This is a genomic window from Psychrobacter sp. AOP30-A2-5, from assembly GCF_052378115.1.
In the GTDB taxonomy this organism is placed as follows: domain Bacteria; phylum Pseudomonadota; class Gammaproteobacteria; order Pseudomonadales; family Moraxellaceae; genus Psychrobacter.
In genome coordinates this window covers 57,672-115,342 of the sequence record NZ_JBQSXK010000010.1, presented here as the reverse complement: position 1 = coordinate 115,342, position 57,671 = coordinate 57,672, and the positions used below count along the sequence as shown (strand labels likewise).

The following is a 57,671-nucleotide window of genomic DNA, read 5'->3' as shown; positions in this document are numbered from 1 at the left end:
TTGGTTCAGGAATAGGCGTGTCACCTAAACTGAGAACGTCAGATGGTTTGCCGAAGGTACTATAAGTTGCGCTACGCATAATTATTTCCTTTATTTATTTTTAGGTCGTGAGCAACGGTAACAAGTTTGTCTCCGTACCCTCAATGTTACTTTGGTTAAGGAATGTTATGCGTTGCACGTATTGTGCTTAATAATGAATAAGAAGTAACACAATAAACGTCTAATGAGAGGCTTTATCCTCTTGGCTTATGTCGCCGACGATGACTGTAAAATCACCGTCTGCCATCTCTGTGAGTAATGGCTCGCCTTTGTCATTGACGCGAAACAGACCATATTCAGCCGCTTCAAACGCCTCAGCATGACCTTCTTGAAAGAAGAACGCATTGGTCGCCAATTGCACACTGCCGTTACGAATGCGGTAATAAATGGGCAGCTCACTTTTAGTTAACTCTTCACGACTATTACTATCAGCTAAGCGGACAAAATGCCCCACATTATTGTCATCGATTTTCACAATGACATAACCGTCGCTTGGCTCATAAATACGAAAATCTGTATCAAACTCGTCTAATTCTACATCTAGTTCTGAGCCTAATTCGTCTTGTGTTGAATGAGGGTGCTTTGAGCGTATGGCATCAAAAATATCGCGCTCTAGCGCATAGCTTAACGTCATATAATCGCCTTGCATAAAACCACGGGGATCAACGGGTGCAAGTGCTAATAATACCGTTTTGCCAGTGGTGAGATGGTTTTCATATTTGATGATGTTCATCGTCATTACAATCAATATCAAGGCTAACCCCAGTAGGGCAATCGTAATCGTAACGGCTCGTTTTTTTAGCCAATGGCTGGATGGTGATGCTTCATCAACGAGGCGCTTAGTCAACATTTTCTGGTTCATGAGTGGCGCTCCTGATTGTCGTTAGCGCTCGGTTTTATATTTGCAAGATAGCCTTTAATAAGTGTCCAACGCATAAGTAGTAGCGCGATACTGATGACCAGCATAGAGATAGATTTAACCAATAACGAAGTATCGAGCTGGTAGTAATACCAAAATATATAGCTGACCAAGGCGGTGACGCCCAAACCTAACAGCACCCGTTGGCTATTAGCGATCGCAATGACGATGATAAGGCTGGTCGCGAGCAGTCCTGATACGTAAATCGATATTATCCCAAGCAATACAAGCGCACCACCAATGAAGAGTCCCGCTGCCGATAGTAATTTAACGTCGTAACGTTTTAGAATCAGATAAGTGGCATAAAGGCTGGCAAGTGTAAGCAATCCTTGCGCCAAATAGTAATTGTAGCGAAAAGTGTCGCCATAATAAGTAGCAAGGCTATGACTATGTTCAGCGGCGATAAAGTACACAGAAACGCACAACAGCATCAGCGCGCTGGCGTAACCAAGGGCTTTAATAATATCAAAAGCATCCGCGCGCCATTTACTAGGTATACGCTGCAATAGAGAATAGCGTGATAAGTTACTGCCAGTCGTAATCAGTGTTAATAGCCCCAAGCTAACCTCAGGTAGATGATAATAGTTAAGCAGATAAACCGTCAAACCTAGCGTCATTATGCTGCCCAATAGGCGATAGATACGGTTGGGCATAACGAGTGTCATAACGGCTTGCACGATTAAAAAAAGCCAAACATCTATAGGATGTGACAAATGAGTATCAAATAAAGCAAAGGCGATGTAGGCTTGCCCAGCCGAGCTAATAGCCAAGGCTAGGCTACTGGTAAAGGTATTATCACGGCTTTGCTTGTTTCTAAATAGGGCAAAACCCGCCGTGCTGAGTACTAGACCTGTAATTAACAAGGCAATCACGCTGTCAAAGCCATCGATGCCGAACAATAACAAAGACAAAAAGGCGATTAGAAACAGACTCGCTACAATACCGCTAAGACCAAAAAGTATTTGTATAAACCAAGGAGTATCGTTTTGAGAGTGATGATTCGCTATCGTTGCCTTAGCGCTGGTCTCACCAGTACGGGCATCAATCACATTGCCATCAATCAATCCAAGCTGTTGCAGCTGTAAAAGGACATTATCCGAGTGTTGATTATTCATATCATTACTCATAATTACCTCCTTTGACGACAGCACTGGGTATATTGTTTTCGCTGTTTAAACGTGCCGCATGACGCAGCCAAACAACCGCCGCTGAACTCATGCCAATCAACAATAGGGCTAAGATGAGAAAACCACCCATATCAAAATTGTCTAAAAACAACTTACCCGCCCAAAACATCACCACGACAATGACAGAGCCACATAAATAGGTCAGCATTAATAGATTGATGCGATACCAATAAAATCGCCAAACCATAAATCCGCACCAGCTCATCCATAGCAATAGAGTGATTAGCATCATTACAATATTGGCGTCATCAAAGACATAAAAAATGGCAAGGTAGGTAATAAAATAGCTGCTGAGTAAACCGACGACATAAGCGCTCCAATCCAGCTCGGACTTAAATCGGCTGCGTGTGACTGATGGTGGTTGACGGTCGATAAACATGAGCCACAAGTTTAGCGCCACAAAATTAACAGCGGCAAGCACGCCTATTTGTAAGACACCTTCATAAAAATAACTGACAAAGGCAAAGTCCATAACGCCGAAATATAAGATAAGACCAGTATTGACGAGCCCTAACCATAGCAGCCATAGCGCAGGGAAGCGGGCGATAATTACCCACGGAATAATCAATACGGCCCAACCAAAAAATAGCTGCCACGTATCAGCACCCGTTTGATAGACCTGCCCAAATAGCGCCAATAAGCTACCCGTAATCACGCTGGCAATGAGCAATAATAACTGCCGAACCAGCTGAAATTTCTGTCTAAAAGACAGTGCAACGTAAAGGGCAACCGTGATAACCAAGGCCCCTTCGACCAAAGCGAACTTGCCCATTTTGCCCATATTTATCCAGTTATAGGCAATAAAAAACACCAGCGATAATACCAGCGCTATCGCCCCGATAATCAGCATGGCTTTATCAAAAAAGACCAGCCATGAGCGTTTGCTAGGATAGACTTGCAAATGAATCGCTGCATCGTTGGCATGCGTCAATGGCAGTATGCCTTGCTTGAGTAAATGCTCGATAGTACGCCGTGGTTGGCTCATAGCGTCCTCTAAATAAAAAGATGATGTTGCTTATCTTAGCTTTTTTGTGAGAGGTGGGTGTACTAAAGTTTATAGTTTTTTACTCAATAAAACTCAATACGACTGAGCAAATGCTCTTGGATGAGATAGGCGCAAATATAAGCGCTCGGCCACGCGACTACAAAATCAAAATTTCATCAAGAGATCAGCGTTATTAGTTTTATAAAAAGGAATTAATAGTGATATTGGTAGGTATTCATTCTAAATTTAGTGATTTTTATCATGATCTTACTCAGCTTTTACAAAAATAAGTAATTGCAAAAATCAAAAAATTGCACGATTTTAAGTAGCGAATAAATCTGATTTTGAGTGTCGAAAATATAACACTATTATTCATCAGCATCGGCTTAAAAAATCTATCAAATGATTAGTTATTAACAATAGTCTTATAAATAAAATTCATCATATCTACTAGGGTTTTATTGCTTGATAGCATTGATTTCATTAACTTGACAGTGATAATTAGTGATTTAGAAACGGAGGTTAGTAGTAATAAGACAGGTTTCGAATGAACGGTAGTATATTGCTGATGAAAGGTAATAAATAGCTATAAAAGTTACTCAATTAATAGTAGTTACATCTAAGTTTTGGTCGTCGAAACTGCTTTGACTGCAACCTTATTTTGCTTGTTAGTATCGGGGAGGAATTAAAACTTATTGACATTTGTATCGTTTTTAATTACTAATAGTTGTCTACAATATGACCAATAGTTAGTTAAAATATTGTTAATAAACATAGTCAATATACGGATATATTAACTCGAATCACTACTATTTAGTTGATCCGCCTAGCCACTGACCAGCAAGGATAGCTATTATATGATGCGCACTCCTAATCACTTTTTGTCCTCTATATTTTTGCCTACCTCTCTTGCGCTCGCCATGTCTATGACTGGCTGTAGTAGCGATAAGTCTGGCACTGACAGCCAAGCAGCTGCCGTTGATCCTAATGTACTGGCTGATACTCAAGCGCTCGTCGTCAATAATGGTACTGAACCTGAATCACTTGATCCACACAAAGTATCGGGTGTACCAGAATCTACCCTTGGCCGCCAGATGTTAGAAGGTTTAACCAATACGGATGCCGAAGGTAAGACCATTCCAGCAATGGCAACCAGTTGGGAAAGCGAAGACAATAAAGTATGGACCTTTAAGCTGCGCGATGCTAAATGGTCAAATGATGATCCAGTAACGGCAGAGGATTTTGTCTACAGTATGCGCCGCTTGGTCGATCCAAATACTGCGTCGCCGTATTCAAGCTATTTGGTCGATGCCAAAGTAGTCGGCGCTGATAAAATTGTTGATGGTAAGGCTGGCATTGAAACCCTTGGCGTAAAGGCTATCGATGATAAAACTTTGCAGATTACTTTATCAGAGCCCGTGCCTTATTTTCCAGATATGTTGATTCATAATTCAGTCAAGCCCGTTCATAAAAAGACCGTTGAAGCCTTTGGTGATAAGTGGACAGCTCCTGAGAACATCGTGGTTAACGGTCCTTACAAGCCTACCCAGTGGCAAATTAACGACAAAATCGTTTTAACGCGCAACGCTTCTTATTACGACGATGCTAATACGACTATCGATACCGTCACTTTCCTGCCGATTCCTTCTAGTACGACTGACGTCGCACGCTATCAGGCGGGTGAAATTGATGTGACCTACAATGAGATTCCAACCGAGCAGTTCGCTTCGCTTAAAGAGCAAGTGGGCGATCAGCTAACCGTATCTCCTTATCTTTGTACTTATTATTACGAGTTTAATACGGTCAAGCCACCGTTCAACGATCCCAACGTACGCCGTGCTTTAGCCTTAGCTTTGGACCGCGATACCATTGCGGATAAAGTTATCGGTCAAGGACAGACGGCCGCTTATCAGTTGACACCCCCTGCCACCAATGGCGATATTGCAAATAGTCCAGAATGGTCGACTTGGGATCAAGAAAAGCGGGTTACTGAGGCCAAAAAACTGCTCACTGAAGCAGGCTATAGCGATAGTAATCCGCTGACTTTTGAGCTGCTATACAACACCAATGACAATCATAAAAAGACTGCGGTCGCGGCTACTTCATTATGGAAGCAAGCGCTCGGCTTCGTCGATGTGACTTTGACCAATAAAGAATGGAAAACTTATTTGGATACTCGCCGTAATGGTAATTATCAAATTGCGCGTGCTGGCTGGTGCGGTGATTATAACGAAGCGTCAGCTTTCTTAAATATTGCCAAATCTGACAATAGTGGCAACTACGGTAAATACAATAACGCTAATTTTGACAGTTTAATGGCGCAAACGCTGAAAGCTGGCGTTAGCCCTGAGCAGCGTGCCAACCTATACAAGCAAGCTGAAGCTCAGCTCGATCAAGATATGGGTTTACTTAACATTTATCATTACGTCAGCCCGCGTCTAGTGAAACCTTATGTCATTGGGTTTCCAACTAAAGATATATTAGACAATTGGCAGGTAAAAAATCTCTCAATTGCTAAGCACTAATCGTTTGACTGATCGCTGAATAATTCTATCGATTGAATGTCTGAGAGCGGTAAAAGCAGCTGGTTTCATTTATCGCTCCTATCAAATAACGCTGATAGCGTCATTAGTTTCATTTTTCACAGCCACTCTCATTAGGCGTGTTAGATGAAACTTTTGTTATTTATAAACGACGATTATCAATATTTTATTTAAAACCAAGTCATTGAAGATTGCTAGTTGAACGATAACTGGGCGTTAGGTTTGTGCTAGTTATCTCATTTTAATTTAGCTGAAAAATAAGCATCATTATAAAAGAGGCATTATGCTAAAACTGATTTTTCGGCGTATCTTAGAGGCCATTCCGACCTTATTCGTATTGATCACGGTCTCCTTTTTTATGATGCGTTTGGCGCCAGGCAGTCCGTTTACGGGTGAGCGTAGCTTGCCACCTGCGGTACTGGCCAATATCGAGGCCAAATACAATCTTAACGATCCTATGTGGCTACAGTATGTTAATTATCTAAAGCAGCTAGCGGTAGGCGACTTTGGACCGTCTTTTAAGTATAAAGATTATACGGTTAACGAGTTGTTGTCGCAGTCGTTTCCGGTCTCTATGGAGTTGGGTCTGTACGCTTTTATATTGGCATTGGTCTTAGGACTTATCTTCGGTGTTATCGCAGCCCTTAAGCAAAACTCATGGATAGACTACGTACTGATGGCCTTTGCTATGACAGGCGTTGTGATTCCAAGCTTCGTTAAAGCGCCATTATTAGTGCTGATCTTTGCCATTATTTTGCAATGGCTACCAGCTGGTGGCTGGAATGACGGGGCACTTAAAAACCTTGTATTACCAGTCGCCGCTTTAGCGCTCGCTTATGTTGCGAGTATTGCTCGTATCATGCGCGGCTCGATGATTGAGGTGATGAATAGCCAGTATATCCGAACGGCTAAGGCGAAAGGTTTGCCGATGCGCCAAATAGTGATGAGGCATGCGCTGAGACCCGCACTACTACCCGTTATCTCTTATTTGGGCCCAGCCTTTGTCGGTATTATCACAGGCTCCATTGTGATTGAGACTATCTTTGGTTTACCTGGTATCGGACAGTTATTCATTAACGGTGCACTCAATCGTGATTATGGGGTAGTGCTTAGTTTGACCATTTTAGTCGGGGTATTGACCATTGCCTTTAATGCTATCGTCGATATTTTATACGCGGTAATTGATCCAAAGATTCAGTATTAAGACGACCGTTTAAGCGCATTATCATTCCAATACGGTTTGATGGGTATCATTCATTATTATTATGCTAAATAGATTATTAAAAGGACGACTATGAGCCTTACCGCAGACCAGACAACTGACCTAGCAGACATAGGGGCTCAGGAAATCAAAGGCCGCAGCCTTTTGCAAGATGCTAAGCGCCGTTTTTATCGCAACAAGGCCGCCGTAGCCAGTCTTTTTATCTTGCTACTCGTGGCTGCTTTCGTCATCTTTGTGCCGATGTTAGCACCTTTTGGTTATGCCGAAACCGACTGGAACTTTATGCAGTCCGCGCCAGCCATCGATAATAAGCACTACTTCGGTACTGATTCACTCGGTCGTGATTTGTTAGTGCGAACCGCAGTAGGTGGTCGTATCTCCTTAATGGTAGGCGTCGCCGGCGCTACGGTTGCAGTGATTTTCGGTACGATATACGGTGCAACGTCAGGCTATCTTGGTGGCAAAGTCGATACTGTTATGATGCGTGTATTAGAGATTTTAAGCGCCTTCCCCTTTATGTTTTTTGTGATTTTATTAGTCACTATCTTTGGTCGTAACCTTATCTTAATCTTTGTGGCGATTGGACTGGTATCATGGCTGGATGTTGCGCGTATCGTTCGCGGGCAAACGCTAAGCCTAAAGAGTAAAGAGTTTATCGAAGCTGCGCACGTAGGCGGCGTATCAGGCTTTAATATTATCTTACGCCACATCGTGCCCAATGTACTCGGGGTGGTGGTAGTTTACGCCTCTTTATTAGTGCCAACGATGATTTTGTTCGAGTCATTTCTAAGCTTTTTGGGACTTGGTGTTCAAGAGCCGATGACCAGTTGGGGGGCGCTGTTGCAAGAAGGCTCAAAAACCATGCAGGTAGCACCTTGGCAGATTTTGATTCCCTCAGCTTTTTTGGTCATTACTTTATTTTGCTTTAACTTTATTGGCGACGGTCTGCGTGATGCGTTTGACCCTAAAGACCGCTAAGAGGGTGACATCATGAAAAACCAAAGTATGAAGGATAAAAGCATGGAGGGTAAAAGTATGGAAGATAAAAACATAGCCACTCAAAAGATTCATAACGCCGCCAACGCGCCTAGTGCTTCTGAGAAAATAGAGTCTAATACTACTACCTTTAAGATGGGTACTGGTTCAGCGCTCGATAAGCCAGCTAATGCAGAAAATACCTTGTTAGCAGTCAAAGATTTATCGGTACAGTTCACGACCGAAGAGGGTCTAGTAACGGCGGTTAATGGCTTAAATTTTAACCTACATGAAGGCGAAACCTTAGGTATCGTTGGTGAATCTGGTTCAGGTAAGTCGCAGACAGCGTTTGCTATTATGGGGCTACTGGCAAATAACGGTTATGCCAAAGGTTCGGTACGCTTTGAGGGTAATGAGCTACTAGGATTGTCACAAAAAGCACTAAATAAAATTCGTGCCGAGCAGATCGCGATGATCTTCCAAGATCCGATGACCTCATTAAATCCTTATATGAAGATAGGCGACCAGCTCGCTGAAGTATTGATTTTACATAAAGGCATGAGTAAAAAAGACGCTTGGGCCGAATCCATACGAATGCTAGACGCGGTTAAGATTCCAGAAGCCAAGAACCGTATTGGCATGTATCCGCATGAGTTCTCAGGTGGTATGCGTCAGCGGGTCATGATTGCGATGGCATTATTATGTCGCCCTAAGTTGTTGATTGCTGATGAGCCAACCACCGCGCTCGACGTTACTGTTCAGGCGCAGATTATGGTTCTATTAAACGAGCTAAAACGCGACTTTGGCACCACCATTATTATGATTACCCATGATTTGGGGGTTGTGGCGGGTATCTGTGATCGAGTACTGGTGATGTATGCTGGGCGTACCATGGCGTATGGAGAGACTGAAGAGATTTTTTATGCCCCAAGTCATCCATATACCATTGGGCTACTAAAAGCCATTCCGCGTTTGGATAACGATATGGGCAAGCTTGAAACCATTCCAGGTAGTCCACCAAATTTATTAGATTTGCCAGCAGGCTGTCCTTTTTATGAGCGCTGTTCTCATGCTATGGAAATCTGCCGTGATACACCGCCACCGCTGGAATTTCTACCGAACGAGCGTCAACGCGCTTGTCACTGGCACCCTGAAACACCCGTTGATCACTCACTAGATAGCTCAGCAGATATCGATGCCAATAATCAATCAGGGATGGAGGGCTAGCTCATGATGATACAGAATTTAGATAGCGCCAAAAGCAATAACCCAGCACCGTTATTGCAAGTAAAGGACATTCATACCACCTTTAATATCAAACGAAAAGGTACTTACTTTTGGCAGAAGCCTGTCACTCTAAAAGCAGTTAATGGGGTATCATTTGAGCTATTTGCTGGTGAGACTTTAGGGGTGGTAGGCGAATCAGGCTGCGGTAAATCAACACTTGCTCGTACTATCATCGGATTGATACAAGCTGATTCTGGCAGTATCAAGTTTTGTGATGAAGAGATGGTGGGTGCGTCCAAAAAGACCATGAGATTAAAGCGAAAAGACATTCAAATGATCTTTCAAGATCCGCTGGCATCACTTAACCCGCGCATGACTGTAGGGGATATTATCGCCGAGCCTCTTCGTACTTATTATCCTGAAATGAAGAAGCCTGAGGTGCAAAACGAGGTACGCGCCATCATGAAAAAGGTGGGGCTACTGTCCAATCAAATTAACCGATATCCGCATGAGTTTTCAGGAGGTCAGTGCCAGCGAATAGGCATTGCTCGAGCACTGATATTAAAGCCCAAAATTATTATCTGTGATGAGCCAGTCTCCGCCCTTGATGTCTCGATTCAGGCGCAGGTCATTAATTTATTGCAAGATGTGCAAGAAGAGATGGGGTTAGCGCTTATCTTCATTGCCCATGATCTTTCTGTGATTAAGCACATTGCTGATCGGGTATTGGTAATGTATTTAGGCAACGCCGCCGAACTGGGTTTGAACAAAGCCGTATATGGTAATCCGACTCATCCCTATACCAAAGCACTGATGTCTGCTGTACCGCTACCTGATCCTATTGCTGAGCGTAACAAGGTCATTCAGTTATTAGAGGGTGATTTACCCAGCCCAATCAATCCCCCGTCAGGTTGCGTTTTTCGTACCCGTTGTCCACTAGCTGATGAAGAGTGCGCACACATTAAACCCGTGTTAGAAGGCACCATAAATCACCGAGTGGCTTGTTTAAAGAACAAGGTTGAGGTGGCTTAAAAGTGGTTTTTGGTTTATGAGTATTGACTGTATTAAAAGCAGGCGGACTTATTCAAATGCTCTTAATACAATCTAATGTTTTTGCTCATTGGTTTTAAACGTCAGCAGTTAGCATCAATCAATCAGTTTCACCGATATCAATAGCCATTTCATTAAGTAATGTTGTTAGCTGACCACGATGATGGGCTTGGGGGTTGATTTATTACGGGAGTAATTAGGAAGGTCATTAAAGCCTCTTATCCAGATCCAGTCACTTATCATAAGATGACTCAACGTCCCTAATATCCAATCAAAAAATACCCTTTTATCTTCGCATAAAATACCTTCAGCAAGGCTGTGTATACAGCCATAGATTTCTTAATTCATAGCGGCATGATGATTTACCATCAGCTCACAGCAATGCTTCATCATGGCATTCTCATACTTTAACTTCTAGCTGGTTCAATAAAACTCAATCCTACTGAGCAAATGCTCTTGGATGAGATAGGCGCAAATATAAGCGCTCGGCCACGCGACTATAAAGGCATATTTCCATGAGTGAAACAGCGTGATAAAGAACCCATCGACGAATCCTACATTGATCAGCAGCAATGCAGTTGAGATAATCGTGGACATCAGCAGTGCCATTAAAAAGGTAAAAATAAGCCGATAGTACTTGCGCCGTGTGCGTATTCTGATGGTAGGGAATTTTGCCATAGTGTGGAGGTGTCCTACGTGGTGATGGTGGCGTTTGATGAACGATGAACGATGTTGCGTAGCGTCATGAGTCGTCATTACCAACCATGATATCGTATGTTGTTGAATGGATAAAATCGTTATTATCAATGGTGACATTCGTTATATTTTAATGACTGTTGTCTCATGCATAAAAATCAAATTCCCAAAAAATAACAAACTAAAGATGATTAATTTTGCTACGATAAAATCGATTACGACTCACAAATAAGGCAATAAAATGACCGTGCACAAGCAGCGAACATTGGGCATCATCGGTGGTATGAGTTGGGAGAGTACCGAGAGCTATTATCGGCTGATAAATGAGGGTGTCAAGGATAAGCTGGGTGGATTACATTCAGCAGATTTATTCATACATAGCGTAGACTTTGCGTTGATTAATAAGCACCAAGAGCAAGATGAATGGGCAGCGCTGGGTGTAATCATGGCCAGCAGTGCTCAGCGTTTGCAAGCCGCTGGCGTACAAGGGCTCTTGATTGCCTCTAATACAATGCATAAATTACTCGATGATGTGCAAGCCGCGACGCATTTACCCGTTATTCATATCGCTGATGCCACTATTGCCGCCATCAAAAAACAGAATCTGTCTAAAATTGCTTTACTGGGCACTCAGTTTACGATGACGGAAGATTTTTATAGGCAGCGTTTGGTGGATGCAGGGCTTCAAGTGTTGATACCAGAGAGTGATGCACGAGCAGAGGTACATCGAATTATCAAAAAAGAGCTGTGCGTCGGTCAATTTAAAGACAGCTCGCGCCAGTATTATCAGCAGGTAATTAAAGATTTAGCAGATCAAGGCGCAGAGGGCGTCATCTTAGGCTGTACAGAAATTGGACTGCTTATTAAACAAGCAGACAGCCCAATTCCCGTATTTGATACCACTTTGATTCATGCAGCGGCAGCGGTGGATTTTTTATTAGAGTAGCACGGACTGATAAAAATATTTAAGCCTATAACGTTTTGACCAAGCGCTCTAACAGCTCAATCGTGCGCTCTTGTCTGACCAAAGCGACGCCTTGTCCTGCCCATAAAGACTGATACTCCGAGTGAAGATTATTGGTTGCATGACCACGCAAAAATTTGGTCATCGCATTCAATTGTGGATAGGGCGGTAGCTCATGCGCGCTTTCAAAGCGAGCAAAATCACGCAAATAATCATTTAATAAACCACGAGCTTGTTTACCTGAAAACAGTCTCGTTAAGCGTGTCTCAGTACTGCGCTTATCTTCACTAGCGTCGAGTAGCGCTTGCTTATAAATGTCATTAATGCCGCATTTATCTGTGGTCAAAAACGCCGTTCCGATTTGCGCCAGCTCAGCGCCAGCCGTTTGTACCGCTTTGATATCTTGCCCAGTCATGATGCCACCTGCTGCAATTAACGGAATATCGGTACACGCGCGCGTTTGACTAATTAGCGTCAATAATCCCAATGGATCGTTTTCACTTTGCGCGAGCCAGCCACCGCGATGTCCACCCGCTTCGACCCCTTGTACACATACCGCATCAGCACCAATATCGCTCCATGCTTTCGCTTCTAATGGATGATTGGCAGTACCGATGACGCGCGTGCCTAGACCTTGCAGATGTTGAACTTGCTCGGCACTAATAATACCAAAGGTAAAGCTAGCGACAGGAACAGGATTGTCATAGAGCACTTGTAGCTGATCCGCGAAGCTTAGCGCTGGGCGCTCAGGTAGCGCAAACTCTATATTGTTTTCTTGATAGTAATGACTTAGCCAAGCAGGGATTTCGGTATCAAAGGTGCTCGACTCATGCTCAGACAATACCATTAAATTAATCATAAAAGGGCGATCGGTGAGCGATTTAATGGTGTCAATATGGCTATGCAAAACCTCTGGCGGCGTCATGCCCGATCCCAATGAACCCAGTCCACCAAAGTTACTCACCGTCGCTGCCAGCTCAGGGGTGGTTGCGCCTGCCATAGGTGCTTGAACGATAGCGTGGGTCAAATTAAGGGTATTCAGTAAGGTCATAACGGGCTTCCTTTGTCTGTTATTAGAATTTTTATCTCACTTACTTTAACAGAACAGGACAAAGAGTATGTTGGATAGTGTTTATTTAGTTGCTGAATAGGAAGGGTGAGTTTTGACTACGGCTTTGTAGTTAAGTGAATCAACTACATTTTTTGTCATACATATCTGAAAACGAATTTGAAAAATATCTAACTTTTACATCTAAAAGCTCTGAATCATCGTTTTCCCACTTAGGTAGCTTATTTCCAAGACTAATATATTCTTTGTATAGTCCATTTGTACTTGGTTGTATATTTGAAGGAGGTACCACAGCTCCTACCGAACCTTTATTTATACTAATATAACCATTTTTAGTCTTATAAGAAACAACATCGTAGCTGACCCAACCAGTATAAGAGTTATCTTTATCACTTCTAACCACTTCATTAGTAGTCATGTTTAGTGTGCGTAATGGATGTGATTTAGTTTGATTATAGTTTTGGTCGAGATATTTTTTGGCTTTATCATATACTTGTTTTTGTTCGTCCTTAGTATCGACAGTTTCCACAAGAAGTAGCCTTTGTAAGCGTTCTCTATCGTCGAAGGTTAAATATATATGTGAGATATCGATACTTGCAATCGACTCCATAGGCTCGCCATCATATATTGACCAATTAGGTAAAGTAGTAAAAGCATCACTCCCACAAAATAGTTTGAATGTATCAGTAGTCAGTTGACTATATTTTATTACATTAAGGCTATCTGCTTTACTACTATCAAACTCCAAATAGAAAGGCTTGTTATTTTCATTAGTAATATATCCATTGGTATTTGTAGAAAGCTCTGAACACCCTGTTAAAAGCATAGCGGGTAAAAGAAAACTAAGGAAAACGTTAGCTGATTTAATCTTCATTATAGATATGGCCAAAACCTAAGAAAATGGAATCTAAATATACTATAGCTCATATCACTTTACTACTTTCTACCCATCCATAAGCATAGGTTCTAGCTAAGGTCGGCAACTTGTATATACCTAATTAGTGAAGCTTATGAATTAGTGAATCTTATGAAATATTATTAAATTTTCAAAAAAAAGAGTCAGTCCCTAAAGCCGTGAAAAAGACAGCTAAGAGAACTAACTCAGTGTTAGAACTCTGAAAAAAACTTAATTCAACTGCAATGACCCTTTCGCATTCATCAACAGCTCAACCACATCGTCACCACTGATGACCGTGAAGCGCTTGTCGATGGCTGACTCTCCGATACCGTTATGTTTCATGCAAGCACTACAGACCAATACTTGGCCACCTTTTTCGATAAAGGCTTCTAGTAACTCGCCAGCAGGTTCAAACGGTGCACCAATATCCACTTTTGCCAACGCGTTGGGCAATGCCAAATGCACCGCATCTACCATCAATATCACTGAGGCAGAGTGTCCTTTTTTGAGTGCCACACCTGCCATGGTAAAAGCCAAGGTGATTTTGCTTGGATTTGATTCGCTATTGTCGAATAGAGTACCGACGTAATCCGTATTATTAATCATATTATTTTCCTTATGAGACTATTTTTAATTAGATAGTATTTGGTTGAGCTGAGTATGATGCTCACTACTATCCTAACATTTAATATATGTATTTATATAATGTATTGTTAGGAAATAGTAGTTATAAGGTTAACTGATTGTGAATAGGTGTTTGTGACTTATGAATAAAGCTAAAAAATAAATGCTAACTTTGCGGTGGCCACGGACGGTCGGCATCACTGACGATCCATTCTGCCACATAGCCACTCGGTGACAACTGCCAATCTGCTTGCCCCAATGAGGCTAGTACACGTGCTGTTTCTATCACCTTACCTTTTTCAGTCACGCCCGTACGCAGTAGAGCAGAGGAGCAAGGTTTGCCTTTTACCCACATCGACTGTTCAATATATATCCAACGCTCATCAAAGCCGACGATATGCGTTTTCATGGTGACTTTATCAAAAGCGCGAATACGTTTGCGATATTGGATGGTACTACCAGCGACGACCAAACCCCAACGCTGCTTGAGCAGTTGGCTACCAAGTCCGCTACGCACCGCGAAGTCAGTACGACCCATATCAAAAAGGGTAAGTACGCGACCATTATTCATCTCTAAGAAATTATCAATATCTGTCAGACGACAGCGAAAGCTAATCTCACTCGTATCTTTAAACGTTAAGGTATCGCCTTTTTTGACTTGTAGCGCGGCGTGGGCGATGGTGCTGGCATAACGGATAAAGGGATACATAGTGCAATCTCAAAAGAGTAAAAGGTAAAGTGAGTATTCTTATTTTAGGGCTTATTAGATGCTACACCGATATGATTAAAATAAGTGCTGACAGTTTCAGGTATCCAGTTGATATCAAATCTTGATTTTTTATAAAGATGAGGTGACTTGTCTTTGTCAGAGCGATAACGAATAAAACCCACATGCCCGCCATGCTCAGTGTCTAAAATAGTGACACTGTCAGACACATCGTTTGGCGTGGCGGTAAAACCAAGGAAAGGATCGTCTTTGGCACTAATTAACAATAAAGGCTTCGTTACTTTTATCAAATAAGGCAGGGCTGATGAGGCTTGATAGTAGTGGTTATTAGAGCGGTAGCCATGACGCGGCGCGGTAAAGATATCGTCAAAGTCACTGATGCGATTGACCGCTTTGATCGAGTCAATCTCCTCTTTGCTGATGTCATTGGCTAAGGCTTTTTTGATAATGGGGTTGAGCAAATAAGGGGTGTAAATTCGATGGCTCAAAAAGCTGTGCATACTAAGCGCCGCCGATGACATATCGACGGGAGCGGAGATGACCACAGCGCCTTGGCAGATTGCTTTATCACCATATTCGCCCATATATTTTGCCAAAGCATTGCCACCCAGTGACACCCCAACTGCATAAATATTGGCGTACTGTTGACTTAGGTTTTGCAGCGCGTGATGCACCTCATCGGTATCACCCGCATTATAAAAAACTCGGCCATTAGCAGGAATGCCGCCACAACTGCGGAAGTGCGCCACCACAAAGTGCCAGCCCTGAGCGTGCATCTGATGCGCCAAAGCACGTGCATAATGGCTGTCGCTGCTGCCTTCCATACCGTGGAATAGCACGATTAATGGCGTTTGTTCACGCTCGCTATTTTCTAAGGTTTCGATAGAATGCGCATCATAAAAGTCATAAGCAATATCACTTTCATCCAACGAGTCTTTTTCGACCACACGGCGATAAGTGGGCGTTTTGGGCGCAAAAAACTTAGGCAAGATGCTTTGTAGATGTGGATTGGTCAGCCAAAATGGGGGTTTAAAAGGCTCTGGAGAGAAGGGTTGGCTCGGTTTTGAAGTTGGCGTATTTGAAGTTGGCGTATTTGAAGTTGGCGTATTTGAGGTTGGCATAAAGGTGTCTTATTTAATGGGCGTTAAAATCATCTTTAACAATCAGTGCCTTATCATACCCATGGCAGTTATCAAAACCAATAAGATTTAGTGAATGCTCAGTGAACGCATGATTACTCATTCAATTTTTCCGACGCATCTAATACCCGTCCATCCATCGCAAGGCGTTCTTTTAAGCTTTCGATATCTGCTTCAGCCAGCGTCACCGTCAATGTCACCTGCTTGCTATAAGCGACATCATCAATGCTGCCGTTTAGGCTATCGACGATGTAACGACATTGCGCTTCGGTGGCAAACTCTGCCAATATCTGTACTTGCACCATTGGCACATAGGGCAGCAATGTCATTTCATCAACTGCCGCTTGCGCTGCGCCTGCATAAGCACGGGTTAGACCGCCTGCGCCCAGTTTGATACCACCAAAATAACGCACCACGATGATAATGACGTTACCGATCGCTTTATGCTGCAACACATTTAATATCGGTCGACCTGCCGTACCATTTGGCTCGCCATCATCATCAAAACCAGCACTAGTGGTGTTATTGGGATCGCCAATGATATATGCCCAGCAGTGATGACGCGCATCGGCATATTGTTGACGTAGTTGTTCCACGTGAAACATTGCCTGCTCACGCGAGGTTACAGGATAAGCGTAAGCAATAAACTCGGATTTTTTAATTTCTAAGCGCGCAGTGACAGCGCGTTTTAGCGTTTGATAGCTCATATTTCATCAGGTCTAGGTTGGATATGGTAAACTTGTCTAACTTTCACTGTCGTCCATATTGGGTGCAGTGTTCATTTAATTTTTTATTATAGTACCACTTCTGACCCATGAAGATAGCGGACAAGCTCAGTGTGAGTGCTGGTGTCGTTAGCTGCTACGGTAAAGTAGGTATCATCAAACGAATGGTAGGCAATATATGCGTCTAGATAAATTTTTGAGTAAAGCCACTGAGCTATCGCGTAAAGAATCCAAAAAAATTCTGCACGCTGGTGAAGTAACGGTAAATGATCAGGTCATCAAAGACCCAGGCGTCCACGTCGATGTGGTCAATGACGATGTGGTTTGGGCAGGCGAGCCATTATCGGTCGCTGCGGGCAGTCGTTATATTCTATTACATAAGCCTGAAGGCTTTGAATGTACGCTGAAAGTAAAAGAGCATCCAATTGTCACTGAGCTGATAGCGGTGCCAGAGCTTGGTAGCTTGCGCATTGCAGGGCGTCTCGATGTTGATACGACCGGCGCATTATTGATGAGTGATGATGGTAAATGGTTACACCGTGTCACCAGTCCTAAACATGAACATGCCAAAATTTATGAGCTGACTTTAGCAGATGCGATGGATGAAGCGGCGCAAGCCAATGCCGTCAAAGAAGTCGCTGAGGGCATCCTTTTAGAAGGCGACCACGAAGAAACAAAACCTGCGGTTCTCGAATTCATTGACGAGACGCATGCACGTTTGACCCTTGAGCAAGGTAAATATCATCAAGTAAAACGGATGATGGGTTACTTTGGTAATAGAGTGGTTGAGCTGCATCGCGCTAGTGTCGGTCATATCACTTTGGAAGGATTAGAGAAGGGCGACAGTCGCTTTTTAACACCTGAAGAAGTGGCTAAGTTCTAAGTTTTTCATGTTGAAATGAACTCGCAAGCACATCCTTACAATCAGCAGCCACTTCACGTGTGCTGCTTTTTTTGACCGTAGTGTTTGACCATGGTTTTTAACTGTAGTTTTTAACTATCACTTTTACCCTGTTATGTCTCGTGTGCACACTGTGTTGCCTATCTCTTAAAGCTCAGTAGCAGTTTTGCAAAATTGAGCCGTTAAACCTTTGCAAAAGTATTCCTTGTGCTAAAGTCTGCCTATCTTTTTTTAATCTATTTTTTTACATAATATCGTTATCTTTATTAAAGGTGGCTATTGTTAAAAACCGATATTGTTAGAAACGAGCATTATTAGAAACAGCTATTCTTAAGATTGAGTGTTGTTAAAATTAAAGGTTATTAAAAATCGTTGTTACTGAAACGCGCTGTTATTAAAAGCTGTTTTTGTTAAAACCAGATAGGACTGTCTCTGTGAAATTATCTCTATTAAAATCTGCCAGTTTAATTGGCGCCATGTTATTGGCAACCACCGCTTGTGCCCAGTCTAGTGATACTGCCGCTACTAACCAAAAAGCGAGCCAGAGTACTCAAAATACAAAAGCTGCTGGCACTGTTAGCAAGTCTGTTGACAGTCGCTTGCGCCAATTGCTCACTCAGGCAGGGATCAAAACACAAATCAGCTCTATTGTGCCGTCCAACTTACCCAATATGTATCAAGTCAATTTGGCGGGGCAGTTGCCTTTGCATATCACTGAAGATGGCAAATATGTCATTCAAGGCGAGCTACAAAAGAATCCAAGCAAGCGTGTAGTCACCAAGACACCAGCGCGTAGCACCAGTGCGCAGTCAGGCAAACCTGTCAGTGCGAGTGTTAAAGCTGATATATTGGCAAATATGGATGCGCTGAAAAATATGAGTGCCAAAACGCCGTTCTTTTATACCGCAGTGCCAGGCGTGATTTGGGGTGCGACATTAGAAGGCGTGCCTTTTCTACTATCGGATGATGCACAATATATTACTGATGGCGAGATTTCTGTCATCGAAAATGGTCAATTCATCGGACTCGATGAGCAGTTTGAAAAGCGTAAAAATCAGTCTGTGTTTGCAACTTTAGATGAAAGCCAGCTGATTAATTATCCAGCGACCGGCCCTGAGAGAGCGGTTATTTATGTAGCCAATGATGTCAACTGTCCTTATTGCCGTCGCTTGCATCAGCAGCTACCGATGCTTAATGCCAAAGGTGTGACGGTCAAAACCATTGGTTATCCGATATACGAGCAGTCCCCTGAGCAAATGCGTGGGATTTGGTGCCAAGGTGACGAGGACAGCCGCCGTAAAGCTTTTGATAAAGCAATGTTGCAGGGTGAGATGACACCTGCACCAGCAAGTTGTACAGCCGATCATGTGACGCCCAATCGTGAAAAAGCAGCAGGGCTTGCGGTGATGGCAACGCCTGCGATCTACCGTGAAGATGGCGTGCTGTTTCAAGCGAGCTTTGAGAGTCCTGAGTTTTTAGAATTTTTGGGTGTGCAGTAGCTCACATAGATGTTTAATCTTGCATAGATGTTTAATAAAGTTATGAATAAAAAATGTGTTAAGAGATGATATTCCTTAATATTGATAAAAAAACCGCCACATAATTAATTTATGTGGCGGTTTTTTTATTACCTATAACCGTTAAGGATAGTAAGTCTATTGTGGCAACACGATATCAACGATTTTCCAATCAATTAAGCCGTTACGCTGCATCTTGATGGTGAGCGGATAACCTTTCACCTGACCGCTAATGGTGAAGCAATTAATACCGCAATAGCTTAATTTTGGCTTGTCACTGTCAGACCCTTGCGCTACCTGTTGCTCCAGTTCAGCGGCTTGTTTTTCCATGATTTGCTGCATTTGGCTTTTGACCACTGCATCCACATCACCGCGCTGGATGATAAGATTTTGAATCAAATTTTTGAGATCAACCTGATTACTGGCGATTGCCCATGCAGCGGCCAGCTCTTTGGTCGCGGTGTTGGCCTGACCTTGGGTATCGATGACTTTTTCGATATTTTGCGGGGTTATAGCACCATCTACCGCCTGCGTGATAAAACTATTGGCAGCTTGGGTCAATGGCGCGCCGCCCAACTCAGCGACCAATGGATAATTGGCCATAGTCGCCGTAAACTGACTGGTGAGTTGGTTTTGGATACTAGGTCGCACTTGCTCATAGTCGATCGCTGCGGCGATGGTCGCGCCGTCTTTGGCATCGTAGGCATTTTTAAGCTGATAAGCGCTGTAATAGGGCGAGCCTGCATAGGCAGCGACGGCAATGACGATTAATAAAATAATCAGCTTCTTCATAAAAATCAAACCCTTATCGCAAAACAAAAACGTAATGATGGGCAGATTTAATACTGGTGAGTATAAATCTAAAAACCCAAAAATATAGCGATAAATATTAGCATGGCTGAGCCTTTTTAAGGTATGAAAACCTTTGTTCATTCCTTAATAAAACCTTTTTGTATGGCCAAGCGCACTATAGTGGATACTTTCCCTGCCTAAGCGCTTGATAAATCACCATAGCATCTCCATAAATAGCGCAAACTTTTAATAATTGATTTGGCTAAGCAGCATCCCGCCGTATTCGCTTGTAAGATTCATAGCAGTATCACCTCTTTTCTCTCACTATTTATGATGTTTCATGTGAAACCTTTGAGTGCCATAGTGAGTCGTATTAAGGTGGTGGTTGACTAGAACTACTGAATCGACTGTCCGGTGGACTGTAAAGACGATAGGAGAGCCCATGAGTAAGCGCGATTTTTATGAAGTATTAGGTGTGAGCAAGACCGCTGAAAGCAAAGAAATTAAGCGAGCTTACCGCAAGCTGGCTATGAAATATCACCCTGACCGTAACTCTGATGATCCAGATGCTGAGGATAAATTCAAAGAAGCATCGATGGCTTACGAAGTACTAAGCAGCGAAGAGAAGCGCTCTGCTTACGATCGCATGGGTCATTCAGCCTTCGAAAATGGTATGGGCGGCGGCGGCTTTGGCGGTGCAGGTGGTGGCAACTTCCAAGATATTTTCGGTGATATTTTCGGCAACTTTGGCGATATCTTCGGTCAGCAGCGTGGTGGCGGCGGTGGACGTTCGCGCCGTGGTTCTGATTTGCGTTACGTCATTGAGCTGACGCTAGAAGAAGCGGTACGTGGCTGTAAAAAAGAAATCAGTTTCACTGCGCCTGCGCCTTGCGACACGTGCGATGGCAAAGGGGCAAAAAATGCCTCTGATATCGTGACTTGTCAGACCTGTCATGGACAAGGTCAAGTGCGTATGCAGCAAGGATTTTTTGCCGTGCAGCAGGCCTGCCCACATTGCGGCGGCACTGGTAAGCAAATCAAAAACCCGTGCTCTGACTGTCACGGTAATGGCGTTAAAGACAAATCACGTACGCTAGAAGTGTCTATCCCAGCGGGTGTTGATGATGGTGATCGCGTCCGTCTAGCAGGCGAAGGCGAAGCGGGCGGCGCGGGCGTCCAAAACGGCGACTTATACGTTGAAGTACGGGTAAAACCGCATAACGTCTTTACTCGTCAAGGCGCTGATCTATATATGGACGTACCCGTTAGCATCACTGATGCAGCACTGGGTAAAGAGGTCGAAATACCAACTCTAGATGGTAAAGTGAAAATCAAGGTTGCCGAAGGCACGCAAAGTGGTAAGTTGCTACGTGTGCGCGGCAAAGGTGTGACACCAGTACGCACCACCATGAAAGGTGATTTGATTTGCCGTGTGGTTATCGAAACCCCAGTGAACTTAACTCGCGAGCAAAAAGACCTGTTGCGCCAGTTCCAAGATACGCTTGACGGTGATAGCAAGCATCAGCAGTCGCCACATAAGAAGTCATTCTTTAAAAAGATTGGCGACTTATTTGATTAATTGAGTTGTTTCAATCACTCGTTTGGTTAAATAACTAGATACAAAACCCCCAGTGTTTCATGTGAAACACTGGGGGTTTTTATTGACGCTATAAAAAACCATTCAGGTGGTGATATTTGCTAAACTTAGCATCATAACATTTAAAACCTTTCTTATTAATATAGAGCTTTTAGGGTAAAAATATGAGCCAACAGATAACAGCGCAAGAAAATACAAATAAACGAGCCATCAAAGTCGGGGTGATTGGTGCTGGTGGTCGTATGGGGCGTATGCTAATAGAGGCAGTACAAGACAACTCGCAAACGATATTAAATGCCGCGATAGAACGTCAAGGTTCAAGCCTTGTTGGTGCAGATGCTGGCGAAGTCGCCGCTATCGGTCGCTTAGAGGTACAGATTGTCGATGATTTAAAAGCCGTCATTAATGACATCGATGTACTGATTGACTTTAGCTTGCCTGATGCCACTGAGCAAAATATGCAGATTTGCGCGGCAAACAATATCGCGATGGTTATTGGTACGACAGGATTCAATGAGCAGCAAGAGCAAGTGTTGGCAAAAGCCAGCGAGAAAATTGCGATTGTCTATGCTGGTAACTATTCAACAGGTGTTAATCTGTCATTGAAATTGCTCAACATGGCAGCGAAGGCATTTGGCGAGGATGCCGATGTAGAAGTCATCGAAGCCCATCATAAGCATAAAATCGATGCGCCATCAGGCACAGCATATATGATGGCAGAAGCCGTGGCAGAAGCTCGTGGACAGAATCTAAAAGACGTCGCTGTTTATGGCCGCGAAGGACAAACGGGCGAACGCAAAGCAGGTACTATTGGTATTCATGCCATTCGCGGCGGTGAAATCATTGGCGATCATACCGTGATGTTTATTGCCGATGGTGAGGTGGTTGAAATTACCCATCGTGCCCGCGCGCGTATGACTTTTGCCGCGGGTGCTGTGCGTGCCGCGACTTGGGTTATCAAACAAGAAGTCGGGCAATATAATATGCAGGATGTATTGGGTTTGAATGAGTAAGGCAAGATTTAGATAATCTACTTATAAGCGAGATGGCAATGACAGATAACGCTAGTATCACTATTAAAAACTTTAAGAGCTATAAAGAAGCCACCTTACCGCTGTCATCTTTGACTTTACTGATAGGGGCGAATGCGTCAGGTAAAAGCAATGCTATTGAAGCGTTTCGTTTTTTAAGTTGGGTGGCTGGTGGCGAGCGCTTATCTACGCTCAAAAATAGGGTTAACGATAGTGATAAAGTCGTTCGGGGTAGTGTTAAGGACTTGGCTTTTAACTCAATGGATCAATTTTCATTAATTTTTCAACTCGAAGAAGATTTTGAGTATGAAGGTGTTTTTGAAGTAAGTTCAAATAGTATCGAACTCAAAAGTGAGGTGATACGCTCAAGAGAAGATAAAGTATTTATACTAAAATCGCTAATATATCCTTACTTTTCTGAGTTTTCTAAGTTTTACTCTATAGATTTAGTAGACGCAGTAAATGAGATTGCAAAACGCAATAATGGATTAAATAACTTCCTCAGTTCTAATCTAAATGATCAAATTACTATTTATAAAAATAAAGATAGCGATATCTCTGAGTTTCTCATGGTTGATAAACATACCGCTATTTTAGACCATCTTGAAGAGGGAAAAAATAAAGCTTGGGATGATTTTGATAATATTAGAGAGTTTTTAAAACAGTCTTTTTTCTTTGATTTTGTACCAAATAACATGCGTATTGATAGTATTGCAGATAACATTTTAAGACCAGATGGCTCTAATATCGCTGGAGTTTTATATAATATCTGCGAAGAAGCAAAGAACAAATCTAAGTTATTGTTATTAGTTAAAAGCTTACCAGAACAAGATATTACGGATATTAAATTTTACAAAGATCATCGCGGTCGTATTGAGTTTGCTCTAGTTGAAAGCTTTGGGAGTACTTCTGTTGAACGTACAATGGATTTACTATCAGACGGTACGTTAAAAGTATTGGGCATTGCAGCTGCCCTCCTTTCTGTGCCAGAAGGTTCAACAGTAGTCATTGAAGAGATTGATAATAGTATTCATCCCACACGAGCGCATATTATTTTAAGCTTACTGCGTCAGTATGCCGAAGAACGTAAGCTTAATTTGTTACTATCGACGCATAATCCTGCGCTAATGGATGCCCTACCAGATGAAGCCCTCGCAGATGTTGTATTTTGCTATAGAGACCCGCAAGAAGGTGATAGCAAGTTGATGCGGTTAGGAGACTTAGATGATTATCTTGGCTTAGTCGCTCAAGGAACGCTTGGCGACTTAGTTACTCAAGGTATTGTCGAGCGCTTTGTAAAACATCCAATCACATCAGAGCAGCGTAAAAAACAAGCATTGGATTGGCTAAATCAGCTACAGGGGGCTGATTAGATGGCAGATATTTGTATATTAGATACCAGCATAATATTAAATATATTGAATGTTCCGAATAAAAATCAGAATAGAGTCGAGGTTTTAGATGAGTTTAAAACCTATGCTGAATCGAACTGTCGATTTATTATTCCTTTAGTAGTGGCAGTAGAAGTCGGTAACCATATCAGCCAAAATGGCAATGGAGATACACGCCGAGAAATTGCTAAACAGTTCGTTGATATGATGCAAAAAACGTTTGATGGTAGCTCGCCATTTGAGATTAGCAATTTTGACCTAAAGTTAGAATGGCGTAATTGGATTAATGAGTTTATTGTCAGAGCTGGCCAAAATAAAACTGCTACTAAACCGAATGAAGGTATGAGCCTGACAGATTTATCTATCATTAAAGAATACGAAGACATTCAAGATAAAAACAAAGCCAATAGAAATAAGCACGTGCAGGTATTTATTTGGTCACTTGATTCGGACTTAATACATTATGGTCACTCCTACTAAAGCAATAAAAGTAGTTCTACTAAGCGTTATTGTGTTCTCAACGCTCAATATCTCAGCACAAGCAGCTACTTTTCAAACCTACGTCATTGATACCTATGGTGGTGATGCATTATTACCTGCTGTTCGTCAGCAACTGAATAATAATCGTGACGGCGGTACAGTTACTACCTATCAAGACAAGTTAGTGTTGCATACGACAGCCGCTAACTATCAGGCGGTACAGCAGTTATTGACTCAGATTGACGGTCAGCCACAGGCATTGACGGTCGCTGTGCGTGTTGGCAATAATAGCAGCGTCCAAGGTAATATTGAGCAAGGGCAGGTCATTATTAGCAATCGTGGTATTCAAGGGTCAGGGATTATTCATCAAAGCAATAGCCAACAGCAAACAAATAATTTATACCAAGTACAAACCTTGTCAGGTAGTGCCGCCAGCATCAGTACAGGGACGCTTTATGCGCTGAATCAAACCTACGATGTAAATCGTTATACAAATTATAAAAGTCCTTCAGTACAGATTGTCATTCAACAGCAGGTATTGCTACCAACGACGCAAGGCATCACGGTTACGCCAAGATTATTACCGACTGGTCAAGTCGAAGTAACATTGTCACAAGTTGAAGAAAAACTCGCACGCTCCTATTCAACTTCTCAGAAAAATAGTAATCATGCCATTCAAGGTCAACGATTAGACACGACCATTATTATCCCACGTGGTCAATGGGTAACTATCGGACAAATCTCTCAAAGTAGCCAAAATCAACGCGCAAGTGATGGTAGCAATCGTGCCATTGATAGTACTAAAAACACACCAATTTGGATAATGGTGCAGTAGTCTTGCATTCACTCATATTATTTTTGGCATAAAAAAGGCGCGATACTGTGATGAGCATTATCGCGCCTTTTTATCGACAATAATCTATTGCAGATTAGTCAACGTAGATCACTTCTAACGGTGGAAAACCATTGAACTCAATAGATGAATACGAGTTAGTATACGCACCCGTGGTCAACCAAAAGATTTTATCACCAATCTCCAGCTCTTCTGGCAATTGATAGCCCGCTTCTTCATACATGATATCGGTCGAATCACAAGTAGGACCTGCCAGTACCACAGTGCCTTTGCTGGTTGATGTTTCCATCTTAGGCGTATAAACCGGATACTTGATGGCCTCTCCCAAGGTCTCGATTAAGCCTTGGAATAAGCCCACATCGGTATACACCCAACGCGTTAAATCCGTGTGCGATTTACGCGAGATAAGCACCACATCACTGACCAATACGCCCGATCCACCAACCAATGAACGACCTGGCTCAAGGATAATCTCAGGCATATCTTCTTCACTATAGTCGTCTGTCAAATAACGAGTGATCTCTTCAGCGTAGACTTTTATAGGGTTCACTTCACTGATATAGTTGGCTGGAAAGCCGCCACCCAAATTGATCATTTGTAGCTTAATATCTTCTTCGTTTTTCATCCAGTCAAACATGTATTTGACCTTGGCTAGTGCATCATCCCAAGCGGCAACGTCTTTTTGCTGACTACCAACGTGGAATGAGATTCCATAAGGCACTAGACCCAAATCACGAGCTTGAATCAACAGCTCAATCGCCATATTGGGATGACAACCAAACTTACGAGACAATGGCCATTCAGCGGTCTCAGAGCCTTGTACTAAGATACGCACAAAGATTTTTGAACCAGGGGCGTGCTTGGCAATATTTTTTAGATCCGCTTCTGAGTCGGTCGCATACAAGTCAATACCTTTTTCAAAGGCATATTTGACATGCTCCGCTTTTTTAATGGTATTGCCATAAGAGATACGCGATGGCTCAACGCCGCAGTCTAATACGCGATCAAGCTCATAGATGGAGGCACAATCAAAGTTCGAACCAAGATCAGCAAGCAAGTTAATCACTTCAACAGCAGGACTGGCTTTCATTGCATAATGGATTTTAGCATTGGGAAAAAACCCAACCATTTCATGATATTTGGTTTTGATACGGCTAAGGTCCACGACCAAAAATGGCGTCTCGCGACCTTCAGCAGCTTGAGTGAATTTCTGCCAGCCGGCAGGGTCAAAATATTGGTCAATTTTGATCATGGTCATGGTAGGAAACCTTTAATAAAGACAGTAGGTGTTAAAGAGTAAATGCTCGCATCACGTCATTGTCATCTCACATTAGTGTCATCACGCACCTCACAGGTGATAAAAAACCTTGTGTTCATACTGATTAAATGACGTAAAAATAGCTTAGATGATGAATGGACTAAGAATGGCTGGGCTGTGGCTGTTTATCCGCCATTTGTTCGCCTTGTTTTTCGCGTATTTTAACGATTTTACGCACTTTATCGCGAGCACGAGTTTGCTTGAGACGTGATAAATAATCGACGAATATGACCCCATTTAAATGATCCATTTCATGTTGGATGCATACCGCGAGTAAGCCTTCGACTTCTTCATCGATTTTTTGACCATTCTCATCTAAGGCTTCAATACGCACTTTGTTCGGGCGCTCAACACTGTCATAGACTTCAGGTACGGACAAACAACCTTCTTCATAGGGCTGTTTCTCTTCAACCAATGGTGTCACCTTTGGGTTGATAAAAACTCTAGGGCTATTTTTATCTTCAGACAGATCCATGACGATGAGCTGAATATGACGATCCACTTGGCTTGCCGCCAAACCGATACCTTGTGCCTCATACATCGTCTCAATCATATCAGCGATTAAGGTTTTGATTTCAGCAGTCACTTCCTTAACAGGCGTAGCAATAGTACGCAGGCGCGGGTCTGGGTAATTTAAAATAGGGAGTAAAGCCATAACGCTCACCTCAATGATAGGGATAAAATAGGGTTGATATTATAGGATAAATGGGGACAAAAGTAATGCTTATCAATACTTTCGCACAATTATTGCTTTTTATCATCGTAAAAAATGAGGGAGGTCGCTTTTATTATAGGCATAAAAAAGCCCTGCAATTTGCAAGGCTTTTTAATTTATATAAGCTAGATTAGATGCAATCTGACTTGCATAAGTAGAGTTGCTTTTTAGTAAATTGAGTTTAGTAAATCAAGTCACTTCTAAGTCATTAAAGTCACTTGGAGCAGCTAAAACATCTGAGCAAAAGTGCAAAGTTATACGCCACGTTTGCTCATAATCATCTCATAGATGAATAACAGGATGATCGCACCGATTACTGAGAATATCAAACCAGTAAACCCACCATCAGCATTGATACCGATAAGACCAGCTAAGAACCCACCTAATAAAGCACCGACGATACCCAATACAATGGTCATTATCCAGCCCATCGGGTCACTGCCTGGCTTGATAGCTCGTGCCAACAAACCTGCAACCAGACCTACAATAATCATCCAAATAAAGCTCATATTATTCTCCTAATTTATTATCATTTATAATAGTTAATCAATTTTGATAAGCTCATTGTAAGCACTGTATAGACGTAAAGGTAAGCGCGAAATGTTACCAGTGTATGAGCTATGTGAGGAAAATCGTAGATTTGCTAATATGCAGGTAGAATAGGTAAATGAAAGGTTACAAAGGTAGTGAAGTCGAAAACGCCGTCTATATATTAAAGCATTTTTGGATATCAACGCTCCCTAGTGTTGCTCCTCTCTACAGTAATTGCAAGTAATCGGAAAAAGCTGATCATAAAAAAACGTTGCTCATTTATAATAAGCAACGCTCTTATTTAACACCAGAAATAAACCAGCTAGATTATTTGTTATGTAGCTTTATTAAGTGGCTTTATTACGTAGCACAGTTAATAAGCGTTGATGAATACCTTCAAAACCGCCATTCGACATAATCACAATGGCGTCACCCGCTTTTGCATGCGTGTCGATATGCTCGATGATAGCATCGATACTAGAGAGCACCTGTTGGTTGCCCATGTTAGGATTTGCGCTATTGGCATTTGCAATGACTTCTTTTAAACCCCACTCCAGTCCTGTCGGCTCATACCATAAGGTATGATCGGCGAGAGCAGCAGACTCAGCCAAGCTGTCTTGATGAATGCCCATTTTCATGGTGTTACTACGGGGTTCAATAATCGCCCAAATGCGTCTGTCTACCAGTTTCTTCTTGGCACCATCTAAAGTCGTAGTAATGGCTGTAGGGTGATGAGCAAAATCATCAAAGACTAAGATATCATTGACATCGCCAATCAGCTCCATCCGACGTTTAATGCCAGCAAATGCTGATAACGCCGCGCACGCAGTTTTTACACTGACGCCGATGTTATAAGCTGCTGCGACAGCAACCAAGGCATTATTGACATTGTGAATGCCGCTCATCGACCAATCGACGACTCCCGTGGCTTCTTTATCAGCAATATCAGCCGCAAAACTAACCGCAAATTGACCACCATCTTCGCTGATAAGCTCAGCCTGCCATTCGCTGTTATTGTCTAAATTCTCATCTTCTACATTAGTAGCGTTTGCTGCTGAATCCAGTACGGCTGTCCGCCAAACGGGTGTCCAAACCCCTTTCGCTAACGTCTCCTCTAAGCTGGTAGTCGCTGTAGGCATAATGATTTTGCCCATGCTTGGAATCATGCGCACCATATGATGGAATTGGGTCTGAATAGCCTCAAGATCCGCAAAAATATCCGCATGATCAAATTCTAGGTTATTTAAAATAGCCGTACGCGGACGGTAATGAACGAACTTTGAGCGCTTATCAAAAAATGCAGAATCGTATTCATCCGCTTCGATAACGAAATAGCCAGTATTTACCGAATCGTCATTATCAATTTTGTCCGCACCCAAATAACTGCTGTGAGCGAAGACGTGCTGTAAATGCTCATCAGTGGTATCAACCAGTGGCACACCGCCGATTAAAAACCCAGTGTCGATACCCGCATAGTGCAATATCCAAGCGAGCATAGTCGTCGTCGTGGTTTTACCGTGAGTACCGGCAACGGCTATCACATGACGCGATTGTAATACCTGCTCAGATAAAAACTGTGGTCCTGAGGTATAGCGTAGACCTGTATCCAGCATATATTCGATGACATCCATACCGCGCTTCATGGCATTACCGACGACGACTAAATCTGGTGCTGGTTGTAAATGCTTTACCAGATAGCCTTGCTCAATGGTCACGCCCGCGTTTTCCAGTTGGGTGGACATCGGCGGATAAACGTTGGCATCTGAGCCCGTGACCGTATGCCCAAGCTCGCGCGCTAGCAATGCCAGTGAGCCCATAAAAGTACCACAAATACCAAGAATATGAATATGCATAGACGTTCCGTACGAGCTTAAATTAAAAGAATAAAAATGGAGCATTATCCCAAAAGTTACCGATATTAACTGTGGTGTATTCTAGGATACGCTCAACCTAATGATCATCAGTCTTGGCTATAATTAAAATATCATAAATGGTGACAGCGTTAACCGTGCTTCATGTACCAAACGTACTATTGACGCCCGCTTGCCTTATCTCTACTTTATATTGCTTCGACCCTATACTCTGTCACAAAAACAGTATAGGTTCGCCAAATAGCAGCGTCGAAAACAAGTCCTTATTGTAAAGTAAACACCGCATGATGACCAATAAAAAACGCCCAACAAGTAGGCGTTATTAAAAGGATGGTTTTGCTCATTGAGCATCACTATATTCAGAGCACCTAAAATTTAGAGCCTCTAAATGTTTATGCGGCTATTTTATTATTTACGCGACAGGGTGTAGTCATTGTTAGGTTTTTTATGTTCATCCATTAAGACAAGATGATTGTCTTGAATATGATACGCTTCAATGTTTTTGTCTTCATAGACAATCGTAATCATATCATTGTCTTGACGATAAACACCAGGCTCAAACAGGGGTACATTCGGCATTTCGGGATTGTTATCTATACTGGTTTTTAGCACTGAACCATCAGCGAACAAATTCAATGTAATATCAGTGCTATCACAAGATTTACAGGGTACCATGCCACCATAATCGCCCATTAACGTGGCTTGTAACGTGCCATTACCCGGCTCTGAGCGTGTCAGCGATTGATGGGGATATGCACCGTTACTCGATTGGGCAGCCGCAATCAGCGATTGTCCTTCTGACACTCTATCTAGCTCACTACCCGCATTTAATAGATTGGTCTCTGACAAGTTCTCTGCGCTAGCTTGTGCGCTGTTCTCTTCTACATGATCGATAGGGGCGACCTTAGTCGTCATAGCTTTATCGCCGCTAGACGAGGTACTATCACAGCCGATGAGCAGCACACAGAGGGGCAGCGCTAGCAAACAACGACCACCGCGTTTGAGGATAGTTAGCGTGTTAGAACAAGTAGGCAAAAAATATATCATGGTCACACCAAAAAACAGTTTTTTAATAGTCATTCCAAAGATTACCGACACTATCGACAACTCAATACGTTGTCAAAAAGGAAAGATAATAGGAAGGATAAATGTTTAAATTAGAGTAGAAGACTACGAGACTACAAGTGCCATTTGAGGCTAGGCGGCGAGAAGAAGCTATCGGTAGCCTATCGCCAATCAGTCAACAGTGATGGATATTTAAAACGCTATTTTACCCATCAAAAAGCAAATAAACTGTGTCAAGATATCAAAGGTTAAAGATATCTCTGTGGCCTTTTTGTTATGATAGGTTTAGCCATGAGCTAAGAATAATGGTTTAACGTTGATAGGTATGACGAACCAAAATTATCGGAGATATTTAATAGTGGCTCATTAAAGAACAGACGTTTAGTAATAAATACGCCTGTTCGTTTGGAAAAATGGATATAGCAAAAACTAAGGATATAGCAAAAAGCAACGTAGGGGCTAATTCGCTATCAAGCAAGGCGGCTAGGGGCAACAGGTCGTAAAATACGCCATAATATCAACCCGTGTACCACCAATAGCAGACTAAATAGAATCAAAGATTGTTCAGGAATGCTCAGTCCCATAAATGTCCACTCAACAGAGGCACATTCGCCAGAGCCCGCAAAAACTTCTTTAAATACTTGCAAAATCGGTAGCGTATCTAACCAATAATCCAGCCCCGGACCACAAGAAGGTACTTGATCGGCAGGTAGATGCTGTAGCCAAACATGTCGTCCAGCCACGGCGGTCGCCCAACCGATACCTGCTAAGCTACCAAGCCACAATACCAGTCTAACGGCCTTAGATTTAGGATTGAATAATGCCGCTATCAAAGCAAAACTGCCCATGATTATGAGGCCAATACGCTGAAAAATACACAATGGGCAAGGCGAAAATCCCATATAGCGCTGTAAGAAAAACAGCGCAAAACTCATACCTATTACGGCTATTATCACCAAAAATATTTGCAAATTGCGGTAAGTGGTCAGCTTTAGCATCGGGCAGTTACTCTTATAAAGTAGTCATCTATACACGTTAAGTGGTGGTCAGAACTCAGAAAACAAAACTCAGAACTCAGCAATCATAGCTTAGCGATATTGCTGTAAAAATTCCATAAAATCTTCCGTTTCGGCTTTTTCAATCTCAGCTTGCTGTAATATCGATTTTTCTGCCAACACTTCATATTTGGCTTGGGTGTTTGGGCTAAGCGTTTGCTGTAATAAAGACTCACGATGCTGCTGCGCCAAGGTAAAGCCAAGCTGCCATAAGCTGCCTAAACGCTGACTATCAGAGTTTACTTGTGCTGAAATAGTCGATTCAGAATGTCCTGCTTTGCCTTGCATTAACGCGACTGCTGCACGGTAATCGTTGCCGCCATAATGCGCATCAAGTAGCGCGGCAAGTGGTTGCATACGTTCTAAATGCACCAGCATCCAGCTCTCAAGCAGTTGCTCTTCGCCGTTGTTTATAATGTGTAAGCCTTCGCGGCGACCTTCGTTTACCACGCGCTCAAGATTGATGGCTAAGGTCTCTTCTTCCTCAGGTAATAGATCAGGTGAGTCGCTCAGCAGACAGTACAGCGCCATGACCTCTAAGAAACAGGCGCTAGATAGACGAATACCGACATCGCTATAAGGGTCTAGATCGATTGCACGGAACTCAACATAGGCGATACCACGGCGCTCTAATGCTTCGGTCGGTGTCTCGCCGCTCATCGCAATTTGTTTGGGACGAATAGGGCTATAGTATTCATTTTCTATTTGTAAAATATGATTGTTGATTTGGATAGGGTTGCCATCGGCATCATCCAAGCCAAGCTTGGCAAAGCTTTCGTGCGGAGTCTGAATCGCACGGCGCAGTCCATCGACATACTCTGGCAGATAGTTATAACGAATATCGAGCTGTTCTTGCACACTATTGGTATAACCAAGCTTGCCCATACGTAGGCTGGTGGCAGCAGGCTTATAATAGGTTGAGTCGTTTAGCAGCTCTAAATCATGCTCACGACCAGCTAAGAAACAAGGACAAACGCTAGGGCTAGCACCCAGTAAATACAGTACCAAACTGGTCAGCCGCTTAAAGTTACGGATAAGCCCTAAGTACTTTTCGTTTTTAAATTCTGTCAGCGTTTGCGCTTGTGCAGCAGGCATTTCAGCTTGCCAGACTTCAAATAACCCGTCGCCAAAAGACAAGTTATAATGCAAACCTGCAATCGTTTGCATGCGCCGACCATAGCGGATACCAAGCCCACTACGGTATAGCGTCTTGAGCTTACCCGTATTAGAGCTGCCATAATCAGCCAGTGGGATGTCTTCATCATTCGATGACAGCATACAAGGCATAGACAGCGGCCACATCAGTTCACCTTCAGGCATGGCTTGATAGACCAGTACGTGCAACTGACGCAGCATGTTTAGCGTCTCTTTTGGTGAGGTTTTGGGGTCAGTAATTAGCTCAAGTAGGCTTTCTGAATAATCAGTTGTGATAAACGGATGGGTGAGCTTTGAGCCAAGTTTGGCTGGATGCGGCGTCTGAGCCAAGTAGCCATCGGGTCTTACGCGCAGACCTTCTTTTTCGATACCGCGGAGCATGCCCGTTAAATGCTTGCTATCAAACCAATTAGGAATGTCAAAATTCACAAAGCTACTCGCAAAATTACTCATAATAGTCATCTATTGTTATTTATTATGGCGGATCAAAACACGACTGGCGTTTGACCATAATGAAGGTAAATATTGGATTAAGAATGCCGTCAGTTTAGCTCAAAGCTGCCCTGAAAACCACGGACAATTACAAATACGATAAGCTTTACAGGCGCTCATTCATCTTGATTTTAATAGGTATTTCAATAAAAAAATTTATGAACAGCGCGTTACTGTTTTCTAAAAAACGCATAAAACAAGAAGCATCTACCTACGAGATAGATGCTTCAAAAGTACGACGTTAAGCGGTTTATGATAGCGTTGACTAACGAGGAAGGTATCTTGATCAAAAGTCATGCGTCTCGCCAACTTAAATAGAGAAGGATGAGCCACAGCCACACGTGGTGGTGGCATTTGGATTGGTGACGATAAAGCGTGCGCCCTCTAACCCCTCAGTATAGTCAACGGTAGAGCCTTGTAAATACTGATAGCTTAGTGAATCGACGACCAAGGTTACATCGTCATTGTCAAAATTGGCATCGTCTTCATTGAGCTCATTGGCGAAGTTAAAGCCGTAAGAAAAACCTGAGCAGCCGCCGCCCGTCACATAGACACGTAACATCAGATCGCTGTCGCCTTCTTCTTCACGTAGACGTCGCACCTTTTGTGCGGCGCTATCGGTTAAGCTTAAAACAGTTGGGTCTACTGGCTGGCTGGCGCTTGGATTAAATTGGTTGGCTGATTCGTTCATATCTACCTCAGTTGCTAGGATCAAATGCGGTCGTCCAGTTAGGGTTTGCAATGAAATAGTTGCAAATAAAGATACGCACGGCGTTTGATTCAATTGGGTGCTGTTATTATGGCGCTGCTATTGGTACGACTAATGGCGCATTATAAATATGATATCTGTGTCATTACAACGATTTGGTTGATAACGGGCACTTATCTCATCGCAGTATATCATAATGGGGGTATTGATTCGTTTGTCAAGAGTGACGCTACTGGCTGAAGGTGGCTGATTGATACTAGCGGTTATTATCCCCATAAACTCATGCTAAGAGAAAGACTTTTTGTGCGAATAAACACTTGGTTTTGAAATAGTTATTTAATCGTTTGCCTATGGGGCAAGCGTTTGAAATAATAGCCGCCAGTTAACATGCCAGATGTGTGTTTTTTATTGCCTTATATTTTATATTACTGTTGAGTTGAAGAGATTATATGATCGAATTTAAAGACGTTGGTGTTCGCCGTGATGGTCGTGAGTTGTTTGCAGGGGCAAGCTTCCAGCTACATCCGGGCCACAAAGTTGGCTTGACGGGCAACAACGGCACCGGCAAATCTACCTTATTTGCCTTATTGTTGACGCGAATGGGCAGAGGAGATACCGAGGTCACGCTTGATAGAGGTGAAGTCAGTATTCCTGATAGCTGGCATGTGGCACACATGGCTCAGGAAGTCGGCGCTACGACGCAGTCTGCGATTGATTATGTATTAAGCGGTGATGAGCAGTGGTATGAGATTAATGCTTTTTTGAATGATTTGAGTAGCGTCAGTGATGAGCAGATCGGGGTATTGCATCAGCAGTTCGATGAAATTGATGGCTATCGCACACCGACTAAAGCGGCACAAATCATGGCAGGTCTTGGTTTTAATACCAGCCAGCATGAATTGCCAGTAGAAGGGTTTTCGGGTGGTTGGCGCATGCGTTTGAATCTCGCCAAAACCTTGATGAGCCGTGCGGACTTAATGTTACTCGATGAGCCGACCAATCATTTGGATTTGGATGCAATTTTGTGGCTTGAGACTTGGATCAATGCCTATACTGGTCTGGTTATCGTCATCTCGCATGACCAAGCTTTTTTGGATGCCACGGTCGGTCATATCTTACATGTCGAACAACAAAAAATCACCCTTTATACCGGTAATTATCAGCAGTTTATTCGCACCCGTCACGAGCGTATGGCGCAGCAGCAGCAAGCCTTTGAAAAACAAGAAGCGACTAAGGCACATTTGGATGACTTTATTCGTCGTTTCCGTGCCAAAGCCAGTAAGGCTAAGCAAGCACAAAGCCGTATCAAGCAGCTTGAGCGCATGGCTGAGCTGTCACCGATGATGGCGGACAACCCGTTCTCTTTCCGCTTTTATGAGCCAGCAAATATGAGCTCACCACTGATTGAGCTGACCAAAGCGGATATTGGCTATAGCGATACGCCACTTCTATATAATGCCAATGTGCAAGTAACGCCGGATACGCGTCTTGGCTTGCTAGGTATGAATGGCGCTGGTAAGTCGACCTTAATTAAAGCCTTAGTCGGTGAGCTTGGCGTATTAACAGGGACGTATCGTGTTTCGGATACCCTAAAATTAGGCTACTTTAACCAGCATCAAATGGATATCTTGGATGCCAAGGCAACACCGATAGAGATGTTGCGTCGTCTAGCCGGTAAAACCTCTGATGCGATGTTACGCTCGTTTTTAGGCAGTTTTGACTTCCGCGGTGAGCGTATCGATACGCCGAGTGAGCTATTCTCTGGTGGCGAGCGTGCGCGTTTGACGCTGGCATTGATTGTTTGGCAACGTCCTAACGTTCTGGTACTCGATGAGCCGACCAACCATTTGGACTTACAAATGCGCCAAGCGTTGACCATCGCCTTGCAAGGATTTGAGGGGGCAGTGGTACTGGTTTCGCATGATCGTGAGTTGATTGCTAACGTCTGTGATGAGCTGTTTTTGGTACATGATGGTCAAATCGAGGAATTCGATGGTGACATCAGCGACTACGGTAAGTGGCTGGCAGAAAAGCGTAAGCAAGAGAACTCATCAGATAAAAGTACCAGTAAGAAGAAAAGCAAAAAAGAGAGTAAGAAATTCGTTTCACGTGAAACGGATAAGGGTCAAGTGAGTAATAAAGCACCTAATAATTCATCAAAAAGTAAAGCGACGACGCCTACGCTTAGTAAAGATGCGCAGCGCAAATTGGCGGCTGAACAACGCAAACTCACCGCGCCTATTCGCCGTGAGATAGAAGAAATAGAAAAAGCATTGGCTAAAATTGATGGACAGCTCGTGACGCTTGAAGAAAAACTGGCTGATACGGATTTGTACGAAGAAGGTCGCAAGTCTGATTTGCTTTTATTACTTAACGAGCAAACGGCATTGCAGCAGCAGCACAGTGACAATGAAGAAAAACTATTGCTTTTGATGACGACATTAGAAGAAATGGAAGCGGGTTTTGAGTAGAGAGCTGTTCGCTATAGTAAATAGTAGGTTTTGATTGTTTTTTAAGCTATTTTTACTTGATTGAGACAGTCACAAAAAAGGGAGAGCGCTGGCTCTCCCTTTTTTATTACGTTATTCCTTACGGTATTTACCATCACCATAAGACAGTATTTCCATTGTGGTCGTACATAACTGACAGTTTATTTGACCAGCAGCGGCTTTCGATAAATCCAAAATACGACCCCGAATGAAAGGGCCTCTATCGGTAATTTTTACGATTACACTCTGCTTTGTCTTCTTGTTGGTCACTTGTACCTTCGTACCAAACGGCAACGTGCGATGCGCAGCGGTCAAAGAGTTCATGTTGAAGATACTACCACTAGCAGTGCGTTTACCGTGGAACTGACTACCGTAATAACTGGTGTTTCCAGCAAAAACGGTGGTACTCAGCAATAGTGATAATGTGATAACCAAAGACTTGATTAAATAAGACATTTAATACCTTTAAGCAATTTATAAAATAGACAGATACACTTGCCTATGTTATTCATACTCCCTATGAGTATAAATAATATATTCATTTTACAACACATACTTTGTCATATTCTTACGGTTCTGTAAAAGAACTACCAAGGTCAAAATGCTCATTTAGGCACGCTAGCTAGTGAATACCAGTGATCTGTATGTAATTGTTTTAAATAATGATTTACATTGTTAATGGTATTTTTGGCTTGACTCTCTATTTTTTCATTAGGGCGAGTGTTAAATTGATATGACGTCTGTGGTTATCAAAGAATAATAATGTCAGAATCATAGAGAAATATGCCAATGCAGTGACAAAGGCGAATCATAATGTATTAAGTGCTTCAAACAACTTAAACACTGCTGTTGTTCGGCACTATTACTGGTAATATTTGTATAACGGTATTGAATTTTTGTATTACTATCATTATTAGATAGACTATCGTTACCACCTGTTATGTCGCAGTTGAATAAATTTCCGTACCATATCGTTTAAAATGGGCATACCAGTATCATTAACATGCTTTTATGTTGAGGACAAAAACATGGCAGAGAAAAATTACTATGACATTTTAGGGGTCAAAAAAGACGCGTCAGCTGCAGATATTAAAAAAAGATACCGTAAGCTTGTGCGTCAATATCACCCTGATGTGAGCGATGATCCAGATGCAGACAATAAGATTGCTGAGATTAATAATGCTTACGAAACCATTAGAGATAAAGAAAAGCGTGCCGAATATGACGCCATGCTAGACAATCCCTTTGCTGGTCAAAGTGGTGGTTTTGGTGGTCAATCTGCAAGTGGCGGGCAAGGCGGCTATCGCTGGGAAGATATCAAAGATCAGTTTGGTGAAGGCGAAGCTTATGGCGATGGTGGCTTCCGCTTCGATGACATCTTTTCGGCATTTGGTCGTGGTGCACGTGGTTCAGCTGGTGGACAATCGCAGCGTGGTGGTTTTGGCTCGCAAGATAGCAAAGGTCAAGATCAACATGCAGAGATTACGGTTGATTTGGCGTCCGTTTATAATGGCGACGACTACAGCATTAAGTTGAATGTCCCTATTCGTCAACCGAATGGCAGTGTCGAGTATGACAACAAAACGCTGAAAATTAAAATCCCTAAAGGCATTACTGATGGCAAGCAAATTCGCCTAGCAGGGCAAGGTGCCGCTGGTATTGGTGGCGGTAAAAACGGCGATTTATTTTTAAAAGTAAAAATCCGTCATGCAGACAATATCCGTATCGAAGGCGCTGATGTTTATCAAACCGTCAATATAGCGCCATGGGAAGCGGCGTTGGGTGAAAAAATCAACGTCAGTACGCCAGCTGGTACGCTTGCTGTGACTGTGCCTAAGAACAGCAAGTCTGGTAGCAATTTACGTCTAAAAGGTAAAGGTATCCCTGCTAAGCAAGCGGGTGATTTGTATCTAACCTTAAACATCGTGAACCCTGATATTAGCACTGAGGCTGCGACCCAAGCTTATGAGCAACTAAAACAAGCCTTTGCCGATATCAATATTAGTCGTTAATGGCCACCAAAAATTACTCACATTGAAACACTGTAATAGAGATGAAGACCATACGATAACGATGAAATAAAGAGCAAACGAGGATAATAGCTATGAAACACTCGCCTGAATTTACCGACATTATCATGAGCTTGGATGAGCTGGTATCTGCCTGTGGCCAAGAGCGCCAATGGGTCATCGAATTGATTGAAGAGGACATCATCGAATATGATGTGCCGGAACGTGAGCAGTTCACTGGTTATCAGCTGACGACAGTGCGCCGTGCCTCGCGCCTTAGCCGCGACTTTGAAGCCAGTGTTCCTGCGATTGGCTTGATACTTGAGTTATTGGATGAGCTCGAACAATTACGCCAATTTAAACGCCAATTAGATATGCAGACACCAGTGATTGAAATTGAAATCGATCCTTTAAAATAACTTATATCCCTTTTATTCAGTATATAAAAAATCAGCACAAAAAAAGGGTCTCTAAAATGAGACCCTTTTTTTACAAATAATATATTTAGCGTTTAACGCGCATATTTTGGATCAGCTGCTGCGGTAAACAGTACATCCGTTGAAGAGTTCAACGCCGTTTCTGCCGAATCCTGTATCACACCAATAATAAAGCCAATCGCAACCACTTGCATAGCGATATCGTTTGGAATACTAAATAAGCTCGCTGCCAATGGTATAAGCAATAATGAACCACCAGCGACACCAGAGGCACCGCAAGCACTAATGGTTGCAACCAAACTGAGTAGCAGTGCTGAGGCAAAGGTCACTTCAATACCGAGTGTATGCGCGGCTGCAAGCGTTAAGACGTTAATTGTAATCGCCGCGCCTGCCATATTAATGGTCGCACCCAGTGGAATTGTTACCGAATAAGTATCTTCGTGTAGACCCAGTTTGCGGGCAAGGTTCATATTGACGGGAATATTGGCAGCCGAGCTACGCGTAAAGAATGCGGTAATCCCTGACTCACGCAAGCATTTGAATACTAGCGGATAAGGGTTTTTGCCCGTTTTGATCAGTACAATAATAGGATTAGCAATCAAAGCGATAAATAACATACAACCGACCAGTACCATCAAAATACGCGCATAACCTGCCAAAGCCGCAAAGCCTGTCTCAGCGACGGTGTTGGCAACCAAACCCAATATACCAAAAGGTGCTAGGGCAATGACCCACTTCACCACTTGGGAGATGGCGTCAGAAAAATCACCGACCACAGTGCGTGTGGTATCACTGGCTTGACGCAGGGCGAAACCGATGATAATTGCCCACGCTAATATACCAATATAGTTGGCTTCAGCGATGGCATTAACTGGGTTTGCGACCAGATTTAGCAGTAGATTGGTCAGTACTTCTTTGAGGTTGGCTGGTGGGACTTGCTCAATTGTGGCGTTGACCAATACCAGTTCTGTCGGAAATAAAAAGCTCGCGCCAACTGCCGTTAGTGCGGCTAAAAAAGTGCCAAACATATACATGATAAGCACAGGCTTGACGTAGACTTCATTACCGCTGCGATGTTGGCTAATGGCCGCCATGACCAACACAAATACCAGTATGGGTGCAACGGCTTTTAGTGCTCCTACAAATAAGGTACCCAACAATCCTAAGGCAATACCGATATCTGGTGCCAACCAACCTATCAATACTCCCGCTATCAAACCGATAATAATAAGTGGTACTAGACCAATGCGCTTATACATCGCAAAAAATGAATACATCCTTACCCCGACAATCTAATGAATAATAAAAGAGATCAAGCCATTTTATGTTTTTTGCTTTACTAGTCTCATACTCATATAAAGCTAAGATTCGTAAAACAGAATAAAAATGGGTAAAGTATAACCAAAAAAAGGGCAGTTAAGCCCTTTTTTATTTTTATACCTATCAATCAAGGTGATTGGTTCGTTATTGTTAGCTCAAGTGACATTAGCGTGCATATTTTGGATCAGCAGCGGCAGTAAACAAGACGTCTGTTGATGAGTTCAATGCGGTCTCTGCGGAGTCTTGCAGCACACTAATAATAAAGCCAATAGCCACCACTTGTAGCGCAATATCATCAGGAATATTGAATAAACTGGCCGCCAAAGGAATGAGTAGTAATGAGCCACCAGCGACGCCAGAGGTACCGCCAGCACTGATTGTAGCGACTATACTTAGCAGTAATGCTGAGCCAAAGGTCACTTCAATACCGAGTGTATTCGCGGCTGCAAGGGTTAACACATTAATAGTAATAGCGGCACCTGCCATATTAATAGTGGCGCCTAATGGCAGGGTGACTGAATAAGTATTTTCATGTAACCCTAATTTGCTAGCAAGGTTCATATTGATAGGAATATTGGCAGCAGAGCTACGGGTAAAAAACGCAGTAATACCAGATTCGCGTAAGCAGGTGAATACCAGTGGATAAGGGTTTTTACCCGTTTTTAAGTATACGAGGAGAGGGTTAGTCACCAAAGCAATAAACAACATACAGCCTATCAATACTAGCAAAATTCGTGCATAGCCCAATAACGCAGTAAAGCCAGTATCAGCAACGGTATTGGCGACTAATCCCAAAATACCAAAAGGTGCTAGTGCGATGACCCATTTGACTACTTTTGAGATGGCATCTGCAATGTCATTGACAGTGCTGCGAGTCGTCTCGCCAGCTTGTCGTAGCGCAATACCCATAATAACGGCCCAAGCTAATATACCGATATAATTAGCATTGGCTAGGGCAGCAACTGGATTGGCGACGAGACTGAGTAATAAATTGTTCAATACTTCTTTTAAGTTTGCTGGCGGTACTTGCTCGATGGTCGCATTCACTAACGTCAATTCGGTTGGGAATAAAAAGCTGGCACCAACAGCGACCAAAGCGGCTATAAAAGTGCCTATCAGATATAAAAACAGCACCGGTTTTACATAGACCTTATTCCCGCTACGATGTTGACAGATAGCAGCCATCACTAAAAAAAATACCAGTATAGGGGCAACAGCTTTTAGGGCACCTACGAACAGAGTCCCCAAAATACCTAAGGCAATACCCACACTTGGCGCCAGCCATCCTATCAAAGTACCTAGTACTAAGCCGATAACAATCAGCGTTACCAATCCGATTCGTTGGTACATCGCTATTAATGAATGCATTTTTACCCCTTTAGTCCATTTGGAAATAAATATTAGCTTAACAATCGTTAGCTTAACGACCGAAGGATGTTAGCATTTTTTGTGATAAGCGCCTACTGACAGATTTTATGAAGCAGTAGGCAATAACGTACTTATAAGCCTCTAAGAATTTTAAAAGTCAAAATTTAAGCATAAAAAAACGCCATGACTGGCGTTTGATTTTGCAATAGAAGACTAAACTTTGAAATGGGTAAGCTCATACCCTAATTGCTGGTAATGCTTATATTTAGCGCGTCCTGCCTCAGTGCTGACCGTATCAGGTTTGATAAGCTCTAAAATACGAGTGGGCAATGTATTGCTGGTAGCATTTATAAAGTTATTAACGGGACGTATCGTAGTATTGAGTACGATCCCTTTAAAATCGGCTGGCATATAGCTGGCAAGCAACACTGGTGCTAATAATTGATTATTAATATCAGTATGAACACCGTCAATATCAGCGCTTTCAAGATTAGAATCTAAAAGGCGTTGATGCGGTATAAAGCTCGTATCGTCTTGTGCCCAAAGGGCTTCATCAAGCGTCGACAGCAATGCATCGTCTTTTTCGATAAGAATCAATAACGACTGGCTGCTTTTATTGAGCGCCGTCTGGGTCAGCTGACAAATAAAGCCCAAGAAATCTTGGGCTTTATTCTCAGTTAATACATAAAAGCTAACTTTCATAGAGTGGTTTTCATTGAGTGATGATTCATCAATAGATTATGCCATATTTGCGCTATTTTTTAGGTATTGCATGAATAATGGCACAGGACGACCAGTCGCGGCTTTGTCTTGACCCGAAATCCATGCGGTGCCAGCGATGTCTAAATGCGCCCATGCTTGACCTTCTTCGATGAAGCGCGATAAGAAACAGGCAGCAGTCACAGCACCAGCACCTTTACCACCGATATTTTGAATATCAGCGATAGGTGAGTCAATCTGCGCTTGATATTCGTCATCCATCGGCATGTGCCAGATAAGGTCGCCTGATAGGTTACTGGCGTTTTCTAAGTCAAACAACACATCTTCGTCATTACTAAAGACTGCCGAGCGTACATGACCCAACGCAACCACACAAGCACCAGTCAAGGTTGCGACATCAATGATGGCTTTTGGCTTATAATACTTCTGTACGTAGCATAAGGTATCGCACAATACTAAACGACCTTCAGCATCGGTATTCAGGATTTCAACGGACTTACCGTTCATAGCTATGATGATATCGCCAGGGCGCGTCGCCTCTCCTGATGGCATATTTTCAGCACAAGCTAGTGCACCGACAACATTGATAGGTAGACGCGCTTCACATAGTGCTTTTAGGGTACCAAGTACCGCAGCAGAACCGCCCATATCAAATTTCATCTCATCCATCGCCGCACCCGGTTTGATTGAGATACCACCTGAATCAAAGGTGACACCCTTACCAACAAGCACGATAGGCGCGTCATTATTTGCAGCATTGGCATTGTCTTCGCTATTTTGGTCAGATTTTTTAGCGGCTTTCTTACTAGCAGCTTTGGTTGGTAATTTATCGGCCAATGCTTTTAGACCGCCAGCTACTTTCGCGCTATTGGTAATGGCTTTGCTAGTATCGGCATCAGCATTGACGCTAAAATTAGACTTGCCACGATACTCCATCAGTACCAGTTTGCCTTCTTTGGTAGAGCCTTGCGCGACCGATAAGAAGCAGTTCATACCCAGTGCTGACATCTCGTCTTCACCAAGTACCGTGACTTTTAAGAGGTCAGGATAAGTGGCTGCCAATTCCTGTGCTTGCTCAGCCATATACGCTGGGAAACAGATATTACCTGGCTCATTGGCGACATCACGGGTCAAGCTTTGACCAGTAAAGACCGCTTGTGCAAAGTTTAATGAGTCTTCTAAAGACGACTCAGCCAGTAAGTAGATATCCGTTAAAACAGGTGTTTGATGCTCGGATTTGTACTTGTCAAAACGATAGCTTGCTGCCAGTAGGCTCAGCGCAAATTGGCTAAACTGGTTTTCCTCTAAGCTATCGCCCAGCGCAATAGTGATAGAATCGACGCGTTTTTGGGTGCTCTTATAAATGGTCTTGGCAATTTTTTCTAGAACGCTATGACGCAATTTATCAACATTACCCACACCGACCAATAATAGCTGTACTGGATTTTCTTTGGTGGTTTTCTTATCACCCGCTAGCGCATAGTCAGCTACGGTTTCACAAGCTTTGCCGTTAAAGTGTGATACTTCAATCAATTGTTCAATACGGGTTTGATAATCGCTCAATACTGACTCAGCTAAGATGTTTTTCTTATCATCGATTAAGACGACAAGGCAGGCCGCGTCTTTACTTTTGGCTTCTTTTTTGAGAATTTTTTGCGTATGAGTTTTTGGCAGTGTTTGGGTTAATTTAATATTCATATATTTATCCTTATTGGGGTTATGACATTATAGTTATGACGTTAGCGCTATGAAAATGGCAGATTTTTCTAATTGCTGATACCTGTTAAATTATCAGATTGTTTGGCCAATCAAGCAATCGCAATAGTGTAGCATATTGCGAGGTGAGTGCGCAGTGAGCAAGGTTTAGGTCATGGGTTCGAACTGCTTATTAGCTATTAACTAACTCATCGGTTGCTACTAAAGCGGCAAATCTATCTTGTAGTGCTGCCATCGCGGTAGCATGTATGGTATCAGCGCTGATTTTCTCTTTTTTATAGTCAGGCAGGTCGCGAGTGGCACAAGCATCATGGCAAACGAAACTGTCAAAGCCTAAATCAAAGGCGGCTTTCACGCTTGAGCTAACACACATATGACTCATAAAGCCTGCAAAAATAATTTGCTGTTTTTGCGCAGCTGAAATAAGTGCTTGAAGCTGGGTATCATGGAACGCATTGGGATTTTTTTTGACGATGACGGTTTCGCTATCCTTTGGTTGTAATTCAGCGATAATCTCGACGTTAGATGACAAAGGATCAAAAACGTTGCCATTATCTGCGCCATGATGCGCAATATGGAAGATAGGAACGTTCTGTTTACGAGCTTTGTCTAGCAATAGTCGCGCATTTTCAATGGCGTTCGTACCAGCTTGCCCCAATGGCATCGCCCCATCGACATATTCGTTTTGATAGTCAATAAAAACCACGGCGCAATTTGACCAATCGAGCGTATCAAATTGACCACCAGCGATTTCAAGTAAAGTAGAAGGGGTAGAAGCAAGTTTATTTGTCATTAATATTCTCCATTGGGCGAGATAATTAGGAATTTTTAGTTTTCTCAGTTTAACAAGTAATCCTAACGGTGCGAGGGCAGTGATACGAATGACACACAAAGGTTTCCAAATGACATCAAGTAAAAATATCGTGCAAAGACTTAATAAAAAGGCTTCTTAGATAAGACAAACTAATGAGTTAAATGCTAGTTATTCTTCTCATATCTTATCTATTATTGGTGAGCCATACAGCGTTATAGCAAGATGGACGCAATGTTTGCAAACACATTTCACAGCCATTTTTGAGCAAAATATGCTAGGATTAGCGGTTATCTTTATCGCTAATTTTTACAGCATGTCGCTAACCCGTCTCGCAGATATTTTCATATCTTTTGCCGTTGCTTTTAGGGCTGTTTAAGTATCTGATTGAGCAGCACGGTCTTGTATTTCTATTGTCCAGTTATCGGTATCCGCTATTGTATTTAGAGCGGTCCATAATTGTCAGTGTTTGCCAATAAAGCTGCGATAAATCGTGCGACTATCAACCTTTTTAAAAGAGTGCCCATTGTGATATTACGCCGCTATATGACTCAACAAGTTGCCTCAACGACCGCATTGGTTTTGGGGTTTTTAGTGGTGATGATGCTGGGCGGTCGTTTGATCCGTTACTTTGGTATTGCCGCAGAAGGCAATTTAGATATCAGCTTGTTATTTACCATCATTGGTTATAATTTGCCCTACTTTTTAGAGCTTATCCTGCCATTAGCATTTTTTATCGCTCTTATGCTGGTATTCGGGCGGCTGTATGTCGATCAAGAAATGGCGGTGATTAATGCCAGTGGGGTGTCGCGTGGTAAACTTGCCCGTTTGATGACGCCTTTAATATTGGCATTGTTCGTTGGGGAAGCGGCTTTATCCATCGTTGGTAAACCGTGGGGCGTACGCTCATCGGAAAGTGTCTGGCAACAGCAGGCATTGACCAGTGCTTTTGATTTAATTCGTCCCAATGAATTTATTAGTAGTGGCAATTATCATTTGTATGTGGGCAGCTTGAGTGATGATAAAAAGCAATTGCAAGATGTGATACTTATTCAGTCTGAGCCTGAAAAAAAGGGCAGTGCCGCTAAAAACAACACTGCTAAAGAGGCTGCCGTCGATGTTAAAAATACCATCGATCCCGAAACAGCTGGGCAATTAAATATTTCAGACATACCAAATATGCCAACGGCGATTACTAATAATACCAACATCAGCAAAGATACTATTACGTTGGCTAAGCGTGCCGAGCAAGTAGACACGGGTAATAGCGGTGTGACCCAATTGGACTTGTTCCAAGGGCGTCGTTATGAAGTCGGTGCTGGCAGTCTGAAATACAATCAAGTGGGCTTTGATCGTTACCGCATTACTTTGACAGAATCCTCAAAAGAAGTCATCACCGAAGATAATATCGAAACGCAAGCGATTGGACCATTATGGCAAGCCGCGACGGGTGGTACGGCAAGTAGTGGCAACTCGCTGCGTGTGGCACAAAGTGAGCTTGGCTATCGTCTAGCATTGCCGTGGTTGATGATCATTGCACCAATGCTCGCTGTACCACTGGCGCAAGTACGTCCGCGCCAAGGTCGCTGGTTGCGCCTATTTCCTTCGATTTTATTGTTTGTCAGCTGTGCACTGGGTATCATTTCACTCAAAAATGCTGTTAGCAAAGGCAGCGTGAGCGTCTGGGCATATGCGTGGCTCATTTTAGGATTTATGGCATTGGCGCTTTATATGAATTGGGGCAGCCGTGTGCAGCATCGATTACGCTTTCGCAAACCGAAGAACACGCCTTTAACAGTTGCCGATCATCAGAGCAGTGGCTCACAAGGAGGGCAGTCCTAATGAGTGTCTTATCTTCTAAACCATCTAATCCTGACTCGCAAAACGCTCATGCTAAGTACGCTCGCAAACCTGCCAAACTAAAAGTGCTGAGCCGTTACGTCAAGCTGAACGCTTTGCTCGCAATCGTCGGAGCTGTCATAGGCTTGTGGGCATTACAGCTGGTATTCTCTTATTTGTCTGAGCTGGATTCGTTAGATGATAGCTATACGATGGGCGAGGCGATTAAGTATATTTTTTATCGCTCGCCTTATTTTTTAGAGCAATTTATTCCCACTGGCGCATTGCTAGGTGCAGTGGTCGGCTTGGGCTTGCTTGCCAATAAAAGTGAGCTGGTCGTGATGCGTGCCGCTGGCGTCAGCGTTTATCGTATCGTCGGTTGGGTATTGCAGCCTGCTTTGATTTTTGTGTTGCTCGCATTGATTATCAATCAGTTCGTGCTGCCGCACTCTAATCAATTGGCAAAAGAAATCAACGACGAAGACAGCAGTTCATTGGTCACATCGGTACGCGGTTATTGGACGTTGCAGCCACGCTTTGAGAGTACAAAAGACGGCAGTGCCAAGCCAGATGGTAGCGATATTTTGTATATCGATTATGCTGATGTGCAAGGCAATATCGGTGAAGTTAAACGCTGGCATTTAGACAATAATGGCAATCTGCAAACGGCCATTCACGCTGAGGGTGGTAAATATATTGGTCGTGAACCTGTTAATCCTGCCAGCAGCAAACCGAGCGAGCAATATCGCTATGAGTGGCAGCTGAACAACATGACCAAGCTGATGATTAATCAGGGCTTTGAGAGTAGCCAAGCCATCTCACCGTCAGATATTTTAAGCCTGCCCTTTGCCCCAGAATCGGTATATCTGCTTACCCGTAAGGCAGAGGATTTGTCATTGACTCAGCTGTATGAGCATCGTCAATTTATGCGCCAACAAGGCACGCGCTCGTTAAGTCATGAGCTGGCTTTTTGGCAAAAGCTACTGTCACCATTATCGATTTTATCGCTGGTGATTGTTGCCTGCTCATTTGTTTTTGGCTCACTGCGGACGCATAGCTTAGGCTTGCGTATCGTTGTGGCATTATTGTTTGGCTTGCTATTTAGTTACGTGCAAGACTTGGTTGGCTTTGTCTCATTGGCGACTGGATTTTCGCCGTTATTAATGGTGATATTACCGATTATCGCCAGTGCAATTTTGGGTGGCTATTTGCTCAAACGGCAGATGTAATTTTAGAAATTTAGCCATAAAAAAAGCCCGCTAGATCATGACGATTTAGCGGGCTTTTTGTTTACGCAGCTTTTAATACATAAGCTTTTAAAGCTTAGTCTTTGGTCGCCATGGTAATCGTATAGGTTTTGCCTTGTTTGATCTTTTCGCTGTTGCCAAACACTTCGGTAAACGAGCGCTTCATAAACTGACGCAAGCCATTGATGGTGACCACGTAAAAACGCCCACCTTTACGCATACGGGCATAGGCATCGAGGAAATATAAATAGTGCTGTTCTTTACCTACTTTGGCTGGCAAGTTTGACATCACCAAGCTAAAGTCTTTGTCTTTTGCCACGTGATTGAAGCCATTTGATAAATGCACATCGACATTTTTTAGACCGTTTTTCTCACAGTTACGGCGCGCATATTCGACTGCCATAAAGTCTTTATCAATCAACGTATGCAGACCGTTTGGACACTCACGCGCTGCCGTCATACCGAGTACGCCATAGCCACAGCCCAAATCAATCGAGTCGTCATCCGCTTCAAAATCAATATAATCAAGCAGCATCAAGCTGCCGTCATCGAGCTTTTGCGGTGAAAAAATGCCCCACGTGGTCGAAAAATCAAATGGCTTGCCCAGTACGTCTTGGCGAAAATTAATGTCTTCGCGCCAGTGTTGGGCGTTTTTTAATAGGTCAGCAGGTGGTCTATGGCTCATGGTATTCTCGGATAATAGATAAGTAAAAGGTGGTGTGTTGCTCAGTCATGCAACGTGCACATCATAAGCGTATTGTAGCGAGAAAAGGGTAGGTTTGCAGCATGCTATTGATTCGATAGACCAAAAACCTAGGCTATATACTGATTTTGTAGTGTAAGATTGGTTGATAGAGATATAGCCTATGAGATTATTATGAATACAACAGAAAAAGGCGATAATTTTGAAGATAAAGTGCTAACACTTCTTATGGAAGAAATAGAAAGTTTTAATACATTTATAAACCCTAAAAACCATATGAAAGTTTTCAAAAAGAAGAAGTATTATTCAAGGTTTAGGAAAAATGATATAGAGTTTGACATTGCTATTGAGGTATATCAGGATGAAAAAATTCCAAACTATTCATCTCTAATACTGATTGAGTGTAAGGACTATAAAGGAGCAGTTGGTGTTGATCAGGTCAATAAGTTCTTACAAGATGTCAGAGATTTAAGTGAAGGTAATTTTAGCTATAATTTAAAACCTATAATGGCGATTAGCTCTAATTTAGCAAAATCGGCATTTAATGTAGCTTTAGAGAGAAATGTAGGACTCATTAAAATAAACGAAAGCGATGGACTGAAATGGGTATTAAATAGAAGTTTTGAAAAGTATGGTATCAATCAAGCTCTTAGCTCAAAGGACATATTTGTACATAGCGACCAACCAAATTATTACAATTCTAATTGGTTCTTTTATTCTGAAAATAGATGGTTTAGTAGTTTTAAGGATTATTTAAGAGACATCACTGGACAAAAGGACGAATGCTCTAAGTCTCAAGTAGTATATTTTTCTAAAGATACTCTGGAGAATATAGCTAAAGAAATACTTACAAAAATTGAGTACCTAGATGGCGTTGTTTGTCTATCTGACTTACTATCTTACGAGGTATTAAAGAGCGTAAAATTATATAAAGACGTTATTCCCTCTGTACATGAGAAGAGCCTACTCGGTAGAGTTGATTTTAAAAGTAATGAAATTTTTATATACAAAAAAGAAATTGAAGATGAAAAAAGAGATAGATTCACTCTTGCACATGAATTGTCGCATATCCTATTAGGACACAGTCAATATTTGGATAAAGATTCATTTGAAGAACATGACTTAGCTAGTATACAGGTTTTAGATAATTCTATGGTTGCAAAGCTTGAGTTTCAAGCGAATTACTTAGCAAGCTGTTTATTAGTTCCTAGTGAGCAATTAGCAAAAGCATTTTTAAAGATATATTCTGAGTTAGGATTAAAAAGAAGAGGTGTGTTCTGGATTTATTTAGATAACCAGGCCGAAAATAAGATGATAGCTAATTTGTTAGCAAGCTGGCTCGTTACTTTGATGTTTCAAAAAGTGTTATTAAAATTAGATTAATAGGTTTTGGTCTACTTCATGACGAAAGATTGAAAGTAATCTAACCTCGCGGATGATGTGCTGCATGTAACTGTTGCAATCTCGCTGTCGCCACGTGGGTATAGATTTGAGTGGTTGATAAATCACTGTGCCCAAGTAATAACTGCACGCTACGCAAATCTGCGCCATGATTCAGCAAATGCGTGGCAAAAGCGTGACGCAGTGTATGCGGTGATAGCTCTTTATCGATACTGGCGACTTTGGCGTGTTTCTTTAACAAATACCAAAAGTTCTGCCGTGTCATATAGCCACCTTGCGCCGTCAAAAACACTGCTTGGCAATTCCCAGATTTCAAATGTGCAATCAAATCACCACGAGCATGCGTTAGATAATCTTCTAGCGCATCGCTGGCATATTCGCCTAATGGCACCAGTCGAGTTTTATTGCCTTTCCCCGTGATTTGTAGCCAGCCAGCGTTTAGATTGACTTGCTCTAATGAGAGATTAATCAATTCGCTCACACGCAGCCCGCAGGCATATAATACCTCTAACATGGCTTTGTCACGCAGTCCAAGTGCAGTACTGGTATCGGGCGCGGCAAGTAGATTATCGACATCGGCCTCTGCCAAATCTTTGGGTAATGGACGACCTAGCTTTGGGCTTTTGATACGCTCACAAGGATTGTCTCCACGCAGATTACTGGCAATCATCCATAGATAAAACTGACGCAAGCTTGAGAGCATGCGTGCCTGAGTACGTGGGGTTTTGCCTTCTTGAGTAAGGGTTGATAAGCAGTGCAGCACGTCATCAGGCTGCCAGCGTGTCAGGGCAATAGGATTGGTCAGCTCGCAGGAACGCAGGTCGCGGACATACGCATTACGAGTACGAGTCGCTAGACCACGTGCCAGCATGGCTTGACGAAACTCAGTGATATAACTGGGTTCGTCATCTACTGCTAGCGCCTTAGGTTGGCGCTGTTGCACGGCACGATCACGGCTCATAACTCAGTACTCGGTGGTTGAATGTTAGATAAGCGTTAGACACCATAATGAAGTGACTTCAGCACTGCGCGCGACATGTAGAGGGTCAGTATCATCTTGGCTGCGACCATGCTTAGGTTGGGTATCCAAACGATATTTTACGGCCAATCCAGCATCGGCAAACAAGCCTAATAACTCATCACGGGTGCGCAGTTGCAGGTGCTCAGCTAAGTCCGACATTATCAACCAGAGCTCTCCGTGCTCAGCTAAATGCTGTTTGGCACCTTGTAATACCCCACGCAGCATCGCGCTCTTGGCATCATAGACGGCGTATTCAAGAGACGAGCTTGGCTTAGCAGGTAACCAAGGCGGATTGCAGACGATCAGATTGGCGAGTGGTGCATCAGTCGGATACAAATCGGCTTGCTGCAATTGTACGGCAGGTAATTCTAAGCGTGTAAAGTTCTCGTTGGCACAGGCCAAAGCACGTGGGTTTAAATCCGTTGCTATCACTTGCGGAACACCGCGCTGAGCTAAGATAATAGCCAGCAATCCTGTTCCAGTACCAATGTCATAGGCGACATCATGGCTCGCTGGTAGCGGTGCATCGAGCAACAGCTGCACATACTCATGACGGGTTGGTGCAAAGACGCCATAATGCGGGAAAATTGATAACCCTAAGCTGTCTATTGGGACACCTTTTTCGCGCCATCCTGCTGCGCCAAGTGCGCCTTGCAAGTCACGAAACGACAGTACACAAGACTCATCCATTGCCTTATCTAACGGGCCAAAAGCGGCTGTACAGGCTTCGCTTACATCAGGGGCGCGGCGTAGCTGGCTGACATAATTAGCATCAAGCTCTAGTAGCAAACGGCTCAATATGCGCGAACGCTGCGCTTGCAGTTGACGCTGTTGATGAAAGAGGTTGGGAATTTCTTTAGAGTTGCTTGAATCAGATTCTGTTGTAGACTTAGCCGCTTTTTTTGCTTTACGCAGTTCAGAGCGCTCATTGGTACGATCTATGCGACGACCGAGCGCTTGTAGCAACTGGCGTGCATTATGAAAATCACCGCGCCACAGCAGTGAGCTGCCTTCGCAAGCTAAGCGGTAAGCGTCATCTGCGGTCGTTGTATCATCGACCAATACAATACGCGCAGGTGGCATATGATTGCTTTCAGACAACCAAAGAGCATTATGTAGAGTTTCGTTTTCTTGCCATTGTACATACTGCTTTTCTGTTTGTAACACGTAATAGTCTACCTTTTGTGAAAGATACTTCGCTTAAAATACAAAGATACCTTTATATTGTTTATTGCGCTGTCATTGTTTTACTGTGATTAATGCCTTGCTGTGATCAATGCTTTGCTGCGGTAACTTGAGTGCATTTAAGCGCTTTTTTTCTTAACCAGATAACGATAAAGCGTGGCGCTGATTGGTGCATCCTCATCGCCAGCGACCATTATTTCATCGGGATCGACGTTTAGATTTACATTTTCAGCAAGCGTTTCTTGCTGCACAAGCTCATGTCCCAAATGACGACAAAAATTAGGAATGTCACGAGTGGTGGCTGGGTCGGTGGCGAGTATTTCAATCACCTCGCCAGCATCAGCGTTACGGATGGTTCGATGCAGCATCATGACTGGCTCAGGACAAATCAGCCCTTGAGTATCTAAATAATGATTGATCGTCGTTTGCGTGGTAGAAGTGCTCATAGTAGTCATTTAAATCGATAATATAAGGTAAAAGTTTTTTGCGTCATTTATAAGTATGCTTTACGCTTCTTCAGCGATGTCAGTGTCTTTTTCTGCTTCTAGAAAATTAAAAAAGCGCTTAAAGCTCACTTTAAATAAAAACGCCACACCTAGCCAACAAGATAAGCCTAACCAGGCGGTATCAGCGAATAATAAGCCACCAACCAATATGATGGTCGATACGCCAATGCTCATGGCAATCATCGACGCTTGGTTTAATCGATAACGATAAATTACCAGCGCATCATAAATAGTAATAGGAATCGTAAGCGCAACCAAGGCATAAGGCAAGTTATAGAAAAGTTGATAAAGCAGTTGATTGTCATGAAAGGCTTTGATACTAGCAATGGTGCCAAAGACCATAAAGGCGAGAATAGCGGCATAAATGAGATAAATCGCTATTTGATTCGCTCGCTGTGCGCCTTTGATACGGGCGATGGCAAGTGGCGCAAAACCATGTTGCGATTTGTTTTGCAGGGAGTGGTCTGAGACAGTGGTCATAATAATCAGGTATTTATCCGTGTAGAGTGACGATATGTCAGAATTGGCAGTGTTTTAATTAAGAGTGTTTTAACAGCAGGTTTGTCGCTGATTTAATCGGCTTTGATAGCGTCGATGGCGATACTGCTACTGGGGTCAGCGAAATAAGTCGACATCAGAATGCAGGCAGAGATATCATCAATCGGATCGCGCTCATGCTTAATCCAACCATTCTCCCAAGCGATCTCACGCGCTGCCACTGAGGTTAGACGCTCATCACAAAGGCTCACGACCACTGGTAGATGCTGTTCCATGACTCGATGTGCTAGACGGCGAGCGAATTTGTGCGCACGCTTAGACAGCATTGAGCTGCTGCCATCCATATTAAGCGGCAACCCAACCACCACTTTTGCCACGCCCCAGACTTTGATAATACCGAGCAGATTGTCCCAATCAGGCTGACCATTATTCATCGCTAAAATATCAAAGGCACGCGCAGTCTCGGTAATGGTATTACCCAGCGCCATACCCATCTTTTTTACCCCGTAATCGAGCGCCAAAATAAGATGAGGCTTAATAGCGGATTCCGCCACAATAGTGTCAGCAGTTTCGATTTTAATGCTCGTATCAGACTCTACCATCATTATGCATACTTCCTATTTCTATTGGGCGTGATTCATTTAGCTTAACGGCTTTAATTTAAATGCATCTTTAGTTTAAATGGATAATTTAACAATCATAACCAATCATTAAGCATGACCGATATCGCTACTAAGGTAATCAAAGTTCACCCCAATCTTATCCGCGGCAATTTGCCAGCGTTCTTCGAATGGCGTATCAAACAATAAATTCAGATCAGCAGGGCAGACAAGCCAATCGCCATTATTTAGCTCTTGATCGAGCTGTTTTTTACCCCAGCTGGCATGACCCAAGCACAGCTGATAATGCCCAACGCCTTGACCTGCGGCGATACGCTTAAGGATATCTTGACTGGTGGTAATACAGACGTTTTCTGAGATTGCAAAAGACGATGCCCATTCTGGTTGACCCGTATGCAGCACAAAGCCAACCTCTGGATACATCGGGCCACCCTCTAATGCTACATCTTCCATCACTTGCGCATCCGTCACTTCAATGTCTAAATCTTCTAGCAGTTTGCCCACGCGTGCCTGCTCTAATGGACGATTGACCATCAGACCAAGTGCGCCGTGTTTATCATGACGACAGATATAAATCAGCGCCTGCTCAAACCGTGGGTCTGACAGTTCTGGTGCCGCGATTAAGAAATGATGGGTCAAATTGGCTTTAGACATAGAGACAAACGCAACCTAATATGAAAGGTAAAATAACAGAGATAACACTCCACTATATGGCGATACTGAGGTGAAAATCAACCAAAGCAAATATTTAGCAGTGATGAGACACAGCGCTGCGCAACTATCATTATTAATGAAAAAGCTTTTATTTAACATCGGTCAATAAACTACGCGCATGGTCACGGGTGATGTCAGTGATGATCACACCGCCAGACATGCGTGCCAGCTCGTCGACTTGTGCGCTATCAGTCAGTATTAATAGCTCGCTTTCGGTCTGCTCGTCATGATGTTTTTGTACCAATATATGCTGATGCGCTTGCGCCGCGACTTGTGCTTGGTGAGTAATGGCCAGTAGCTGCTGCGTCTGCCCAAGCGCGCGTAGTAGCTCACCGACCACTTGCGCCGTGCCGCCACTGATACCGACATCGACTTCATCAAAGACGAGCATCGGCTTAGCGGCATTATTATCGGCATTGGTCGCTTGCAGTACTTGCATCACCAGTGCCATTCGTGACAGCTCACCGCCTGAGGCAATCTTATGTAATGGCTGCATAGGCATACCGACGTTGGCGCTAAATAATAAATCGATATCATAGCAACCTTGCGCACTATATTGGCTGGCATCGGCTTTTTTGGTAAAGACAAACTCGCAGCGGGCATTGGGTAGCGCGAGCGGTTGTAGTTGCTGCATTAATTGTTTGCTGACGATCGGCGCGGCTTTCGAGCGCTCTTGATTTAGCTGAGCGGCGAATGCAAGATAGTCTTGCCAAGCTTGTTCAATTTGTGCCGCCATCGCATCGCTACTTGGCTCGTTTTCTAACTGCTCTAATTGCGCTTCCCAGCCCTTTGCTTCATCGATTAAGTCGCTCGTTGGCAAGCTATGTCTACGTGATAAGCGATGACCTAAGCTGATAAGACTGTCTAGTGTCTGCAAACGCTCTGGATCAGGCAATTGTTGTTCAGCGTAGTCTGAAAGTAGCGCTGTCACCTCAATGATTTGCTGCTGTGCTAGATGCAGCTGTTCAGAAGCCTGCTCAAAAGTTTGACTGACACTCATTTGGTTATCACAGAGCTTAATCGCTTGCCCGAGCAAGGTCATAACATCTGGCTCATCCGTGTCATTGTCGAGCAGATGCAAGCCATGACTGGCCTCTATCATGAGGGCTTCGATATTAGACAGCTCTTCGTGCTCTGCTTCAACTTCTGCATAATCAACCGCCAATAACGGCGCAATATCAGCAAGTTGGCTTTGCAATAGTTGAATACGGTCTTGTCGTTGAGCCTCACGGCTCGCAATATCGTCAGCACGGCGTTTAAGCTGCTGATAAGCTTGATAGCTGCTGGCAGTTTGTATAGCTAATGGCGTGATTTGTGCCATCTCGTCGAGCCATTGCACCACAAACTGCGGCTTGAGGAGCGCTTGCTGAGCGTGCTGACTATGGATATTGACCAGCAATGCACCTAAGCTTTTGAGCTCCACCAAGCTGACAGGCGTGCCATTTAACCAAGCTTTTGAGCGTCCGGTATTGCTGAGCTGACGACGAATTAGGACTTCAGGTTCTTCTAATGGTCGATCATTTTTAGCGAACCACTCAGCGATGACATTGTTATGCTCCACATCAAACTGCGCATAAATATCGGCTTGCGCCGCCCCGTGTCTGACCATTGCACTGTCTGCGCGCTCACCAACACATAAAGACAGTGCATCGAGTAATAGCGATTTGCCAGCACCGGTCTCACCCGTGATGACATTGAAGCCTTCAGCCACACTCAGCTCATGCTGAGCGATCAACGCAAACTGATGTAAAGTTAATGATACTAGCATCAACGCCTCTCATGACAGACAATAGACTTCATATACATCTCAAGAAGCCATATATAAAATAGGGTAGATAAGGGAGTGAAATTATTCATTTAACCGTGTTAATGAGATAAATGTTATAGGCAAATAGTATGATGTTAAACGCGCTTAAATACAAACTTTCAGGCACTGTATAATAGAATTTATTCTTGGAAGATTACCATAAAGCTATCAAAAACTGGCAATGAGTCGTCATCATAATATTCACAATATCAATCATTAAGATGACTAAGCCTGTCAAAATGATGGCGTTAGACTAAGAATGGTTGCGGATCAAATGTATAAAAAAAGCCCCATTATAGTGATAAGGTGCTGACTCAAAAAAAGATGAGTAAGTAAGTTTAAGATTCGCATCAAACAGCATTTTCCTAGTCGCTTTAACAAACTTTATAGATATAATGTGGTAGCATAATCTCACATAATGATAAACTCTTCTGATTAGATTAGTACGGTGTAATACACGATAACGAGTCATAATTTTGTAAAATGATAGGCGTATAGTTGGAAGAGTATGCCACTCGGTCATTATTCTAAAGTATTTTCATAGAACCTGTGGCTAGCTTTAGCGCACAGATATCTAGTATAGAAGGATACAGTACGTAGTACAGAGGTGTCGGTTAACGACGCAACTCTGGCGGTACTCTAACCAATTACTTATTTTTTAGTTTCGTAATGATTATTTGATAAGGAAGCCACTATGACAGCGGCGCAATTTACTAATGTAACAGTCAATGCTCAAGCGACGGTATCTTATGATGGTCGTTGTTCAAGCCACACTATTATGTTCGAAGATGGTCGACA

Annotated in this window: 54 protein-coding genes (2 of these 54 cut by a window edge); 20 read left to right on the top strand and 34 right to left on the bottom strand. The window is 43.0% G+C overall.

Going from position 1 to position 57,671, the window contains the following annotated elements:
* The 4 genes from ACT3S4_RS09040 to ACT3S4_RS09025 all read right to left on the bottom strand — a co-directional run.
* On the bottom strand, positions 1–79 hold the beginning of the coding sequence (locus tag ACT3S4_RS09040; RefSeq protein WP_444760907.1) for a zinc-binding dehydrogenase. Its footprint begins 899 nt before the window's first position; 79 of the gene's 978 nt are visible here — the first part of the coding sequence; it begins with the start codon at positions 77–79; its stop codon lies off the left edge, out of view.
* Positions 80–220: 141 nt separating this feature from the next.
* Positions 221–901: a GDYXXLXY domain-containing protein gene (locus ACT3S4_RS09035; protein WP_444760906.1), complete on the bottom strand. Its 681-nt coding sequence runs from the start codon at positions 899–901 to the stop codon at positions 221–223.
* Positions 898–2,085 (bottom strand): DUF4401 domain-containing protein, encoded by a 1,188-nt coding sequence (locus tag ACT3S4_RS09030; RefSeq protein ID WP_444760905.1) that lies wholly within the window; start codon positions 2,083–2,085, stop codon positions 898–900. Before ACT3S4_RS09030 ends, ACT3S4_RS09035 begins: the two co-directional genes overlap by 4 nt.
* Positions 2,078–3,130: a DUF2157 domain-containing protein gene (locus tag ACT3S4_RS09025; protein ID WP_444760904.1), complete on the bottom strand. Its 1,053-nt coding sequence runs from the start codon at positions 3,128–3,130 to the stop codon at positions 2,078–2,080. The genes ACT3S4_RS09030 and ACT3S4_RS09025 overlap by 8 nt, the downstream gene beginning before the upstream one ends.
* 857 nt (positions 3,131–3,987) lie before the next feature.
* Between ACT3S4_RS09025 and ACT3S4_RS09020 the strand changes: the two genes are divergently transcribed.
* The 5 genes from ACT3S4_RS09020 (at position 3,988) to oppF (ending at position 10,129) form a co-directional block, all read left to right on the top strand.
* The gene (locus ACT3S4_RS09020; RefSeq protein WP_227675998.1) at positions 3,988–5,655 is read left to right on the top strand and encodes an ABC transporter substrate-binding protein; all 1,668 of its coding nucleotides are present in this window, start codon (positions 3,988–3,990) and stop codon (positions 5,653–5,655) included.
* A gap of 301 nt (positions 5,656–5,956) precedes the next feature.
* Complete coding sequence (gene oppB / locus ACT3S4_RS09015) at positions 5,957–6,877, top strand: oligopeptide ABC transporter permease OppB (protein ID WP_045442924.1); 921 nt, start codon at positions 5,957–5,959, stop codon at positions 6,875–6,877.
* Positions 6,878–6,967: 90 nt separating this feature from the next.
* Entirely contained in the window at positions 6,968–7,873 is a 906-nt protein-coding gene (gene oppC / locus ACT3S4_RS09010; protein ID WP_201501720.1) for an oligopeptide ABC transporter permease OppC, read from the top strand.
* 12 nt (positions 7,874–7,885) lie between these two features.
* Positions 7,886–9,097, top strand: coding sequence for an oligopeptide ABC transporter ATP-binding protein OppD (oppD, locus tag ACT3S4_RS09005; protein WP_444760903.1), 1,212 nt, complete (start codon positions 7,886–7,888; stop codon positions 9,095–9,097).
* 3 nt (positions 9,098–9,100) lie between these two features.
* Positions 9,101–10,129: a murein tripeptide/oligopeptide ABC transporter ATP binding protein OppF gene (oppF, locus tag ACT3S4_RS09000; protein ID WP_444760902.1), complete on the top strand. Its 1,029-nt coding sequence runs from the start codon at positions 9,101–9,103 to the stop codon at positions 10,127–10,129.
* 441 nt (positions 10,130–10,570) lie between these two features.
* On the opposite strand, the gene ACT3S4_RS08995 is transcribed toward oppF, so the two are convergent.
* The gene (locus ACT3S4_RS08995) at positions 10,571–10,825 is read right to left on the bottom strand and encodes a DUF2798 domain-containing protein (RefSeq protein WP_045442930.1); all 255 of its coding nucleotides are present in this window, start codon (positions 10,823–10,825) and stop codon (positions 10,571–10,573) included.
* Between the two features lie 259 nt (positions 10,826–11,084).
* On the opposite strand from ACT3S4_RS08995, the gene ACT3S4_RS08990 reads away from it, so the two are divergent.
* Positions 11,085–11,789 carry an aspartate/glutamate racemase family protein gene (locus tag ACT3S4_RS08990; protein WP_109590509.1) on the top strand — a complete coding sequence of 235 codons (705 nt, stop codon included), beginning with the start codon at positions 11,085–11,087 and terminating at the stop codon, positions 11,787–11,789.
* A gap of 25 nt (positions 11,790–11,814) precedes the next feature.
* On the opposite strand, the gene ACT3S4_RS08985 is transcribed toward ACT3S4_RS08990, so the two are convergent.
* The 6 genes from ACT3S4_RS08985 to ACT3S4_RS08960 form a co-directional block, all read right to left on the bottom strand.
* Entirely contained in the window at positions 11,815–12,858 is a 1,044-nt protein-coding gene (locus tag ACT3S4_RS08985) for an NAD(P)H-dependent flavin oxidoreductase (RefSeq protein WP_444760901.1), read from the bottom strand.
* Positions 12,859–12,997: 139 nt separating this feature from the next.
* Positions 12,998–13,750, bottom strand: a complete 753-nt coding sequence (locus ACT3S4_RS08980; protein ID WP_109590513.1) for a hypothetical protein — start codon at positions 13,748–13,750, stop codon at positions 12,998–13,000.
* Positions 13,751–14,002: 252 nt separating this feature from the next.
* A complete protein-coding gene (locus ACT3S4_RS08975; RefSeq protein WP_444760900.1) occupies positions 14,003–14,380 on the bottom strand; it encodes a DsrE family protein in 378 nt (125 codons plus the stop codon).
* A 184-nt stretch (positions 14,381–14,564) separates the two neighbouring features.
* Positions 14,565–15,107, bottom strand: coding sequence for an acyl-CoA thioesterase (locus ACT3S4_RS08970; RefSeq protein ID WP_444760899.1), 543 nt, complete (start codon positions 15,105–15,107; stop codon positions 14,565–14,567).
* Positions 15,108–15,151: 44 nt separating this feature from the next.
* Positions 15,152–16,246: a YheT family hydrolase gene (locus tag ACT3S4_RS08965; protein WP_444760898.1), complete on the bottom strand. Its 1,095-nt coding sequence runs from the start codon at positions 16,244–16,246 to the stop codon at positions 15,152–15,154.
* 113 nt (positions 16,247–16,359) lie between these two features.
* On the bottom strand, positions 16,360–16,971 hold the full coding sequence (locus ACT3S4_RS08960) for a YigZ family protein (RefSeq protein ID WP_444760897.1): 612 nt from the start codon (positions 16,969–16,971) through the stop codon (positions 16,360–16,362).
* Positions 16,972–17,167: 196 nt separating this feature from the next.
* On the opposite strand from ACT3S4_RS08960, the gene ACT3S4_RS08955 reads away from it, so the two are divergent.
* On the top strand, positions 17,168–17,872 hold the full coding sequence (locus tag ACT3S4_RS08955) for a pseudouridine synthase (protein WP_444760896.1): 705 nt from the start codon (positions 17,168–17,170) through the stop codon (positions 17,870–17,872).
* 452 nt (positions 17,873–18,324) lie between these two features.
* Positions 18,325–19,389 carry a disulfide isomerase DsbC N-terminal domain-containing protein gene (locus tag ACT3S4_RS08950; protein ID WP_444760895.1) on the top strand — a complete coding sequence of 355 codons (1,065 nt, stop codon included), beginning with the start codon at positions 18,325–18,327 and terminating at the stop codon, positions 19,387–19,389.
* A 156-nt stretch (positions 19,390–19,545) separates the two neighbouring features.
* On the opposite strand, the gene ACT3S4_RS08945 is transcribed toward ACT3S4_RS08950, so the two are convergent.
* Complete coding sequence (locus tag ACT3S4_RS08945) at positions 19,546–20,340, bottom strand: DUF2939 domain-containing protein (protein ID WP_444760894.1); 795 nt, start codon at positions 20,338–20,340, stop codon at positions 19,546–19,548.
* Positions 20,341–20,641: 301 nt separating this feature from the next.
* Here ACT3S4_RS08945 and dnaJ point away from each other — a divergent pair, with 301 nt between their 5' ends.
* The 5 genes from dnaJ (at position 20,642) to ACT3S4_RS08920 (ending at position 25,533) form a co-directional block, all read left to right on the top strand.
* Complete coding sequence (dnaJ, locus tag ACT3S4_RS08940; RefSeq protein WP_087814909.1) at positions 20,642–21,778, top strand: molecular chaperone DnaJ; 1,137 nt, start codon at positions 20,642–20,644, stop codon at positions 21,776–21,778.
* A gap of 182 nt (positions 21,779–21,960) precedes the next feature.
* Entirely contained in the window at positions 21,961–22,809 is an 849-nt protein-coding gene (gene dapB / locus ACT3S4_RS08935) for a 4-hydroxy-tetrahydrodipicolinate reductase (RefSeq protein ID WP_444760893.1), read from the top strand.
* A 38-nt stretch (positions 22,810–22,847) separates the two neighbouring features.
* The gene (locus ACT3S4_RS08930) at positions 22,848–24,200 is read left to right on the top strand and encodes an AAA family ATPase (RefSeq protein WP_109590748.1); all 1,353 of its coding nucleotides are present in this window, start codon (positions 22,848–22,850) and stop codon (positions 24,198–24,200) included.
* Positions 24,201–24,698 carry a PIN domain-containing protein gene (locus ACT3S4_RS08925; RefSeq protein WP_109590527.1) on the top strand — a complete coding sequence of 166 codons (498 nt, stop codon included), beginning with the start codon at positions 24,201–24,203 and terminating at the stop codon, positions 24,696–24,698.
* Positions 24,682–25,533: a hypothetical protein gene (locus ACT3S4_RS08920; protein WP_201560400.1), complete on the top strand. Its 852-nt coding sequence runs from the start codon at positions 24,682–24,684 to the stop codon at positions 25,531–25,533. Before ACT3S4_RS08925 ends, ACT3S4_RS08920 begins: the two co-directional genes overlap by 17 nt.
* A gap of 94 nt (positions 25,534–25,627) precedes the next feature.
* Here ACT3S4_RS08920 and ACT3S4_RS08915 read toward each other — a convergent pair whose 3' ends face one another.
* From ACT3S4_RS08915 to erpA, 8 genes are all read right to left on the bottom strand, one after another.
* Complete coding sequence (locus ACT3S4_RS08915) at positions 25,628–26,803, bottom strand: type III PLP-dependent enzyme (protein WP_055125679.1); 1,176 nt, start codon at positions 26,801–26,803, stop codon at positions 25,628–25,630.
* 166 nt (positions 26,804–26,969) lie between these two features.
* Positions 26,970–27,524 carry a peptide deformylase gene (def, locus tag ACT3S4_RS08910; protein ID WP_045442956.1) on the bottom strand — a complete coding sequence of 185 codons (555 nt, stop codon included), beginning with the start codon at positions 27,522–27,524 and terminating at the stop codon, positions 26,970–26,972.
* Between the two features lie 314 nt (positions 27,525–27,838).
* The gene (locus tag ACT3S4_RS08905; protein WP_055125583.1) at positions 27,839–28,093 is read right to left on the bottom strand and encodes a GlsB/YeaQ/YmgE family stress response membrane protein; all 255 of its coding nucleotides are present in this window, start codon (positions 28,091–28,093) and stop codon (positions 27,839–27,841) included.
* A gap of 369 nt (positions 28,094–28,462) precedes the next feature.
* Positions 28,463–29,968: a UDP-N-acetylmuramate:L-alanyl-gamma-D-glutamyl-meso-diaminopimelate ligase gene (gene mpl, locus ACT3S4_RS08900; protein WP_444760892.1), complete on the bottom strand. Its 1,506-nt coding sequence runs from the start codon at positions 29,966–29,968 to the stop codon at positions 28,463–28,465.
* 426 nt (positions 29,969–30,394) lie between these two features.
* Complete coding sequence (locus ACT3S4_RS08895) at positions 30,395–31,066, bottom strand: copper resistance protein NlpE N-terminal domain-containing protein (protein ID WP_444760891.1); 672 nt, start codon at positions 31,064–31,066, stop codon at positions 30,395–30,397.
* Between the two features lie 455 nt (positions 31,067–31,521).
* Entirely contained in the window at positions 31,522–32,049 is a 528-nt protein-coding gene (locus tag ACT3S4_RS08890) for a disulfide bond formation protein B (RefSeq protein ID WP_045454815.1), read from the bottom strand.
* Positions 32,050–32,139: 90 nt separating this feature from the next.
* On the bottom strand, positions 32,140–33,714 hold the full coding sequence (gshA, locus tag ACT3S4_RS08885) for a glutamate--cysteine ligase (RefSeq protein ID WP_201615142.1): 1,575 nt from the start codon (positions 33,712–33,714) through the stop codon (positions 32,140–32,142).
* 349 nt (positions 33,715–34,063) lie between these two features.
* Positions 34,064–34,444: an iron-sulfur cluster insertion protein ErpA gene (erpA, locus tag ACT3S4_RS08880; protein ID WP_045443732.1), complete on the bottom strand. Its 381-nt coding sequence runs from the start codon at positions 34,442–34,444 to the stop codon at positions 34,064–34,066.
* Between the two features lie 467 nt (positions 34,445–34,911).
* Between erpA and ACT3S4_RS08875 the strand changes: the two genes are divergently transcribed.
* On the top strand, positions 34,912–36,933 hold the full coding sequence (locus ACT3S4_RS08875; protein WP_444760890.1) for an ABC-F family ATP-binding cassette domain-containing protein: 2,022 nt from the start codon (positions 34,912–34,914) through the stop codon (positions 36,931–36,933).
* Between the two features lie 111 nt (positions 36,934–37,044).
* On the opposite strand, the gene ACT3S4_RS08870 is transcribed toward ACT3S4_RS08875, so the two are convergent.
* Positions 37,045–37,407 carry a septal ring lytic transglycosylase RlpA family protein gene (locus tag ACT3S4_RS08870; RefSeq protein WP_045442968.1) on the bottom strand — a complete coding sequence of 121 codons (363 nt, stop codon included), beginning with the start codon at positions 37,405–37,407 and terminating at the stop codon, positions 37,045–37,047.
* A 572-nt stretch (positions 37,408–37,979) separates the two neighbouring features.
* Here ACT3S4_RS08870 and ACT3S4_RS08865 point away from each other — a divergent pair.
* Both ACT3S4_RS08865 and ACT3S4_RS08860 read left to right on the top strand, forming a co-directional pair.
* The gene (locus ACT3S4_RS08865; RefSeq protein ID WP_045442971.1) at positions 37,980–38,963 is read left to right on the top strand and encodes a DnaJ C-terminal domain-containing protein; all 984 of its coding nucleotides are present in this window, start codon (positions 37,980–37,982) and stop codon (positions 38,961–38,963) included.
* A gap of 92 nt (positions 38,964–39,055) precedes the next feature.
* Positions 39,056–39,379 (top strand): chaperone modulator CbpM, encoded by a 324-nt coding sequence (locus ACT3S4_RS08860; protein ID WP_060490155.1) that lies wholly within the window; start codon positions 39,056–39,058, stop codon positions 39,377–39,379.
* A gap of 92 nt (positions 39,380–39,471) precedes the next feature.
* Here the strand turns inward: ACT3S4_RS08860 and sstT (ACT3S4_RS08855) are convergent, their stop codons facing one another.
* From sstT (ACT3S4_RS08855) to ACT3S4_RS08835, 5 genes are all read right to left on the bottom strand, one after another.
* A complete protein-coding gene (sstT, locus tag ACT3S4_RS08855) occupies positions 39,472–40,674 on the bottom strand; it encodes a serine/threonine transporter SstT (RefSeq protein ID WP_055123716.1) in 1,203 nt (400 codons plus the stop codon).
* A gap of 208 nt (positions 40,675–40,882) precedes the next feature.
* Positions 40,883–42,085 (bottom strand): serine/threonine transporter SstT, encoded by a 1,203-nt coding sequence (gene sstT / locus ACT3S4_RS08850; RefSeq protein WP_109590541.1) that lies wholly within the window; start codon positions 42,083–42,085, stop codon positions 40,883–40,885.
* Between the two features lie 213 nt (positions 42,086–42,298).
* Positions 42,299–42,787, bottom strand: coding sequence for a DNA polymerase III subunit chi (locus ACT3S4_RS08845; protein ID WP_109590543.1), 489 nt, complete (start codon positions 42,785–42,787; stop codon positions 42,299–42,301).
* A 36-nt stretch (positions 42,788–42,823) separates the two neighbouring features.
* Entirely contained in the window at positions 42,824–44,503 is a 1,680-nt protein-coding gene (locus tag ACT3S4_RS08840) for a leucyl aminopeptidase (RefSeq protein WP_444760889.1), read from the bottom strand.
* Positions 44,504–44,693: 190 nt separating this feature from the next.
* On the bottom strand, positions 44,694–45,314 hold the full coding sequence (locus tag ACT3S4_RS08835; protein ID WP_444760888.1) for a cysteine hydrolase family protein: 621 nt from the start codon (positions 45,312–45,314) through the stop codon (positions 44,694–44,696).
* Between the two features lie 564 nt (positions 45,315–45,878).
* Here ACT3S4_RS08835 and ACT3S4_RS08830 point away from each other — a divergent pair.
* Together ACT3S4_RS08830 and lptG are read left to right on the top strand one after the other, a co-directional pair.
* A complete protein-coding gene (locus tag ACT3S4_RS08830) occupies positions 45,879–47,174 on the top strand; it encodes an LPS export ABC transporter permease LptF (protein WP_443545785.1) in 1,296 nt (431 codons plus the stop codon).
* Positions 47,174–48,400 (top strand): LPS export ABC transporter permease LptG, encoded by a 1,227-nt coding sequence (gene lptG / locus ACT3S4_RS08825; RefSeq protein ID WP_201615146.1) that lies wholly within the window; start codon positions 47,174–47,176, stop codon positions 48,398–48,400. Before ACT3S4_RS08830 ends, lptG begins: the two co-directional genes overlap by 1 nt.
* 94 nt (positions 48,401–48,494) lie before the next feature.
* Here the strand turns inward: lptG and ACT3S4_RS08820 are convergent, their stop codons facing one another.
* Entirely contained in the window at positions 48,495–49,103 is a 609-nt protein-coding gene (locus tag ACT3S4_RS08820) for a class I SAM-dependent methyltransferase (RefSeq protein WP_045454832.1), read from the bottom strand.
* Positions 49,104–49,295: 192 nt separating this feature from the next.
* Here ACT3S4_RS08820 and ACT3S4_RS08815 point away from each other — a divergent pair, with 192 nt between their 5' ends.
* Positions 49,296–50,504, top strand: coding sequence for an ImmA/IrrE family metallo-endopeptidase (locus tag ACT3S4_RS08815; protein WP_444760887.1), 1,209 nt, complete (start codon positions 49,296–49,298; stop codon positions 50,502–50,504).
* Between the two features lie 40 nt (positions 50,505–50,544).
* On the opposite strand, the gene xerD is transcribed toward ACT3S4_RS08815, so the two are convergent.
* From xerD to recN, 7 genes are all read right to left on the bottom strand, one after another.
* Positions 50,545–51,483, bottom strand: a complete 939-nt coding sequence (gene xerD, locus ACT3S4_RS08810; RefSeq protein ID WP_444760886.1) for a site-specific tyrosine recombinase XerD — start codon at positions 51,481–51,483, stop codon at positions 50,545–50,547.
* A gap of 24 nt (positions 51,484–51,507) precedes the next feature.
* Positions 51,508–52,710, bottom strand: coding sequence for a methyltransferase (locus ACT3S4_RS08805; protein WP_444760885.1), 1,203 nt, complete (start codon positions 52,708–52,710; stop codon positions 51,508–51,510).
* A gap of 137 nt (positions 52,711–52,847) precedes the next feature.
* Positions 52,848–53,174 carry a sulfurtransferase TusA gene (gene tusA / locus ACT3S4_RS08800; RefSeq protein WP_238034338.1) on the bottom strand — a complete coding sequence of 109 codons (327 nt, stop codon included), beginning with the start codon at positions 53,172–53,174 and terminating at the stop codon, positions 52,848–52,850.
* Positions 53,175–53,234: 60 nt separating this feature from the next.
* Positions 53,235–53,714: a hypothetical protein gene (locus ACT3S4_RS08795; protein WP_055123704.1), complete on the bottom strand. Its 480-nt coding sequence runs from the start codon at positions 53,712–53,714 to the stop codon at positions 53,235–53,237.
* A gap of 92 nt (positions 53,715–53,806) precedes the next feature.
* The gene (gene ruvX / locus ACT3S4_RS08790; protein ID WP_444760913.1) at positions 53,807–54,334 is read right to left on the bottom strand and encodes a Holliday junction resolvase RuvX; all 528 of its coding nucleotides are present in this window, start codon (positions 54,332–54,334) and stop codon (positions 53,807–53,809) included.
* A 108-nt stretch (positions 54,335–54,442) separates the two neighbouring features.
* Positions 54,443–55,006, bottom strand: coding sequence for a YqgE/AlgH family protein (locus ACT3S4_RS08785; RefSeq protein ID WP_045443003.1), 564 nt, complete (start codon positions 55,004–55,006; stop codon positions 54,443–54,445).
* Positions 55,007–55,154: 148 nt separating this feature from the next.
* On the bottom strand, positions 55,155–56,834 hold the full coding sequence (gene recN / locus ACT3S4_RS08780; protein ID WP_444760884.1) for a DNA repair protein RecN: 1,680 nt from the start codon (positions 56,832–56,834) through the stop codon (positions 55,155–55,157).
* Positions 56,835–57,567: 733 nt separating this feature from the next.
* Between recN and ppnP the strand changes: the two genes are divergently transcribed.
* Positions 57,568–57,671: the 5' portion of a pyrimidine/purine nucleoside phosphorylase gene (ppnP, locus tag ACT3S4_RS08775; protein ID WP_045443006.1), read on the top strand. 232 nt of this gene lie beyond the right edge of the window; the window shows 104 of its 336 coding nt (coding positions 1–104); the start codon lies at positions 57,568–57,570; the stop codon falls past the right edge of the window.

What these genes read in the sequence shown, in the direction of transcription:
- ACT3S4_RS09035 (WP_444760906.1), bottom strand. Translation starts at nt 901, where the DNA reads ATGAACCAGAAAATGTTGACTAAGCGCCTCGTTGATGAAGCATCACCA.
- ACT3S4_RS09030 (WP_444760905.1), bottom strand. Translation starts at nt 2,085, where the DNA reads ATGAGTAATGATATGAATAATCAACACTCGGATAATGTCCTTTTACAG.
- ACT3S4_RS09025 (WP_444760904.1), bottom strand. Translation starts at nt 3,130, where the DNA reads ATGAGCCAACCACGGCGTACTATCGAGCATTTACTCAAGCAAGGCATA.
- ACT3S4_RS09020 (WP_227675998.1), top strand. Translation starts at nt 3,988, where the DNA reads ATGATGCGCACTCCTAATCACTTTTTGTCCTCTATATTTTTGCCTACC.
- oppB (WP_045442924.1), top strand. Translation starts at nt 5,957, where the DNA reads ATGCTAAAACTGATTTTTCGGCGTATCTTAGAGGCCATTCCGACCTTA.
- oppC (WP_201501720.1), top strand. Translation starts at nt 6,968, where the DNA reads ATGAGCCTTACCGCAGACCAGACAACTGACCTAGCAGACATAGGGGCT.
- oppD (WP_444760903.1), top strand. Translation starts at nt 7,886, where the DNA reads ATGAAAAACCAAAGTATGAAGGATAAAAGCATGGAGGGTAAAAGTATG.
- oppF (WP_444760902.1), top strand. Translation starts at nt 9,101, where the DNA reads ATGATGATACAGAATTTAGATAGCGCCAAAAGCAATAACCCAGCACCG.
- ACT3S4_RS08995 (WP_045442930.1), bottom strand. Translation starts at nt 10,825, where the DNA reads ATGGCAAAATTCCCTACCATCAGAATACGCACACGGCGCAAGTACTAT.
- ACT3S4_RS08990 (WP_109590509.1), top strand. Translation starts at nt 11,085, where the DNA reads ATGACCGTGCACAAGCAGCGAACATTGGGCATCATCGGTGGTATGAGT.
- ACT3S4_RS08985 (WP_444760901.1), bottom strand. Translation starts at nt 12,858, where the DNA reads ATGACCTTACTGAATACCCTTAATTTGACCCACGCTATCGTTCAAGCA.
- ACT3S4_RS08980 (WP_109590513.1), bottom strand. Translation starts at nt 13,750, where the DNA reads ATGAAGATTAAATCAGCTAACGTTTTCCTTAGTTTTCTTTTACCCGCT.
- ACT3S4_RS08975 (WP_444760900.1), bottom strand. Translation starts at nt 14,380, where the DNA reads ATGATTAATAATACGGATTACGTCGGTACTCTATTCGACAATAGCGAA.
- ACT3S4_RS08970 (WP_444760899.1), bottom strand. Translation starts at nt 15,107, where the DNA reads ATGTATCCCTTTATCCGTTATGCCAGCACCATCGCCCACGCCGCGCTA.
- ACT3S4_RS08965 (WP_444760898.1), bottom strand. Translation starts at nt 16,246, where the DNA reads ATGCCAACCTCAAATACGCCAACTTCAAATACGCCAACTTCAAATACG.
- ACT3S4_RS08960 (WP_444760897.1), bottom strand. Translation starts at nt 16,971, where the DNA reads ATGAGCTATCAAACGCTAAAACGCGCTGTCACTGCGCGCTTAGAAATT.
- ACT3S4_RS08955 (WP_444760896.1), top strand. Translation starts at nt 17,168, where the DNA reads ATGCGTCTAGATAAATTTTTGAGTAAAGCCACTGAGCTATCGCGTAAA.
- ACT3S4_RS08945 (WP_444760894.1), bottom strand. Translation starts at nt 20,340, where the DNA reads ATGAACAAAGGTTTTCATACCTTAAAAAGGCTCAGCCATGCTAATATT.
- dnaJ (WP_087814909.1), top strand. Translation starts at nt 20,642, where the DNA reads ATGAGTAAGCGCGATTTTTATGAAGTATTAGGTGTGAGCAAGACCGCT.
- dapB (WP_444760893.1), top strand. Translation starts at nt 21,961, where the DNA reads ATGAGCCAACAGATAACAGCGCAAGAAAATACAAATAAACGAGCCATC.
- ACT3S4_RS08930 (WP_109590748.1), top strand. Translation starts at nt 22,848, where the DNA reads ATGACAGATAACGCTAGTATCACTATTAAAAACTTTAAGAGCTATAAA.
- ACT3S4_RS08925 (WP_109590527.1), top strand. Translation starts at nt 24,201, where the DNA reads ATGGCAGATATTTGTATATTAGATACCAGCATAATATTAAATATATTG.
- ACT3S4_RS08920 (WP_201560400.1), top strand. Translation starts at nt 24,682, where the DNA reads ATGGTCACTCCTACTAAAGCAATAAAAGTAGTTCTACTAAGCGTTATT.
- ACT3S4_RS08915 (WP_055125679.1), bottom strand. Translation starts at nt 26,803, where the DNA reads ATGATCAAAATTGACCAATATTTTGACCCTGCCGGCTGGCAGAAATTC.
- def (WP_045442956.1), bottom strand. Translation starts at nt 27,524, where the DNA reads ATGGCTTTACTCCCTATTTTAAATTACCCAGACCCGCGCCTGCGTACT.
- ACT3S4_RS08905 (WP_055125583.1), bottom strand. Translation starts at nt 28,093, where the DNA reads ATGAGCTTTATTTGGATGATTATTGTAGGTCTGGTTGCAGGTTTGTTG.
- mpl (WP_444760892.1), bottom strand. Translation starts at nt 29,968, where the DNA reads ATGCATATTCATATTCTTGGTATTTGTGGTACTTTTATGGGCTCACTG.
- ACT3S4_RS08895 (WP_444760891.1), bottom strand. Translation starts at nt 31,066, where the DNA reads ATGACTATTAAAAAACTGTTTTTTGGTGTGACCATGATATATTTTTTG.
- ACT3S4_RS08890 (WP_045454815.1), bottom strand. Translation starts at nt 32,049, where the DNA reads ATGCTAAAGCTGACCACTTACCGCAATTTGCAAATATTTTTGGTGATA.
- gshA (WP_201615142.1), bottom strand. Translation starts at nt 33,714, where the DNA reads ATGAGTAATTTTGCGAGTAGCTTTGTGAATTTTGACATTCCTAATTGG.
- erpA (WP_045443732.1), bottom strand. Translation starts at nt 34,444, where the DNA reads ATGAACGAATCAGCCAACCAATTTAATCCAAGCGCCAGCCAGCCAGTA.
- ACT3S4_RS08875 (WP_444760890.1), top strand. Translation starts at nt 34,912, where the DNA reads ATGATCGAATTTAAAGACGTTGGTGTTCGCCGTGATGGTCGTGAGTTG.
- ACT3S4_RS08870 (WP_045442968.1), bottom strand. Translation starts at nt 37,407, where the DNA reads ATGTCTTATTTAATCAAGTCTTTGGTTATCACATTATCACTATTGCTG.
- ACT3S4_RS08865 (WP_045442971.1), top strand. Translation starts at nt 37,980, where the DNA reads ATGGCAGAGAAAAATTACTATGACATTTTAGGGGTCAAAAAAGACGCG.
- ACT3S4_RS08860 (WP_060490155.1), top strand. Translation starts at nt 39,056, where the DNA reads ATGAAACACTCGCCTGAATTTACCGACATTATCATGAGCTTGGATGAG.
- sstT (WP_055123716.1), bottom strand. Translation starts at nt 40,674, where the DNA reads ATGTATTCATTTTTTGCGATGTATAAGCGCATTGGTCTAGTACCACTT.
- sstT (WP_109590541.1), bottom strand. Translation starts at nt 42,085, where the DNA reads ATGCATTCATTAATAGCGATGTACCAACGAATCGGATTGGTAACGCTG.
- ACT3S4_RS08845 (WP_109590543.1), bottom strand. Translation starts at nt 42,787, where the DNA reads ATGAAAGTTAGCTTTTATGTATTAACTGAGAATAAAGCCCAAGATTTC.
- ACT3S4_RS08840 (WP_444760889.1), bottom strand. Translation starts at nt 44,503, where the DNA reads ATGAATATTAAATTAACCCAAACACTGCCAAAAACTCATACGCAAAAA.
- ACT3S4_RS08835 (WP_444760888.1), bottom strand. Translation starts at nt 45,314, where the DNA reads ATGACAAATAAACTTGCTTCTACCCCTTCTACTTTACTTGAAATCGCT.
- ACT3S4_RS08830 (WP_443545785.1), top strand. Translation starts at nt 45,879, where the DNA reads ATGACTCAACAAGTTGCCTCAACGACCGCATTGGTTTTGGGGTTTTTA.
- lptG (WP_201615146.1), top strand. Translation starts at nt 47,174, where the DNA reads ATGAGTGTCTTATCTTCTAAACCATCTAATCCTGACTCGCAAAACGCT.
- ACT3S4_RS08820 (WP_045454832.1), bottom strand. Translation starts at nt 49,103, where the DNA reads ATGAGCCATAGACCACCTGCTGACCTATTAAAAAACGCCCAACACTGG.
- ACT3S4_RS08815 (WP_444760887.1), top strand. Translation starts at nt 49,296, where the DNA reads ATGAATACAACAGAAAAAGGCGATAATTTTGAAGATAAAGTGCTAACA.
- xerD (WP_444760886.1), bottom strand. Translation starts at nt 51,483, where the DNA reads ATGAGCCGTGATCGTGCCGTGCAACAGCGCCAACCTAAGGCGCTAGCA.
- tusA (WP_238034338.1), bottom strand. Translation starts at nt 53,174, where the DNA reads ATGAGCACTTCTACCACGCAAACGACGATCAATCATTATTTAGATACT.
- ACT3S4_RS08795 (WP_055123704.1), bottom strand. Translation starts at nt 53,714, where the DNA reads ATGACCACTGTCTCAGACCACTCCCTGCAAAACAAATCGCAACATGGT.
- ruvX (WP_444760913.1), bottom strand. Translation starts at nt 54,334, where the DNA reads ATGGTAGAGTCTGATACGAGCATTAAAATCGAAACTGCTGACACTATT.
- ACT3S4_RS08785 (WP_045443003.1), bottom strand. Translation starts at nt 55,006, where the DNA reads ATGTCTAAAGCCAATTTGACCCATCATTTCTTAATCGCGGCACCAGAA.
- recN (WP_444760884.1), bottom strand. Translation starts at nt 56,834, where the DNA reads ATGCTAGTATCATTAACTTTACATCAGTTTGCGTTGATCGCTCAGCAT.